Origin of the sequence: Frankia sp. QA3, assembly GCF_000262465.1 — a bacterium.
In the GTDB taxonomy this organism is placed as follows: Bacteria; Actinomycetota; Actinomycetes; order Frankiales; family Frankiaceae; genus Frankia.
The window spans coordinates 4,750,590-4,808,260 of the sequence record NZ_CM001489.1 but is presented as its reverse complement, the minus strand read 5'-3'; the positions used below and the strand labels follow the sequence as shown (position 1 = coordinate 4,808,260).

The window sequence follows — 57,671 nt, the reverse complement described above, 5'->3', positions numbered from 1 at the left end:
AGTCCCCGCTGTGGCTGACCGCCGCGCCGATCACGGCCCGGTCCTCGGCGATCGTGATCGGCGTGTAGACGACTGTGCCGGTCGGCTGCCGGTCGACGAGGCGTCCGCGGCGGCTCTCCCCGACCAGCCGGGCCCGACCCTCCAGCGAGCCCACGCCGACCTCGTGGTCGGCTGGTCCGAACGGGCCGGTGCCGGCCAGCCCGGCCTGCTCGGGAGCCTCCGTCGCGTAGATCCGGACGACGGCCCCGGGCACGGTCGTCCACCGCAGCACGGTCCCGCCAAGCGTGGCACGCGCCTCCAGGTCCAGCACCGGCCGCGGCCGGGCGACGACCCGGACCACCACCTCCGCCGCCCCGGAGGGGGCCAGCGCGTCCGAGCCGTCCGGCCCGGCTGCCCACACCCGGTAGCGGTAGACCGCGCCGGGCGCCGTGTCCTCGTCGAGGAAGTAGCCGCCGGCGCCGCGGAACCGGCGCTTCGCCCCCGACAGCGGCGAGGTCTCGGCGAACGTCCGCTCGATCGTCACCTCGTCGCGCTCCGGCATGGGCCGCCAGGACAGTGCGACCGCATCGCCGGACATGCTGGCCCGCAGCGCGGTGACCGGCGGCAGCAGCGTGCGGGTCGGCGTGCGGATCGGCGTCGAACGCAGCCGGCCCGAGGAGTCGGCGACCAACGCGACCACCTCGTGCCAGTGCGGGACCCCCCTGGGCGCCCCGGCGTCGAACAGCTCGGTGCCGGTGGTGATGCCCAGGCTGCGTTCGCGGCGGCCGTTCGGCGCGGACGGGTCCTCGAGAACCCGCGACACCCGGTAGGAGGCGCCCGGGGTGACCGACGGCGCCCAGCGCAGCAGCACCGCTCCGTCCTGCTCCACGGCGGTGAGCTCCGCCGGCGCCGCCGGACGACCCGGATGCGCCGGTTCGGCCGGCCGCGCCGGCACATCCGCATCGCCGGTGTCCGGCGGGGCGGTGGGTGACGCTCGTGGCTCGGGTGGCTCGGGTGGCTCGGGGAACTGCGTCGGCGGCCGGCCGGGGGGCGGCTGATGGCTGGTGCTGCCGGCCAGCCGGGTCGCCTCGTCGCAGTCGTCGAGACCGCCGGCCGGTCCGCCCGCGCCGGTGGCGCTGCCGGTGCCGGGCGGGGCGGGATCCGCCGGGGCCCCCGGCAGCAAGCCGGTGAAACGGCCCGGGGCGCCCGCGTCCCCGCCGGGCGGCCCGGTGTACCGCAGGTGCCAGGACAGGCCGTCCAGGCGACCCACCCCGGGCTGCGACCGGGAGCGGGCGACCTGCTCGAGCAGCTCCCGGATTCGGGCTGGAACCAGGCGCCGGGTGGGGTCCTTCGCCAGCAGGCCGTCGAGCACCGGGGCGAGGGCGCCGGCCCGTCGAGTCGGGGCGGGTGGGTGCAGCAGGACGGCGGCCAGCATCGCGCCGAAGCTGTCCCGCTCGAACGGCGGGTGCCCCTCGACGGCGTAGTACAGCGTGCCCCCCAGGCTGAACAGGTCCGCCTCGAAGGTCGCCGGCCGGTTGTCGAGTCGCTCCGGCGCCATGTAGAGGGGTGTTCCCAGCACGCCGGTGACCGTCAGGGTCGGATCGCCGTCGCCGGTGGCGATGCCGAAGTCGGTGAGCACGACCCGGCCGTCGGTCCCGATCAGCACGTTGGACGGTTTGACGTCCCGGTGGACGATGCCGTGGTCGCGGGCGGCGACGAGGGCGTCGAGCACCGCGATCCCGATCCGGGCGACCTCGGCGACGGGCAGCGGGCCGTCGTCCCGCACGACCTCGAACAGGGACCGGGACGGCACGAGCTCCATCACGATCCAGGGCAGGCCGTGCTCGAGGACGACGTCGAGGATCGTGACCACGTGGGGATGGCCGCGCAGCTTGGCGGCGTGCCGCGCCTCGCGCAACGCCCGCTCGACCCGGTCCGCCCGCTCGGCGCCCGCGACCCCGCCGGCGAACTCGATCTCCTTGAGCGCCGCCTCGGTCTCCAGGACGGAATCGAAGGCACGCCAGACCGTTCCCATCGCACCCGCACCCAGACGCGCGACGAGTCGGTATCGGCCCGCCACCACGCGGTTGCCTATCGGAACGGCAGCCACGACACCCCCTTGGCTTCGTTCATTGTCGCAGGCCAGCTTCCCAGGTGAACCGAAATATCACGACCGGCGTCGGGTCGCCGCCTTGGGCCGGCCGGCATGCCCGCGCTGATCTGCGTCTTCGTCGTGAAGTCATGGTGTGAGTCACCCGCGTTGCGGGCAGCGGCGGCACCTCGTCCCCGACCGGCCGCCGGCGTCAGGGCGCCGGGCGGAACAGGGGCCGCCCGACATCGTCGGCGTCCTGCACCGACGCCCTCGGGTCGGACGCCGGGCCCCCGCCCGGGTCCGAAGGCACCACCGGGTGCGGCTCCGTGGTAGGCGGGCGGGACGGCATCATGGCGAACGCGCAGGCCGTGGCCACGACCAGGGCCACCGCCACGGACAGCAGCACCCGGCCGGGTTCGTCGACATCCAGGGCCCGGGCCAGCAGCACCCCGCCGCCGGAGCCGGCGAAGGCGGCCAGGACGGTGATCGCGACACCGATCGCGCGATTGCTCAGGAACAGCATCTGGGCGCAGATCGCGCCGATGACCGTGGCGGCCGCGGGGCCGAGGACCGCGTGGCCCGCCCGGGCGGTGCCCGCCGCCCAGACCCCGAGCGCACCGGTGAGCCCACCGACAGCGAGTAGCGCGAGCATGATCCCGGGTGGCAAGGCCGCTGGCCGGACCGCCGTGGGCGCGGCGGGCGGGCCGCCCTTGCCGGCGGTGACGGCCTGCGCGGCACTGGCGTCGCCGGCACTGGCGTCGCCGGCCTGCGGGGCACCGGCGTTGGCGGCCTGGTCGTCGGCGGGCTGGTCGTCGGCGGGCTGGTCGTCGGCGGGCTGGTCGTCGGCGGCGCAGGGCGGCGGGTCGCCGGAGAGGTCCGGAAGGGCGGGAAGGAGCCGCCGCGGACCGGGGGTCGAACCCGGCCGCGGCGACGGGGTCGGCGGTGGGGTCGGCGGCGGGCCGGGCTGGCGTGCCAACCGGGTCTCGTCATGATCTGCGCGGTCGCGGTCCTCGCCGGGGTAAGAATCGGGTGCGAGAGGGGCACCGGTCGTCGGGGCGGCGAGGAGTGCCTCGGAACGGACGGCGGTCGTGGGCAGGGAGAGCCGGCGGGTGAGCAGTTGGACGAGCTCGCCGGCCGGGAGCCGCTGCGCGGGATCCTTCGCCAGGCAGCGGGAAACCGAGTCGAGCAGTCGGTCGGGCGTGCCGTCCAGCTCCGGTTCGGCCGCCCCGATCCGCAGCGCGACGATCTCCTGGGACTCGCCGCGGAAGGGACGCCGCCCGGTCGCGGCGAACACCACGCAGCAGGCCCAGGCGAAGATGTCCGAGGCGGGGCTCGCCGTCTGCCCGTCGAGCTGCTCGGGGGACATCCACGCGATCGTCCCGACCAGCTCGCCGGCCTGGGTGTAGCCGGTGTACTCGGCCGAGCGGGCGACGCCGAAGTCGATGACCTTCGGCCCGGCCCAGGACATGACGATGTTGGCGGGTTTCAGGTCGCGGTGCACGACCCCGGCGCCGTGGATGGCCTCCAGCGCGGCGGCGAGCCCGATCGTGAGGCCGTCGAGATGCCGGTCGACGAGCGGCCCGTGCTCCAGCACGGCGGCGTGCAGCGTCGGGCCCGGCACGTACTCCGTCGCCAGCCACGGCCGCGGGCCCTCCACCTCGGCGTTGATCACCCTGGCGACGGTGCTCGCCCGCACGTGCCGCGCGGCCGTGACCTCCGAACGGAACCGTGCCCGGAACTCCGGGTCGCTGGCATACGCCTCGTGCGGCACCTTCACCGCGACCGGCTGCTCCCCGTCACCGAACCCGAGGTAGACGACGCCCATGCCGCCGGCGCCGATGCGGTTGTGCAGGCGGTACGGCCCCACCATCCGGGGGTCGGTATCGGTCAGTGGTCTTAGCACGGCGTGTCCTCTAGCCCCAGTCTCCGGCAGTCCCGCCTTCGGGCACCATGCGTCTACGGGTACCGGTCACGTCACGTCGTACCGCAGCTAGGTACCCGCCGGAATTCTCGAAGGTAGTATTCCGCGGCGGCCGGATGCAGCGGTATATAGCAGAAAAGCGGCCCTTCGTAAATGGACAGGGCGTCCGGGACGCGCCGGTGCGCGGGGTTGGCGCCCCAGAGCGCCTCCTCGTAGTCGCCCCGGTCCCGGTACAGCTCGGCGGTCGCCCGGCGGACCAGCACCGGGTCGGTGTCGGTGCGGGCGATCAGGCCGTTGGGAATCGTGACGGTCCGGATCGGGCGGATCCCCGGGTAGTCCGCGGGGCCCAGGCCGTCGGCGCCGAACACCTCGCCGGCGTAGAAGTGCTCCCGGTTGCCGTAGAACGTGTTCCAGTCCTTCGTGATCGGGGCCCGGAACTCGGACAGGTCGAGCAGGCGCAGCCGGGCGCCGGCGGCGATGGCGTTCCTGATCTGCCGGGTGCCCGCGCCGCCGGCCCAGACGACCGCGTCCACCTTGCCCCCGGACAGCCGCCGCAGCGCGTCGTCGATGGAGGAGTCGTCGAGGTCGGGGCGGCAGTCGGGCAGCCCGACCCGCAGCAGGACGTCGCCGATCTGGCGGACGCCCGAGCCCGGCCGGCCCGCCGCGATGGTCCGGTGGCACAGATCGGTCAGCGTGTCGACCTGGTGGTCATCCGGGCCGAGCGGGCGGTCCCGCACGATCACGTGCAGCAGATCCCGGTGCACCGGTCCGAGGGTGCGCAGGCCCGCTACCGGGCGGCCGCCGCGGGTCGGGTCGAACTGGTTGACCCCTTCCGTCGCGTCCACGGTGGTGTTGAGCTGGGCGATTGCGAGCCCACAGCGGGGCGGCTCGGGGGATTCCAGGTCGTAGATGTTTTCGGTGGAACCGGCCGTCTCCACCACGTCCACGTCGAAGTGTTCCGGCGCCGCCCGGAGCCGGTCACGGAGCACCCGGGCAAACTGGTTGTACGGGGAACCGACGCTGCCGGTGAAGATCTGTACGGACGTGCATGTTGACCGGCCGGCAGGGGGCCAGCGGTCCGCGGCCGAGGAACGCCCGGTTGTCGCGGCGAGGGAGGCGGCGACGGCGACGGCAAGCACGACGACGCCGCCCACGGCGGCGCGTTGGCGTCGGGTCAGCCTTTCCGGCCGGTGGCCCGCCGGTTGGTCCGTCGACACCGCGCATCCTCCGCTCTGGACTGTTGACCGGCGACGACCGTAGCCGCGGAATGCGGGAAATCGTAGAGGGATCGTCGTGGCGGGTTCCCGGCCGGGGCGACGCGAATGTCCGTCCTTCGGCCAGCTTCTCGCAAACCCTTCCGGGCTGCGTTTTTTCCCGGCGGCTCGGCTTGTCCGCTGGGCGACATCGGTGCGGGCGGCGCCCGCGGTGGGTCACCCCGCGGGCAACCACAGATCGACCCCGCCGACCTGCCGCGGCGGATGGCCGACGAGGCTGCCCAGCAGCGCGCGCAGCTCGGCCGGCCGGCGGGCCGGTCCCAGCACTACGGCGTCCGGGGACAGCCGCTCGTACGCGTCGCGGACCTGGGGCGATCCGGACGCGGCGGCCGCCGTCGTCGTGCCGTTGTCGATGTCGATGAGTGCGGAGGTCAGGGCGTCGCCGGGACCGTGGAACGATGCCCGGCCGGTCGGCCCCGGCACGGTGCAGTAGCAGCCGGGCATGACGAAGCGGAAGCCCGCCTCGGCCTGCCACAGCATCGCCTCCGCCCGCTGGGGATGCGGGTAGGGGACGACCAGGGCGGTGGCGTCCGCCGGTATCTGCCGGACCCCGTCGCCGGTGAAGAAGTCGGGGGTGTGGGCCGGCGTGGTGAGCAGCGGGGCGGGGACGAGCGCGGCCAGCGCCCCGGCGGTCACCAGGGCCGTGCCCGATCGGGCGAGCCGGCCGCGCCATCCGTCTGGCCCCTTGGCCTGCCCCAGCCGTCCGGGGACCCCGTGCCGGCCGCGACCGCCGACGTGCCCCGCGCGCCCGGTCGACTCCTGCCCGTCGAGCCCGCTGGGCGCGCCGCCGTGCCCGCCGGGGCTGTACAGGTCCGGGAACGTGGCGTCCGCCGGCGGGACGCCCACCGGGTCGGCGGTGCGCCGGCGCCGGTCGGCCAACCGGTCCAGGCCGACGGCCGTCACGGCGGCCGCGCACATCATCACGTACAGCGCGAATCGCGAGGGCAGGGCGTTGTGGAGCACCGGCACCCGTTCGAGCACCAGCCAGGGCAGCGGGATCGCCGTGGCGTGGCCGTCGACGTGCAGGTGATCGCCCAGCGAGAGGACCGCCATCACCAGTCCGACCGGGGCGAGGACGCCGACGAGCGGGTGGCGGCGCGCGCCGACCGTCGCGGCGACGGCCAGCAGGATCAGTGGAACCCCCAGGTAGCCGCCGACCTCAACGGCGTTGCCGGTGAAGCGCAGGCTGTGCCGCAGGGCGAAGTCCGGGGCGATCTCCTGCAACGGCGTGGGCGTGACGAAGCTCCACAGGTCGGACACGGCGATGCCGGACGGCTGGATCGAGCCATGGACCCGCTGCCCGCCGAAGAACTGCACGCTCAGCGGCCAGGCGAGTCCGACGGCGGCGACCAGCGCGGCCGTCGCCAGGCCGCGCAGCACGCCGCCCAGCCGCTCGCGCAGCGCCGCGCGGTGGCGGGCGGCGAGGACCGCGAGCCCGACCGCCGCCGCCAGCGCCGAGGTCGCGAGGACCTCCTCGCCGATGAGGGCCTGGGCGGCGACCGCGAGCCCCAGCAGGATCCCCGTGCGCCGCGGGCTGCGGCCGCGGACGACCAGGTCGTCGAGTAACAGCAGCACCAGGGGCGGGAACGGGGCGAACGCCAGGTGCAGGTGGCCGTAGGAGCTGCCGATCAGGTAGGGCCCGAAGCCGTAGAGCAGTCCGGCGAGGGCGGCGGGGCAGTCACGAACCCAACGGCGCAGCACCCAGAACAGGGCGAGGCCGCTGACCACGGGAGCGAGCGTGAGCAGCACCGTCAACGTGGTCACGGGACCGCCGAGCAGGGTGATCGGCGCTGCGAGCAGGCCGAGCAGCACCACCGGCGTGCTCCAGAGGATGTTCGCGCCGTCGGGGGAGTTGATGTGGTGGGTCAGGAAGGGGTCGAGGCCGCTGCCGAACGCGTGCGGCGTCCAGCCGAGGAACCAGGAGAACAGGTAGGCGTCGCTGCCGCCGTAGGTGATCTCCCCGAGATGTCGCCAGCCCGCGCGGAAGATCCAGACGGACAGGGCCAGGTAGCCGAGCGCCACCGCGAGCGGCACCAGCCGGCGCCGCGCGTTGCGGGCGTCATCCCTGGTGGGCGCCCGCTGCCCGGCAAGCGTGACGATCGGGTATGGGCCCCGGGCCCCGGGCCCCGGGCTACCGGTCTTCGGGGCCCCCTTTCGTGGGGTCCCGGTACTGCTGATCTCGGAGCTGGTCACGACGGTCCCCCCCTCGCGTGCCCCGCGGCCCGACGCGCCGCCGACGCTGGCCGGGAGATGCGCGACGTTGCCGACGATATCCGCCCCGGCTACCTCCATTGCTAGCAAAACGCACCACTTTCGGTGCGCAGTGTGACCGGCGTTGGTAGGAGTGCTCCGCAGGAGATACCCGTTCGCACGAGAGTCCTGACCTGTCGGCGACGAATCGGCCGCGGTTCTGCGTTATTTGCCCTGATTATCCGGCTATTCGATCCATGCCCGTCGCCTCGGGCCCGGACGGCGTCCACTCGGCGACCAGGGCGGAAAAAGTGCGGTATCTCGCGACGGAGTAGCCGGCGGACACGACGCCGTGCCGGTCGAGCACGGCGACGGGGTAGCCCCGCTCCGCGCGGTAGCCCCGCTCGCCGATGATGATCCGCCCGCCCAGTCGGACCACGCCGACCACGCAGGGCAGCGCGGTCCAGCGCGGCCGGCGCGCCGCGGCGAGGATCTCCGGGGTGCGCCAGGCATACAGGCCGCACAGGCAGCGCTCGTCCGGCACCCGGTCGTGACCCGCCGCCGGTTCGTCGGAGGCGGGCGAATCGGGCCGCTTCGTTCGCAGGCAGCGTGCCTCGGTGATGCCGTCGGGCCGCCAGAGCAGCATGCCCGGCGGGAACGGCGACCACGGCGTCCAGGCCGGGCGCAGCTGCCCCCGGTCGTCCACTGCCCACTGGCGCCAGCCGAGCAGGCTCACCCGGGCACCGGCTCCGGCTCCGGTTCCGGTGCGGGGGCGGCCGGGACGGCCGGGATCGTCAACGGCTCGGCGTCGGGGAAGCTGATCGGTTCGTCCTCGACGATCCGTTCGGGTTTGCCCACATCACCCACAACTCCACGGTGGACGCCGCAAGCCGCCGGCGTCAATGGCAACTCGGGGTCGGGCTGCCCGCCGCACCGCGGCGCGTGGGCCGGCGTGGCCGCCCGGGACCAGTCACCCGCTGGTCGCGGGGTCGCGGGGGGCGCGGTCGGTGGTCGCGGACGGTGGCACGGCCCGGGAGGCGGCCGGACCGGGCGGCACCGACGGGCGTGTCGGGCTAGTCCGGCCCTGGTGTTCAATGTGGCCTTCGCATAGTCCTGTGGGGTGATGTCGTTGCTGGGCACGTCCGCGGCCGATCGGCTGCCTGATTCCTCGTCGGTGAGTCCAGCCCGCGCCGAGGACGTCACGGCTCCCGCGGACGCCACCGGTCCGGCGGACGCCACCGTTCCCACGGAGCCGACCGTTCCCACGGAGCCGACGGTTCCCACGGAGCCGACGGTTCCCGCTGGCTCCACCGCCGTCGCCGGCCCGGCCCTGGTCGCCGACCCGGCGGGGGATGGCCCGTACGAGATGGCCGCGACGCTGCTGTGGGCCCGAGTGCTCGGGGTGGCCACCCTCGGCCAGCACGACGACGTCGTGGGGACCCCCGGCGGCGAGGCGGCCGCGGGCGAGCTCGCGGCGATCCTGCGCGACGAGTTCGGGGTGGTGCTGCCCGCCTCGGAGATCGTGGCGGCCCGCACGCCGGCCGGTTTCGCCGCCGTCTGGGCCGCCCACCAGGATGAGGCGGACCGCCACCCCACCGTGGTGCCGCTGACCGCCGCCGCTGCCGGCACCCCGCTGTTCTGCTTCCCCGAGGCCGGCGCCCCCGCGATCGCCCTGCTGCCGTTCGCCCGCCATTTCGCCGCCGAACGCCGCGTCTACGGCCTGCAGGCGCATGCCCTGGAACAGCGCGGCATCCCCGACTGGTCGGTGGCGGCCGCCGCCCGCCGGCACGTGGCCGAACTCCGGCTGCTTCAGCCGACGGGCCCCTACCTGCTGGTGGGGCACTCGTTCGGCGGCCTGATCGCGCTCGAGGTCGCCCGGCTGCTGCGGCGGGCGGGCCATGAGGTCGGCCTGCTGGCGTTGATCGACACCTACCTGCCGGGCACCGCCCGGCTGACCCGTACGGGCGCGATCATCCCGACGAGCCAGTTGGAGGGCCGGCACCCGGACCGGCCGGCCGACATCCCCAGCCCCGACGGGCCTGGCCCGCTCGCCGCGGACGACGGCCCCGCACTGAGCCCGCGGGTGATGGCCGACCGGCTGCGGCAGCTCGTCGAGCTCCCGCTCGCCGGCGTCGTCCGCTTCCGTGGCACACACCGCTACGACATCTTCCACAACCAGGGCCGCATCCTGACGATGGCCTACCGGCCGCATATCTACGAGGGGCGCACGGTCGTCTGGCTCGCCGACGACCACGACGAGATCGAGGCGTGGCGCGGGGTGCTGACCGGCCCCGCGTCGATCCGGCGCATCCCCGGGGATCACCGGGCGGTCCTGCGCCAGCCCCTGATCACCGAGGTCGCCGCCGGCCTGCGCGCGGATCTGGCCGCCCTCGCGGGCATCGACGCCGCCCGTCGCTGAGCGACGACCTTCCGCCACGAAGCGCGGCGGGAGGCGGGAGCTCGGCCGTGCAGTCCCGTCCGGGACCGCGTCGTCAGGCGTACTCGGGCCGCGCAATGCCCGCAAAGTGACCCACGTCGCTCGCCCAGCGCCCACTATTGGGAGCGGGGGCTCGGGCGCCGACGGATCCCGGGCCGGGATGGAGAGCTGATGAAGGTCCGGATCGGCATTGGCTTCGGCAGCGTCGCGCCGGCCGGTTTCGCGGCCTTGGTGGACCGGCTGGAGAAGCTCGAGATCGACTCGCTGTGGTTGTCCGAGCAGCTCTCCACACCCGCCGTGGACCCGCTCGCCGGGATGGCCTTCGCCCTGGGCCGCACCAGCCGGCTGAAGGTCGGCACCGGGGTGGCGGTGCTGCCGGGCCGCAACCCGGTGCTGCTCGCCAAGCAGTTGGGGTCGCTGGCGTTGCTCGCCCCGCGACGGGTGCTACCGGTGCTGGGGCTCGCCCCGGGCCGGCCGGGCGACCGGTCCGCCTACCCGCTCCCCGTGGGCCGGGGTGGGGCCCAGCCCGTGGAGACCGCGGGCCGCGGGAGGCCCGAGGCCGCGGGGACCGTGGGCCGCCGAGGCGAGGTGTTCGACGAGGCGCTGGACGTCCTGCGCCGGCTGCTGCGCGAGCCGCGGGTGACCTTCCACGGCGAGTTCTTCGACCTCACCGACGTCGGCATCGGGGAGCTGCCCACCCGGCCGCTGGACATCTGGCTCGGCGGGGCGGCCCCGGCCGCCCTGCGTCGGATCGGCCGCTTCGGCGACGGCTGGCTGGCGAGCATGGTCAGCCCCGAGCAGGCCGCGGCCGGCATCGCCGAGATCCGCGCGGCCGCCGCGGCGGCGGACCGGCGGATCGACGACGATCACTTCGGGCTGAGCCTGCGCGTCGCCTTCGCGCCGCCGCCGGCCGACTCCCTGGTGGCGCTGCGGCGGCGCTATCCCGACGTCGATCCGGCGCGGCTCATGCCGGTCGGGTGGGCCGCGGCGCGGGAGTTGATCGGCGAGTACCTCGCCGTCGGGGTGAGCAAGTTCGTCGTCCATCCGATGACGACGCCGGACGGCTGGCCGAGCTTCCTCGATTCCTTCGCGGCCGAACTGATGCCACTGGAGAACTGACGCCACGGGAGAACTGGCGCCACGGGAGAACTGACGCCACGGGAGAACTGGAGCCCAGGGACGATCCGGGCTTGCCGGACAACATGGGCGGTTCGGCGCCCGGCCGGGGGAAGAGGTTTGGGCCCTCGATTGGCTGTACACGGATGGTTCGGCGGCCGGGATCCTCGGGCAGCGGGTCACGTGATACTGAAACCACCGTCCACGGCGAGCGTCTGCCCGGTGACAAAACTGCCGGCATCCGATGCCAGGAAGAGCAGCGCGGCAGTCAGTTCCGCCGGCTCTCCGAAGCGACCGTCGAGGACCCGCGTCAACTGCTTCTCAATGTAGCCGGGTCGGTACTCGTCCGTCATCTCGCTGCGGAAGAAACCGGGAGCGAGCGCATTCACCCGGATGCCCTGGCGGCCGGTCCACTGCTGGGCCAGATCCCGGGTGAGCCCGATCAGCCCGGCCTTGCTGGCCGTATAGGCGGCCTGCGGCAGCCCGGCGGTCGTCAGGCCCAGCACGCTCGAGATGTTGACGATGCTGCTGCCCGGCCGCATCACCCGGGCGGCGGCCTGCGCCATCCAGTAGCAGCCGCTGAGGTTGACGTCCAGGACGGAGCGGAACTGCTCGGGCGTCTCCTTCAGGGCCGGCACCGCCGTCCCGACCCCGGCATTGTTGACCAGGACGTCCACCCGGCCGAACGCCTCCATCGCGGCTGCCACGATCCGCTCGGCGCTGGTCGGGTCGGCCACATCGGTGGCGACGGCGAGGGCACGCCGGCCGGCCGACTCCACCAGCTCCGCGGTGGCGCCGAGCCGCTCGACCCGCCGGGCGCCGAGGACCACGTCCGCGCCGGCCTCGGCGAGGCCGCGGGCGAAGTCCACCCCGAGACCGGATGACGCCCCCGTGACGATCGCGACCCGACCGTCCAGCCGGAACCGGTCCAACACCGACATGTAGTGCTCCTTCGCGCCGAGGTTTCCACCGCCGTGCCGGCGGCGGTCGTCACGCGGCCCGTGACCCGCCGGTGCGGACCCGCCGCGAACCGCCGCCAGACCCGGTGCCGCCATGCCTGAAGCGTCGCAGGTGAGCCCCGTCGACGTGCCGGGAGTACCCGAGGTGATCACCTGTGTCTCCTGGGTCACGACTGGTCGGTGTGGCCCACTGGTGGGAGCACTCCAGGGCCCATCGTCACCGCCAGGCTCTTCCCCTTTTCGGTCTCGCCCGCCACAATCAACCGGGAACGGTGAGCGGCTGACGGGCGGTGCGGATCCGGCATCCGGCGGTATTGTCCCGCCGGCGCGGCCGGCTTCGCGCTCAAACGCGATCCGGAACAGATGATCTGCGGGTAGAAGGGGTACTGACGAGGAGACGGTTACCCCGACATCGCGGGCTGTGAAGCGAGACAATCCCGTCCACACCGACAGTCGATCGACGGCGCTGGGGAAAGCCTCGCGGGAGGAAACGTGGAACGGGCAGAGCGAACGGAAGTCACCCCCCGGGTTCGGACCGAGCGTCATGTGGTGGTCGGTGTTCGCTTCGGTGACCTGTCGGATATGGCCGATGTATTGCTGGCCGCCGACCTCGCCGCGCGGCTCGACGCCCATCTCGTGCTGATCGCGACGATGGACCGCTGGTCCCGCTGGGCGAGGTGGACCGCGGGGGTGTACTGCGCCTTCGGGGTCGAGACGGTCATGTGCGCCGCTCGGATCGCCGAGGAGGAGACCCGCGAGGAGCTCCAACGCCGGCTGCGGTCGCTGCTCGACCTCGTCGGCGTCGACTGGACGGTCCAGTGGGCCACCGGTTCTCCCCGCCGGGCCGCCGTGCGCTACACCCGCCGCCACCCCGACGCGATGGTGATCCTGCGCCCCGAGTGCACCCGCTGAGCCAACCACGGTGCGGCGGCCCGGTCACCGCCCACCGCTCACGTCGAGCACGGCCCCCGTCACGTAGGACGCCTGTGCCGTGCAGAGCCAGGCCACCGCGGCCGCGACCTCCTCGGCCCGGCCGGGCCGACCGAGCGGCACGGCCACGCCCAGCCGCCGCGCCCGTCCCGGATCCCCGCCCGAGGCGTGGATCTCGGTGTCGATGTATCCCGGCCGGACGGCGTTCACCCTGATGCCCTCCTCGGCGACCTCCTGGGCGAGTCCCACCGTCATCGTGTCGAGGGCCCCCTTGCTCGCCGCGTAGTCGACGTACGTCCCCGGGCTGCCGAGTCGCGCGGCCGCGGAGGAGACGTTCACGATCGAGCCGCCCAGCCCGCCGCGGCGCGTCGACATCCGGCGCACCGCGGCCCCCGCGCACAGGAAGGCGGCGACGACGTTGACGGTGAAGATCTGGTTCAGCCGCGCGGCGTCCATCTCGTCGACCCTGGCGGTGGGGGCAACCATCCCCGCGTTGTTGACCAGGGCCGTCACCGGACCGAGCCGGTCCGCGGCGGCGAACAGGTCGGTGACGGCGGCGGGCTGCGCCAGGTCGGCGGCCGCCGCGGCGGCGGCGGCGCCGAACTCCCGGCATCGCCGCGCCACCTGCTCGGCGGCGGCGGAGTCGGCCCGGTAGCCCAGGCAGACGTCCCAGCCGAGCCGGGCAAGCGCGACCGAGCAGGCCGCGCCGATGCCGCGGCCGCCACCCGTCACGACCGCCACGCCGGGTATGCGCGGTTCCGACATCCACATCACTCCTCGTTCTCGTCGGATGACCTGCCAGGCCGCTCCGGACGCCTTCTCGCCCCCGATGAAGCGGCGGGAGTGCCCGAAGTGTCGTGGTCCAGTAGTCCCCCCGCGATATGGGGGAGCTACCACGAGTGCGTCCGAGCGTTGAACATCCGACACTGACGGTGTCGTGTCGCGGCGGAGCCGTCACATTGCGGTCGGTCGGCGCGTCTGTGTCGTGACGCGACCGCTCCGTCGTGGATCGACCGTTCACGCGGCGGATGTCTGACAGCGCATATCACATGGCGTGAACACGGTTCGGAGGAGCACAGTCGTCAACAGTCGTCGTCGGCACGGTGACCGGTGGGTCGGCGCTGGCCTGCGGTCTGCCCGCAGGGTCGGGGCATACCAGGTGGTTCGCGATGGTTGTCAGTCTCGGGTGGGTGGCGGGACCGGCGTGGTCGGGGGTTGGGTCGACCGTCCACCGATGGCCGATCCGGCGTGGCGCGTCGTGGTGGCCGCGAGACGTTGGGAGGAACACCGATGAGCTGGGCCCCATCCACGGACTCGGCCGATGGCCGCCGCCCGGCGGTGAGCTCGCCCCTGGTCCGGCACGGTCTGGGGGCGCTGGGCTGCCCGCCGCCCCGCGCTTCCTCCGGGCCGCCCGACCAGCTCGGCGGGATCGAGCCGGTCGCCCTCGCGCCGGCCGGGCCGATGGCGGGGATGCGCCGGGTGGCCGGCGCGGTGGCCTACGCCGTCAGCCAGCTCCTGCTCATCGCCATGCTCTACGGGACGTACAGCTTCAGCCGCCACCTGGCCAGCGGCCGCGAGCCGGCGGCGCTGGCCGCCGCGAGGGACGTCTGGCGGCTCGAACGTTTTCTGCACCTGCCCAGCGAGGCCGCCGTCCAACGGCTGGCGCTGCACTCGCACACGCTGATCCGGGCGGCGGACTGGTTCTACATCCTCGTTCACTTCCCTTCGGTCATCATGCTGCTGCTGTGGGTGTTCGTCCGGCATCGCCGGCACTGGACGCGGGTCCGCAATGTTCTGATCATGACCACCGGCATGGCGCTGATCATCCATCTGCTGTACCCGTTGGCGCCGCCCCGCTTCCTGCCGTCGGCGCTGCACGTGTCGCTCGTCGACACCGGCGCGGTCTACGGACCCTCTCCCTACGGGGAGGGCAGCGGCGGGATCGCCAACGAGTACGCCGCGATGCCGAGCCTGCACGTCGGATGGTCGCTGCTCGAGGCCTGGGCGGTCATCACGATCCTGCACCACCGCGCCCGCTGGCTCGTGGTGTTGCATCCGGTCCTCACCACCGCGGTCGTGGTGGTGACCGCCAACCACTACTGGCTCGACGGCCTCGTGGGCGCCTCGCTGGTGGTGCTGTCGATCGTCGTGCTCGACCAGGTCAACCGCGCGTGGGCCAGGCGCGGGCTGAACCGGCACGAGACACCCCTGCGGGTCCCCGCGCCGGCACCGTCACCGGAGGCACCGTCACCGGAGGCACCGTCACCTGCCGTGGCGTCACCTGCCGTGGCGTCACTGGCCGTGCCGTCACTGGCCGTGCCGTCGGCGGCCGTGCCGTCGGCGGCCGTGCCGTTGGCGGCCGTGCCGTCCGCGGCGTTGGCGCCGCCGACCCGGCTGCCGGAGCCGGGGGCCGTGCCCGAACCGCGCCCGGAGCCCGCCCGCGGCGCCGACGCGCGCCGGTGCCCCGTCGAGGGCGGCGGCGGGATAGCGCCGTAGCCAGGGGCACCCAGAGCGGCGGGAGCACCGCGGCCGCGGCCGTTCTTCCGCGGGCTGGTGCTGCGCGACGGCGTCCGGTCCGTGTACTACTTCCGGGCGGACGAACCACCGCTGCGCCGCGGCGCGCTCGTCGTCGAGGGAGCCGTCGACGCCCGGCCCGCCCGGCGTCTACGTGTGCGGCGATCACCGGGACACCAGCTCGATCCAGGGGGCGCCGGTGGGACCACCGGGCGATGACAACACAGCGCTGAATTGCGGGTCTAGCTGGACTTTCGTGGCAATTCAGCCTGAGGTCTACCCGCGAGGGTGATGGTGAACCCCAGCGTCGGCGCTACGATCTGTCCGTCTGTAGCACGATGTTCACCCCGTGGGGTGGTTCACCTGGATGACAGCACGAGTTCCCTGGCCCGCGGCCTGCTGGACGCCGCGCCGGACGCGATCGTCGCCGTCCGCGCGGACGGCCGGATCGCCCTGGTCAACGCCCAGGCCGAGCGCCTGTTCGGCTACACCCGGGAGGAACTGAACGGCGAACCCGTCGAAATCCTGATCCCCGAGTCCGCCCGCCGCCTGCACCCGCATCACCGGGGTTCCTACCTGCGCGACCCGCAGCCGCGGCCGATGGGTGCGGGGATGGAGCTCGCCGGCCGTCGCCGCGACGGCAGCGAGTTCCCGGCAGAGATCTCCCTGTCGGCCATCGAGGTCGAGAATGGGATCCTGATCACGGCGGCGATCCGGGACGTCACCGACCGGCTGGAGGCGCAGGCGGAGCGGGAACGCCTGCGCGCGCAGGCCGAACGCAAGCGGATCGAGGCCCAGCTCCACCAGTCGCAGCGGCTGGAGAGCCTCGGTCAGCTCGCCGGCGGCGTCGCGCACGACTTCAACAACCTGCTCGGCGTGATCATCAACTACACCGCCTTCGTCGGCGAGGTGGTGGCGACGGCCGCCGAACGCGACGGCGGCCAGTGGGAGGCGGCCCGCCGCGACATCGAGCAGGTCCAGCGGGCCGCCGAGCGGGCCACCCAGCTCACCCACCAGTTGCTCGCCTTCGGCCGCCGGGAGGTCGTTCAACCGCGGGTGCTCAACCTCAACGACGTCGTGCACGACATCGAGGAGATGCTGCGGCGCACCCTCGGCGAGCACGTCGAGCTGATCACTCTGCCGGCCGCCGACCCCTGGCCGGTCTTCGCCGACGCCGGTCAGCTCGAACAGGTGCTGGTCAACCTGGCCGTGAACGCGCGCGACGCGATGCCCGCCGGCGGCAAGCTCACGATCGACACGTCGAACATCCTCATCCACGAGGACATCGCCGGCGAGCGGCCCGGCCTGAAGGCCGGCCGGCATGTCAACCTGCGCATCAGCGACAGCGGCAGCGGCATGACCCCGGAGACGGTCAGCCGCGCCTTCGAGCCGTTCTTCACCACCAAGCGCAAGGGTGAGGGCTCCGGCCTCGGCCTCGCCACCGTGTACGGGATCATCACCCAGGCCGGCGGCCACGCGGAGATCTTTTCCGACGTGGGCCTGGGGACCACGGTGAGCATCCTGCTGCCGGCGGTGGACAGCGTTGCCGTCACCCCCGAACCGATCTCCGACGGGGCCATCCTCACCGGCGGCGAGACCATCCTCGTCGTCGAGGACGAGCGGGCGATGCGCGAGGTCACCCGGCGCCTGCTGGCCCGCAACGGCTACCAGGTCATCACCGCCGCGGACGGGCACCGCGCCGCCGAGCTCGCCGCGAGCTACCCCACCGAGATCCATCTGCTGCTGACCGACGTCGTCATGCCGCAGGTCCTCGGCCGGACCGTGGCCACGCTCGTCCGCCGGCACCGGCCGGGTATCCGCGTGCTGTTCATGTCCGGCTACGCCTACCCGGTGCTGGCGCACAACGGGACCCTCGACCCGGGGCTGGCGCTGCTCGGCAAGCCGTTCTCCGAGCAGGTGCTGTTGGCGAAGGTGCGGGACGTCCTCGACAGCCCGGTCGAGAACTGATCGGGGCTGGGTGCTGGGTCGGGGCTGGGTGCCGGGTCGGGGCTAGGTGCTGGGGCGGTCGAGGCGGAGCGCGGCACTCCAGCCGCCGGTTGCGGCGTCGTGGCGCAGCTCGACGCCGATCAGGTCGGCGACCGGGCGCAGCCGCGCGGCCCGCGCCGCGTCCGCCGGCGGCTCGTACCCGCCCGGCCGGACTCGCAGCCGCAGGTCGAGCTCGGCCGGCGCGGACCGCACCGCGAGCCAGGCGTGCTCGCCGGTCCCCACCGGATCGCTCGCCATCAGCAGCAGCTGCACGGTGGCCAGCACCACCGAGATCTCCGCGCGGGTGGGTGGGTGCTCATCGACCTGAAGATCGGTGTCCAGGCGGTCGACGAGCAGGCCGTCGACCCGTAGGGCGAGCCCCGCGGCCAGGGCCCGGCGCGCGTCGTAGCCGAGGCGGAAGGCGCCCGGGGGCAGCTGCAGCCCGCTCGTCGCGGACCGCAGATGGTGCTCGATCCCGCCGATGCGGTCGGCGAGGTCGCCGGACAGCCGCCGCCGGACGCTGGCCAGTTCGAGCAGGACGGCGGTGAAGTCCTGCATCGGGCCGTCGTGCAGCCGCTCGGCCAGCGACCGGTGCCCGCGCTCCTGCAGGGCGACCATCAGGCGGAGGAGATCGAGGGCCGGTGCGGGCGGGGCGCCGTCCGGTCCCGGCGGGCGGGGGACGGGGCAGGCCGGGGTCCGCGCCGGAGCGGTCTGCGTCGCGGTCGCCGGTTCGTCGCCGTCGGTCTGTGCTGTCACCCCCGGTCGGCCCCGTGTCCCCGATCCGCCGGGAGGACCCCGCGAACCGCGGCGACCAGCTCGTCGGCGGTGAACGGCTTGGTCACCACCGGGAGGCCGGCCGGCACCGGATCCAGTCCTGGAGCGCCGGTCAGGACCAGGCAGCGTGCCGTCACCGCCGGGTCGATCCGGCGCAGCTCGTCGATGAGATCCGCGCCCGAGCGGCCGCCGAGCCGCAGATCGATGAGCAGTACGTCGTGGGCGGCCGCATCCAGCCGTAACGCCTCCTCGACGGAGCCCGCGACGCTCACCCGGAACCCCTCCGCGCACAGGATCCGGCCCAGCAGCGCGCGCAGCATCTCGTTGTCGTCGACGACGAGCACCGTCGGAGCGTCCAATTTCCCACCAGCCTCCGCCGCCGCGTCCGCCCAGCCCGAGTCTCCCTCCGCCGCAACGGTACCGGTAACCGGTCGTGCACCAGGGGCTCCCGCCGACACCCGCGGCATCGTCGTGCCCGCTGTCGTCACCGCAGGCGCGGCCGCGGGCAGCGGGTGAGCGCCGTCACCCCTGCACCGGCCGGTCCTTATGGGCCGCCACCGCCGTTCAACAGCTCGTCGAGCTCCGCCCGGGTCGGCATCGCGGGGCCGGCGCCGGGACGCTGCACGGCGATGGTGGCGGCGAGGTTCGCGTGGAACAGGGCCGTGGCCGCGGGCAGGCCGCCGGCGATTCCGGCGCCGAACGCCCCGCAGAAGCAGTCGCCTGCCCCGGTCGTGTCGAGGACCGGGACGTGCCGCGCGGCGAGGGTGACGACCGTCCCGGCGATCCGCGCGCACACCCCGGCGCCGCCGAGGGTGACGACGATGTTGTCGTTCGGTCCGGCGCCGTCGGCGAGCAGCCCGCGCACCTCGACCAGGGCCCGCGGTCCGGGCAGCGAGCCGACGCCGGCGGCGGCCGGCACCAGGCCCGCGAACTCGTGCTCGTTGACCAGGATCGCGTCGGCGGCGGCGAGCAGGTCGGCGGCGGCCGGCCGGTGCGGGGCCGCGTTCAGCAGCGTGCGGGCGCCCGCGGCGCGGGCACGGTCGAGCGCCGCGGCGTTCACCGCCGCCGGGATCTCGTTCTGCAGCAGCACCACGTCGTCCGGGCGCAGCCTCAGCAGATCCAGGCCGCTTGCCGAGACGGCGGCGTTGGCGCCCGCAACGACGACGATCACGTTCTCGCCGGCCCCGTCTACCATCGTCACCGCCGTGCCGCTGGGACCGTCGACGACCGCCAGCCCGGTGACGTCGACCGCCTCGCCGCGCAGGAACTCCCGCAACGCCGAGCCGAAGCCGTCGGAGCCCACGGCGCCCACCATGACCGTCTCGGCGCCCAGCCGGCGGGCCGCCACGGCCTGGTTGGCGCCCTTGCCACCCGGGGACAGCGCCACCGAGCTTCCCGTCACCGTCTCGCCCGGCCCGGGGATACGGTCCACGCGGGTCGTCACGTCCATGTTGGTCGAGCCGACCACCACGACCCGTCCCATCGCGCGCGCCTCCCGTGACCTGGTCACCGGCGTGCCGCCTGGGTACCGCCGGCGGCCGGGCCTGCCCATCGTGGCAGAACCGGCCCGCGGTCGGGGGGCGGACGGCCGGGTGCCCGCCGGGAGGGCCGGGGGAACGGGGCGGCGGTCGGCGGTCGGCGGTTGGCGGATCAGTGGGTGGCGGGGAACATCGCCCGTCGGGCCCGGGCGGCCCGCTTCGCCGCGTACATGTCCGCGTCGGCGTGGCGGACGACGAGATCGGGGTTGCGTGCGACAGCCCCGCCGTCGACGGTGCGCGAGGACGCCAGCCCCACCGTCGCCCGGACGACGAGAGCATGTCCGGCCGAGAGGATCGGAGCCGCGACGGTCTCGCGCACCCGCTGGGCGGCGCGCCGCAGGGCGTCGGCGTCGATGTCGGGCAGCACCATGACGAACTCGTCGCCGCCGAGGCGGAACACCGCACCGTCCGGCGGTTCCGCCCGAGGCGAGCCCGCCGCGACAGGCTGCCCCTCCGGTAGCTCGGTGGCCGGTCGCTCGGTGGCCGGTCGCTCCGGGACGCCGTACTGCGCCCGCAGCACCTCGGTCAGCCGGGCTGCGATGGTGCGCAACACGTCGTCGCCTGCCTGGTGGCCGAAGGTGTCGTTCACGGGCTTGAAGTCGTCGAGGTCGATGAGCAGGATCGCGAAGGGCGACCGCTGCTTGGCCAGGCGGTCGAGCAGCTCGGTGAGCGCCACCCGGTTCGCAAGCCCCGTGAGCGGGTCGCGAGTCGCCCGTTGCCGCAGCTGTTCCTGCAGCTGGCGCCGCTCCCCGACCTCGTGGCACGTCAGCAGCAGGCCGCCGTCCAGGTAGCCCGGGCCGGAGGCGGCCCGCCAGGCGCCGGCCTCGATGTCGAACCACCGGTACCCGCCGTCGGCCGTGCACATCCGCACGTCCAGCAGCGACGCCGGGTTGCCGCGCTGCCGTTCGGCCAGGAAACCGCGCATCCCGGCCCGGTCCTCGGGATGGACGAGCTCGAGCAGCGGCCGCCCGATCCTGGTCTCGACCGGGTAACCCAGCAGGCTCTCGATCGCGGAGCTGATGAACGTCGGGGAGCCGGCCCGGTTGAGGTTGAGGATGATGTCGTGCGACTCGTGCAGCAGGGTCTGCAGCCGCGCGCCGTCGCGCCGAATCGCCTGGTCCTCCCGCAGGAGCGCCCGCATCAGCCCCGCCACGGTGATGACGACGATCGCGACGAGCAGCACGTCGCTGAGGGCATGGTTGGGTCGCGGCCCCTCTGCCGTCCCCCGGTCGTCGCGCCGCAGGACGAGGTACGCCGGCAGGGGGCTGGTGGGGATCTCGGTGGCGACCGCGACGCGACCGCCGCCGTGGCCGTCCCGCACCGTGACCCGCTGGCTGTGCCCCGGCGTGATCGTGCGCAGTTCGGCGGGGTCGACCACGATCCGCCCACCCGCGGCGGCGTCGTTCGACATCGCCACCCGGCCGTGCTCGTCGACGATGCTGATCGTCATCCCGAGGTCCAGGGCCGCGCTGGCGACCCCCGTCGCGGCGGTTCCCCAGCCGAGGGCGCGGGCCATCTCCGCGGCCGACGGCCCGTGCAGCGTCCGGCCCAGCACCAGGAAGGCTGCGCTGCGACCGGCGCGCCGGACGGGCACGACGCTGTAGACCCGGGCCCCGCCGGCCCCGTCGAGGACCGGGACGTTCAAGCCGTTGTCGCGGGCGGAGGCCCAGACCCGGCTGTGCGCCGGGAACGGCACCGCCGCGCCCGGCGGTTGGACCGCCCGGGGCCGGCCGTCGGCGTCGACGAGGGCGAGCAGGGTGCCCGACGTCGACAGGCTCGGCTCGGCGATGGCGGCCAGCGTCCGGCCGTCGGCCGCAGGGTCCGCCAGCGACCAGGGCAGCCGGGAGATCGGATCGATCAGATACCGGGGGTGGCTCAGGTTCGCCGCGAACTCGGCGAGGCGGACGGCGAGGGCATGGCTGTCGGCCACCCGCTGGGTCTCGGCCCGCCGCCGGTTGGCGTTCTCGATCCCCAGCGTGATCATGGTGGTGGTCAGGATCACGGTGCCCAGGACCAGCAGCGGGACGGCCCGGGAAAGCTGGGCGCGGACGCTGGTCCGCCGTTGCCAGGACAGCCGCAGCCGATCAGTCCGGCTCAGCGGCCCAGCCTGCGTCGCCGGCGTCACGCCGCCGGCGACGTCCCAGGGGGCGACCCCGGGGTGCGTTCCGGGCGGTTCGACGGGGCCCGGGGCCGCGGCGGGCCGGGGGTCCGCCGTCGCGGGGACGATCTCGTCCGCGGTGCCGTCGGGAAGTTCGACCGGGAGCGGCTCGGCGATCGTGAACTCGACCGTGTCCCCGCCGGGTGGGGCCGGCACCGCGACCGCGTACCGCCCCGGCCCCACCTGCTTGGCCCGGTACATCGCCTGGTCGGCGGCCCACAGCAGCCGTTCGGGCCGGCACGGGCCGGCGCCCGCCAGGGCGAGCCCGACGCTCGCGGCGACCCGCACCTCGTAGCCGTCGACGAGGATCGGCTGTCCCACCGCGCGGATGATCCGGGCCGCGGCGGCGCGGGCGGCGGCCTCGTCGGTGTCGCGCAGCAGGATGCCGAACTCGTCGCCGCCGAAGCGCCCGCCCGCGTCCACTGTTGCGAGCTCGGACCGGATCCGCGCGCCCACCGTCTGAAGCACCTGGTCGCCGGCGGCGTGCCCGAAGGTGTCGTTCACCGGCTTGAACCGGTCGAGGTCGACGAACAGGACCGCGATCGCGTCGGCCGGGCGCGGGGAGGCGGCGGTGAGGGCGGCGGCGAGCTCCTCCTCGAAGGTCGACCGGTTGAGCAGCCCGGTCAGCACGTCGTGGCCCGCCTGGTAACCGAGCTGGTCGAGTAGCCGTTTGCGCTTGTCCACAGCGTGGCAGGTGATCAGGACCTCGGGGACGCCGGCCCGCGCCGGCAGCCGGCGGGCGGCGACGTCGAACCAGCGGTCGGCGCCGCTGGCCGGCGTGAGCCTGACGTCGAGCAGTGACCCCGTGGTCGGGTTTTCGATCAGGCGCAGCAGCCGGGCGGCGTCGTCGGGATGGGCCAGCTCGGTCACCATCCGCCCCAGCCAGGGCTCATGCGGATGGCCGAGCAGGGGGACGATCGCCGGGCTGACGAAGGTGAGGCGGCCGGCCGGATCGGTGACGAGGACGATGTCGTGCGCCGCCGCGAACAGCGCCCGCAGCCCGGCCCGGCAACGCCGGGCGGCGGCCTCGCGCAGCAGACCGAGGAAGACGATGCACAGCACGCCGGTCAGCGCGACCGCCAGCAGGGTCAGGTTGCGCCGGTCGCCCCTGGCCCGCAGGTCGGCGTAGAGCGAGTCCGTGGGCTGTTGGAAGTAGGTGAGGTATCCGGTCGTCGGCTGCGGCGCGGTGATGTGGGTGATCGTCCCGGCGGGGCCGGACGTCCGCCAGATCCGAGGGGCGCCGCTGCGTTCACGGGAGCGGCGCAGTTCTGCGGCCGGCAGGATCCGTCGGCCGGGCAGCGCCGGGTCGGTCGAGGCGATCGGGACGCCGTTCGGGTCGATGGTCGACACGCTGCCGCTGCCGGCTCCGAGCATGGTCGCGATGCCGCCCGAGAGCTGGAGGTTGATCTCCCGGGTGGAAACGGCCACCAGCACGGCCCAGGGCCGCGGCGACCCGACCGGGACCACGGTGGCGCGGACCGGTGCGTTGCCGAGTCTGAAGACGGGGGAGACGGCGCCCGTGCCGGCCCACGCCGACGACCAGGCCGCGCCGAGATCGCGGGGAACCACGGTGTTGCCCGGCGGGTACGCGGCGCTGACGGTGCCTGCCCGGTCGAGCAGGGCGAGCACCCGGGTGACGTCGCCCGACGGCGACAGCTGCAGGCCCGGTAGGAGGTTCGCGTTGGTGGCGCCGTCGCCCGGCCGGAAGGGGGTGCGGTCGACCGCGGCCGACAGCCCCGCCGGCGCGTCGGCGTCGGACTCCCACCGCGCGAGGCGTTCGACGAGGTGGGCCCGGGCTGCCAGCCGCGACGCCTCCTCCCGGTGCAGCAGGCCGGCGCCCACGTGGAGGGCCAGGGTCCCGAGAACCAGGATCGCCAGCAGGATGGCCAGCGGCGGGAGGAATCGCCACCGGCGGGCCGGCTCGCGGTGTGCCGCGGCCATGACGCGGCCGGGTGATCGTCGCCCTCCGATCCGGCCACCTCTGATCATCTTCGCGCCCCGCCCGACAACGTTGCCCGGACTCGACGGATCTCACCGTGAGTAAACGTATTCTGATTTCCGGGCGGCGAATCCTCCCGGTCGTGGGTGAGCATACGAGTATCTGCGCTGCGAGTTTCATCGGCTGCTGCGCATCCGGGAACAGCCGGGCCCGCCCGTGTGCGGCGCGCAGCAATGGGATGGTTGTCGGCGCATGCCGGTCCGACGGTTCGGATTCTCTGTCGGCAGAATGATGGATACCGAGAGTCGTCTTGCCGATACCTGCCGTTGATCCTGGCGGAAGCCGGTCCTGGTAGCGTCAACCTTGGGTGTTCGGACGTTACGTATGGTGCCGATCTGGCGGCGAATTGTTGTCGTGACGCTGCCACCGCTCGCGATCGTGGCGGCTGGAACCGCTGTTACTTTCGGTGTTTTTTGGGACTCTCCGTGACACCCGGGAGGTCTAGCCCGTTCGAGCATCGCACAGCATGATCAAATGACCACGGCGCGCTGCGGGCGACCGTCGGTGAGCTTCCTGGGGGGGCGATCTTACCCGGCGATGGCCCCGCCGAGTGGGCAGCTCGCCCTGATCCGCGCGCCTCGTGGGACGCGGCATGGGTGGATGGCCCGGCCGCCCGCGCCCGTTCCCGGAAGTTCGATCCGTCGCCGGCCGGTCGTCGTACAAATACACAATCCGGTCCGTGACGACGGGCTGCGGATTGTCCGCATAATGGTTATGCCCCAACGGGCGACGTTTTCCGTGATAGCCGGCGGGGGCCGGCAGCCAATATGTTGTTCTCGTTTTCGCGTCGTCCGGATGAGGCGGCGGCAGGCGGCATCGTGCGTGGCGAGCCGCGCTGCTCCGGATCGACTGGACCCCCAGGTGCGGTGCCCGGTCGGATCGGGGAGGCACTGCCTGTCCGGGGAGGCACTGCCTGTCCGGGGAGGCACTGCCTGTCCGGGGAGGCACTGCCTGTCCGGGGAGGCACTGCCTGTCCGGGTAGGCCGGCCGGGCCGGCCAGGTGCGACTGGCACGGACCGGGTAGACCCGCCGCCAGAGGGCGGGTCGGCCGCCAGGTCTCCCGCCGGCGAGGGGTGCTCCCCGCCGAGGGTGCCCCGCCGGTGAGGGGTGCCCCGCCGCCGAGGGTGCCCCGCCGCCAGGTGCGAGAGGAGTGGCGATGAGCTCGTCTATCGAGGCGCAGCGGCCCACCGCGGCCCCGCGGTCGTCTCCCGGCCGGACACACGAGGTGACCAACCAGCCGCCGCCGCTGGTCGGCCACGACGCGTCCGCGGATCCGGCCCTACTGGCGGCGCTGGTCCGGGAGGGTGCCGGCTGGCATGTGGACGCCCTGCACCGCCTGGGGCGGTTGGCCGGCACCGAACAGGCGCGGCGCTGGGCGGAGGAGGCCGACCGGTTCCCGCCCGAGCTGCGCACGCACGACCGCTACGGCAACCGCGTCGACGAGGTCGACTTTCACCCGTCCTGGCACGCGCTGCTCGAGGTGGCCGTGCGGGAGGGGCTGACCGGGGCGCCGTGGGCGGACCCACGCCCGGGCGCGCACGTCGCGCGGGCGGCGAACATGCTCGTCTGGGGCACCGTCGAGCAGGGACACCTGTGCCCCGTTTCGATGACCTACGCCGTGGTCCCGGCGCTGCGGGCCGAGCCCGATCTAGCGGCCAGGTACGAACCGTTGCTCGCCAGCCGGGTCTACGACCCCGGGCTGCGCCCGCCGGAGGGCAAGGCCGGGCTGCTCGCCGGCATGGGCATGACCGAGAAGCAGGGCGGTTCGGACGTCCGGACGAACACGACGACGGCGACGCCGGCCGCGGATGGCACCTACCGGCTACGAGGCCACAAGTGGTTCACCAGTGCGCCGATGAACGACGTCTTTCTGGTCCTGGCGCAGGCACCCGGCGGGTTGTCCTGTTTTTGGGTGCCGCGGGTGCTTCCAGATGGCGGCCGTAACACATTCCGCATTCAGCGTCTGAAGGACAAGCTCGGCAACCGCAGCAATGCCAGCAGCGAACCTGAGTTCGATGACACCGTGGCCTGGCTGGTCGGCGCGGAGGGGCGTGGGGTCCGCGTCATCATCGAGATGGTGGCCATGACCCGACTCGACGCCAGCCTCGGGTCCGCGGCCGGGATGCGGGCCGCGGTCACGGCGGCCGCGCATCACGTGCGCCACCGGTGGGCCTTCGGGACCCGGTTGATCGACGCCCCGCTGATGCGTAACGTGCTGGCCGATCTGGCCTTGGAGTCCGAGGCGGCGACCACCCTGGTGATGCGGGTCGCGGGAGCTGTCGACCGGGCGGCTCGTGGCGACCGCGGCGAGCAGGCGTTCAAGCGCCTGGCGACGGCCGTGGCGAAGTACTGGGTGTGCAAGCGGGCGCCGGGCGTGGCCGCCGAGGCCCTCGAATGCCTCGGCGGCAACGGCTATGTGGAGGAGTCGGGCATGCCCCGGCTCTACCGGGAGGCACCCCTCAACGGGATCTGGGAGGGCTCGGGCAACGTCAATGCGCTCGACGTGCTGCGGGCGCTCGAACGCGAACCGGACGGCCTCGACGCGCTGTCCGTGCACATTGAGGCGGCCCGCGGCGCGGACGCCCGGCTCGATCGGGCCTGGGACCGGCTGCGCGCGGAATTGCCCCGGGCGGCGGCCGATCCGTTCGCCGCGCGCCGCGTCGTCGAGCGGTTGGCGCTCGTTATGCAGGGTTCTCTGCTCGTCCGGCATGCCCCGGCCGCCGTTGCGGACGCGTTCTGCGCGAGCCGGGTCGCCGGTGACGGGGGTCTCGCTTTCGGAACGTTGCCGTCCGGGGTTGATATCGCAGGTATCCTCGACCGGATTGCTTCGGTGGGTACCGCTACCGATTCAATCGGTGATATCCGTCACGGGCGGGATGATGGCAGAATCTCTTTGTAATTCCCTTGCGACGAATAGCGATGGATCGCCCCTAGCCTGGTAGGCGACTGCGCCCCGGGGGTTTCCATGATGTACTTCTGCCTGGCAGTCGCCGGGCTGATACTGATCGCAGGAGTTCTCGGTCTGGTACGCGGACGGGCCGAGTGGGCATGGATCCCCGATCGCCGCCGGGCCGGGATCGTCACCGGCGCCGGTGTGGTGGCTCTCGTCGCGTTCGGGCTGCTCGCGGCGCAGGGTATCGGGACCGGCGACGGCAGCGATCATGATCCGGCCTCGAACAGCGTCTTCCTGGTCCCGCCCGCGTCCGGCTCGTCCTCGCCCTTGGCCACGCCTGGGCGCGACGGGCAGTCGGGCGCGCCGGTGCAGGTGGACACGACGAAGGGCGACAAGACCTATGCCCAGCCCACCGATGACGTGACGGACAGCCGCGCGCCGGGCGGCTCGCACTACCCGCGGGCCACCCCGTCCAGCCGGGCGCGCACCGGCGGCCCGGGTCTGGTGGTGGGCGTGCCCCCCGCACCCGGCGGGTCCCACCGCGCGGGCGGCACGAGCACGCCGCCGCGAGGTACCACCCGCCAGCCCGCGAAGACGGACCGGCCGCCGGCCGCCTCCCCCGGGCGCCCCGGGGGCACGGCGGTCCGGACGACCTCGCCGGCGCGCGGCGGTGGGGCGAGCACCGTACCCTCGACGTCCAACGGCCCCAGGGGCAGCCAGCCTCCGGCCGGCAACGGGAACACCGGCGGGTCTGGTGGTTCCGGGGGTTCCGGGTCTGGTGGTTCCGGGGGTTCCGGGTCTGGTGGTTCTGGTGGTTCCGGGTCTGGTGGTTCCGGTGGTTCCGGAAGTGGCAGCTCTGGTGGCTCTGGCAGCTCTGGTGGGTCCGGAAGCGGCAGTTCCGGCAGTCCGGGTGGGTCCGGAAGCGGTGGTTCGGGCGGTTCCGAGGGGTCTGGTGGTTCGGGCGATTCCGAGGGCTCCGATGGAGGCGTCCGGGGCAAGCCTGCGACGGGCAAGCCTGCGACGGGTAAGCCGCCTGCGACGGGCAAGCCTGCGACGGGCAAGCCTGCGACGGGCAAGCCTGCGACGGGTAAGCCGCCTGCGACGGGCAAGCCTGCGACGGGTAAGCCGCCTGCGACGGGCAAGCCTGCGACGGGTAAGCCTGCGACGGGCAAGCCTGCGACGGGCAAGCCTGCGACGGGTAAGCCTGCGACGGGCAAGCCTGCGACGGGGTCTCCTGGCGGGACCGATCGCCCCACCACCGGCTCGTCCAAGCCGCGCGACTCGGCGCCCCGGACGCCGTCCACGCCGAGCCGCGGCGACTCCTGGCGCGGCCAGTCCGACGACAAGACCGACAGTCCATCCACCACGAAGTCCCCGGGCCGAACCTCGCCTCGTGGGGGCAGCCGGTCCGACTACACCGCCCGCCCGACGCCCTCGCCCGGCCCGGCCTCGACCGGCGCGGGTGAGGCCGGCGGGTCCGGCGCCAGCACGGAAAGCCCCCTCGATGGAGGGATCGGTACCGCCGCCGGCGCCTCCGCGAGTTCCGAACATGCCGGCTCGATCGCGCGGGGCTAGACGAATACGTCTTATCCGGCTGGCGGAACTGTCATTGTCATGATCGCTGGGCTAGGGGCGTCGTCGATCACCGGACCCGGGCATCGTCCCACCCGCCACCGACAGAAAACCGCCACGAACCACCAGACCGGATCGCCTCCGCCCCCGATCCCGCCCCGGCCTCCGACCCGTCTCCGATCCCGAACCGGCTCCTCGACCTGACCCCGAAGCCGATAGTCGATCACGGTGTTCCCTAAGGAACCGGGACCGGGACCTGAACCCGAGACCGACAGTCGATCATGGTGTTCCGCGGAACCCGAACCAGCCCCACGGCCCATCGTCACCCCGCCGCACGCCGGGCGACAGCGGCCTCGACACGCCGAAGGACCACCAGCCCGCAGCCCCGACGCACGGGCCGCGTCCACGACGCACGGCGCGACCGAAGATCCGGCCGTGGCACACACCCTCACCGGTTCTGCGCCGTGGATGCCCGGCGGTGACCGGGCCCGGTGAGCCCCATCGGCCCGGCAGGCGCGAGAAGGAACACCACGGCAAGCCGCCGCCGTCCCGATCCGATCCGATTGTCGATCTTCACCCACGGTGCGCCGAGGAGAGTGCACAAGCCCTGCGTCACACCATGATCCTCAGAGCCCTCTCTCCCTGCCCGGCCACCGACTTCGTCTGAGTCACTGCGACGAGCCGCCCGCCCCCGACTGGTGCAGATCAGGCCGCGCCTGGGGCGACGAGGGACGACCGGTAGTCGAACGTCCTACTTTGACCGGCCAGCCGGTCGGCCCCGCGCGGCGGAAGGGCGGACCGGCGGGGAGAGCTGGCACGCGCGGGCTGGCGGGCGGCACACCGACACGACCTTCACGGTATCGGTAGTACTACTCTGGGTGAGTTACGGTTCGAGCTCCCGTGCAGACGATGCGACCTGGGGGCCTGATGTCGATGTTCGCCATGGTCATGGCGCTGGTCGCCGTCGCGGTGATGCTCGTCGGCATCGCCGGCACCCTGCGCGGACAGGTGGGCTGGGGCCGCATCTCCGGCCGGCGCCGCGGGCTGACCGTCGCGGCCGGCGGCTTCACGGTCGCCGTGACCGCCTTCGGCTTCTCCGCCCCCGCCGGTTCGGGAGGGGACGACGCCCGCCTGCAGACGACCAGCGCGACCGACGCCCGCCTCGGGCTCGGCGCACAGCCGCGGGACGGGAACCCACCCTGGCAGCCGGGCGGCGCGCCGGTCTCCTTGGTGCCGACGCTGCCACCGTTGCCCGCCTCGATCTACGGGTCGCCCGGGACCGCCGGCGGTGCCGCCGCCGCGGACGGCACCGGACGGACGGCGCCGCCGTATCCCGCCGGGTCCCTCGATGACGCGTCCGACGGCGGCGGCCTGGCCGCCGGTGAATCCGACCGGGTCCGTGGCGGCGATCCCGACCGCCTTGACCGGGGCGGGGACATCGGCGGGGACGGGGACATCGACCGTGGCGGAGATCTCGGGCAGGGCGGAGATATCGGGCAGGGCGGGGACATCGGGCAGGGCGGGGACATCGGGCAGGGCGGGGACGAGGACGGTGCGCGCTTCGCCGCAGGCCCGGACGGCGGCGACAGCGATGGGTGGAACGGCTGGCCCGGCCGCGGGCGCTCCGGGTCCAGCCGGGGCGGCCGATCCGCCGGTGACTACCCGGACGGCGATGCCTACCGGGACAACGTCCACCCCGGCAACGCCGTCCACCCCGGCAACGCCGTCCACCCCGGGGCCGCCGGCTACTCGGGAGCCCCCGCCCACCCCGGAGCGGCCGGCTACTCGGGAGCCGGTTCGTACTCGGGCGCCGGCGTCGCGTCCAGTGGTCCGGGCGGCGTCACCTCGCGCACGCGGGTGCAAGGGCGGCCCACCGCGGGTTCCGGTCCGACCTCCGTAGCCAGGTCCGGCTCCCGCCCCGACAGCCGTGGCGTCGCCGACAGCCGTGGCGTCGCCGACAGCCGTGGCGTCGCCGACAGCCGTGGCGTTGCCGGCTCCGGTGGGGGCGTTTCCGGAGCCGGTACCGCGGCGCGGCCCGCGGCCACGGCGGTACCGGGCGCCGGTCGGGCGTCGGCACAGCCCGGCGTGGTGATCGGGCCACTGCCGCAGGTGCGGGTCGACCCCGGGGCGGCGGGAGCCGACCAGAGCTGCTCCGCGGATGGTTCCGCGCCGCTGGTCGTGTTCGGCATCGGCGCCGCGGGCTGCTGATGGACGGATCGGCCGGGCCCGATGGTCAATCGGCCGGGCCCGATGGTCAGACGGACGGCGCCGCCACCGCGCGCCGGGCCGAGACGAGAGCGCTCACTGCGGGGAGGTTCACCGATCCCCAGGCGTCGAGCTGCGTGGGGAGCTCGGCGAGCGCCGAGTCGAGGACGAAGATCCCGGTGGTCGGGCAGGCCGCGCCGATCTCGACAAGCACGGGGCGCAGGTGCACCTCCACCGCCAGGGCGTGCTGCGGTGCGGCGGCCACCTGGACCGGGATGGCCGGCAGGCCGGCGAGCTCACCGCCGCCGATCTGGTCGAGGAGCAGCTTGAGCAGCCCGGTGTAGGTCGCCTTGTAGGTGGGCGTGGCGATGACGAGGACGTCGGCCGCCCGGATGCTGGACAGGGCCGCCCCGACGGTCGGATCGCCCCAGCCGAGCAGGCCGGCACCCAGCTCGCTGACCTCGATGACCTCCGCCGACGTCTCGAAGCCGCTCGCTGCCAGCGCGGTGGCGACGCGTCCGGCCACCGCCTCGGCGACCTGCCTGGTCCGGGAGGCCGGCTTCGGGTTCCCCACGACACTGACGATCCGGCACGGTTCCATCGGGTTGCCTCCCTGTCCGGTCGCGGGACCATGACCCGCGAGTCGCTGGAACCGACGGCGCTTCCGCCCGGTGTCGGCGGCCGCAGTCTATCCGGGATCCGTCGGTGCACGGCAACAGTCAGGCCTGCATCAACCCGGACGGTTACACGACGATGGCCGCTTTATTGCGCCGCTCGCGGCGTCTTCGGGCCACCGGGCGGGCCGGCCGGATCGGGCTGCGGCGGTCACCGAAGCGGGGCCGCGGGCCGGCATGCCAATCCGGCCCGGGCATAGTTGCCGAGGCCGGATGGGGCGGGAAGGAGAAAGGCCGGGCTTGGGAATTGTTGAACGCGGGAGGGGTGCGTCCGCCCTCGCTCGAATGCCGCGCGCCGAGACGGCGGTCAGCGGGCGTGGAGGGCGAAAGTGTAGAAGATGGCGAGCGGCCACAGCAGGGTCGCCACCAGGGCGGTGAAGAAACTACTCAGCGCGTGGCCGTCCCAGTCCGTGAAGTTCCAGTAGTCCTGGCTCGCGGTGATGACCACTCCAACGATGAGATAGAGAAGCGTACCGAGGCTGATGCTGCTGGTTCGGGTCCCAACCCGGGTGGCCATGACTGCTCCTTCAGCGGGGGTGATCCTTGACTGTCGCAGGATTACCCGCTATCCGCCCACCTACACGTGCTTGTCTGGTTGTTCTTCTCGGCGGAATGCCACTGCGGCGGCCGGGGATGCCGGCTCGGACGGCGCCCTTCCGGCCGGTTCGCCGAGGTGGGGCAGCGCGTCGAACGCCCCCCGATGGCGGACCGTCCAGGCCGCCGCGGCGAGGCCCGCCTCGACGGCGGTCTCGACGAGGCCGGCTGGCAGGGGGCCCGAGGAGGGGACGCGGGGCTCGGCGGCGCCGGCGGCGAACAGGACGTGGGTGAGCGCGGCGGTGAACGCGTCGGAGGCGGCGGTGGTGTCGACGACGCTCGTCGGATGGGCCGGGCGCGCCCACCCCCGGGCGCCGTCCCACACCGCGACCCCGTGTTCCGCCCGGGTGACGCACACCAGCGGTGTCGCGAACCGGCGGCCGAACGCGGCCGCCAGCTCCGCCCCGGGCCCAGTGGCCGCCGGATCGCCGGCCGCCGCCAGCAGCAGCCTGGCCTCCTGCTCGTTCGGGGTGGCGGCGCTGACGCGGTCCCAGGGCAGGTCGACCAGGGCCGCCGCGGCGGAGCGTTCGGGCGGCGCGGGATGGACCACCAGTGCCACGCCGGCCGCCAGGGCGTGGTCGACGGCCGCGCGCACGGTCGCCGGCGGCGGGTCGAAGGTCACGATGACCGCGCGGGCGGAGTGGATGGCGTCCCGGGCCGTGGTCAGGTCGGCGGTGGTGAGCTCGACCGCCTCCGCCCAGCGGCAGAGGAACGCGGTGCGGCCGTCGGGGTGGGCGAGCACCACGCAGACCGGTGTCGCCGCGGCGGCGCGGACCGCCATGGTCGCGGTGTCGACCCCTTCGGCCCGCAGCACGGCGAGCAGCTCACGGCCGGTCGTGTCCCCGCCGACCACGCCGACGGCGCGGACCGGCACGCCGCGGCGGGCGAGCGCCACCGCCTGGTTCAGGCCCTTGCCGCCGGGCCGGGTCCGCACGGCGTCGACCCGCAGATCGTCTCCCCAGGCCGGCAGCGTGTCCGTGGTGACGATGCAGTCGAGGCAGAACCCGCCGACGACCACCACACCCGTCCTGCTCACCGGGGTCAGGGTAGTCGGCCGGCCCGGGCGCGGCGTGCGGATACCGCGCAGCCGGTGCGGAAGACCTCGGGTCTGGGGGCAGTCGGACCATGGAGGAGCCCTGCATCACGAGCTGGGTGTAACCCGGGTGTGGGCTGATACGGCCATTTTCGTGGCCTTTTCGTGTCCCAGTCGGACCTCGTTTTGGGTAGGCGCAGGCTGGCTCGATGCTTTCGCCATGCCCGACCCGCACGCCATTGTCGGCACCCGATAAAGTACCGCCGTGCCTATTCCCTATACCGTCGCCGCGCGGGCGACCCCGCCGCCGTTGCCGATCGTCCCGAATATTGCACCATCAAAATCCGTGCACCTCGGTCCGTCGAACGTCATGCCTAATTTTGATATATTCCTGTTCCTGGCCGTTCTGGCCGTCGTCCTGGCCGGCCTGCTGGTCGCCCGTGGGCTGTGGGCCGGCCTGGCCCGGCGGCGAGTGAGCACGACCCGCCCGGCCGCCCGCGGCGAACTGGTGGCTGCTTTTCCGCTGCTCCAGCCGGTCCCCGCCGCTGGAAACCGCGAAGTCGGGGAAATGGAAATGTCAGCCCGCCTCGGCGGTGTCGGTCGAACCGGTGCCGGTCGGCCCGTCAGGGTCAGACCGGCGACCATTCCTGTGCCTGTATAACCAGTCCGGACCAGTCTGCTCCCTGGCTTCTGGCCCGCTTCGCGAGCGAGAGAATTCCGTTCGACAACCAACTGCTCGGCCGGACCGCCGAGGCGGCCAGCGCCCTGGTGGCCAGAATCTCCGCCTCGTCCAGATCGCGCCCTCGCATCGCCGCCGACGCCTGGTAGAGCCGCACGGCTGCGAGCGCGCCGGACGCCCGGGAACGGTCGAACAGATCGGCGGCCTCTCCCAGCCGTTGTTGGCCCTCGTCCAACGCGCCCGCGGCGACGAGCGCCGCACCGCCGAATGTCGGCAGATAGCCCGGATGGATGCCGTCGAGGCTGTATCCCAACGACCCCTGGGGTAGCTTCGCGGCGATCGAGTCCGCCGAGCGCAGCACGGCCACAATGCCGTCCGTCGGCATGTGGCGGGCCGCCATGATGTGCGCCTCGGTGGTGATCGCGAGGATCGCGGTGTGCGCGTGCGGCGCCGCGGCTCGGGCGGTCCGGGCGAGCTGCAGGCCGTCGGAGGTGCTACCGAAGGAGTAGGCCGCGAGTTCGGCCAGCACGACTCCGGCGTGGGCGGCGGTGGTGGTGTCCCCGACGTGTTTCGCGAGGACCAGCGCCGCCCGCGCCGCGACCGTCGCCCGGCCCGGCGCTCCGCTGTCGCCCTGGGCCACCGAGGTCATCAGGAGGATCCGGCCGTGCGCCCGCACCCAGTCCTGACGCAGGGCCGCGCCCAGCCGCCAGCGCCCGATGGTGCGGGCGTGGTGCTCGAGGGTCCCGAGCCGTTCGACGAGCTCCGCCGGCGGGGTCGTCTCCCAGCGGCGGGCGAGCGTCTCCAGCGTTGCTTCGACTCGCTCCAGGGCCACCCGGCTGTCCATCGTCGAGGAGGTCATGTCGGCCGCCCCGACACTGAGGAGGGCACCGACGAGCGCACTCGAGGTGACGAGCGTCCGGCGGTCCGTCGAGGCGTCCATGCGGCACTCCTGACGGTCGCGACCTGGCGGACCGGGCACGTGCCCGGCATACCTGCACGCGCAGCCATGATGTTCTCCGCCCGAGGGTCTCAACTCAGTAAGCCAACGATAACCGCTTAAGGATTACTATGCCGGTTCGGCGCTGACTTCGGGACTTTAGTCGGCCGCTTTCTCCCACCGTGGTGCCGTTGTACGCCCGCTTTGGCCGCCGCCTCCGCGCCGCGGATCTAAGCGGAAACGGCCGAAAGCCCGTCCAGCGCCGTGCGCAGATCGGCCGCGAGGTCGTCGGCGGATTCGATGCCGACCGAGAGCCGCACGAGCTCCGCCGGCACGGCGAGCGGTGAGCCCGCGACCGATGCGTGGGTCATACTCGCCGGATGCTCGATCAGGGATTCCACCCCGCCGAGTGACTCGGCGAGGGTGAACAGTCTGGTCCGCCCGCACAGCTCGATCGCGGCCTGCGGGCCGTCCCGCAGCGTGAACGAGACCATCCCGCCGAAGTCGCGCATCTGTTTGGCGGCGATCCCGTACCCGGCATGACCAGGCATGCCCGGGTAGCACACCGCGGCGACCGCCGGATGCGCCGCCAGCTGGGTGGCGATGAGGCGGGCGTTGGCGCAGTGCCGATCCATCCGCACGGAGAGCGTCTTGATACCGCGCAGTACGAGCCAGCAGTCGAACGGCCCGGGGACGGCGCCGGCCGCGTTCTGCAGGAATCGTAGCCGCGTGCCGAGCTCCGGATCGCTCACCACGACGGCTCCACCCACGACGTCGCTGTGGCCGCCGAGGTATTTCGTGGTGGAGTGCACCACGGCGTCGGCGCCGAGGGTCAGCGGCTGCTGCAGGTAGGGCGAGGCAAACGTGTTGTCCACGGCGAGCAGCGCGCCGGCGTCGTGGGCGAGCGACGCGAGCGCGGCGATGTCGGCGATCGTCAGCAGCGGGTTCGTCGGCGTCTCGCACCACACCAGGCGGGTCACGCCCGGGCGGACCGCGGCCCGGGTCGCCTCCAGGTCGGTGAGGTCGACGCTGCTGTGTTCGACCCCCCACTCGGCGAGGACGCGGGCGATGAGCCGGTAGGTCCCGCCGTAGGCGTCGGCCGGGATGATCACATGGTCGCCGGGGCGGCACACCGCCCGCAACAGTGTGTCGGTCGCCGCCATGCCGGCGGAGAAGGCGAGGCCCACCCGGCCGCACTCCAGCGCGGCGAGGCAGGTTTCCAGGGCCGCTCGGGTCGGGTTCCCGGAGCGGGCGTACTCGTAGCCGCCTCGCAGCCCGCCCACCCCGTCCTGGGCGAACGTCGAGGACAGGTGGATCGGGGGGGCCACCGCTCCGGTGACCGGATCGGGCTCCTGCCCGGCATGGATCGCGATCGTCTCGAACCCATCGGCGAACTCGTCGGCATGCATGACGCCACGCTACGGCGTGAGGGCCAGGAAACTGAGCAGGTCGGCGCGGGTGAGGATCCCGACCGGACTGCCCTCGTCGTGCACCAGGACCGCCGGCTCGTCGCCCAGCACCGCGACGATCCGGGACAGCGGCTCGCCGACACCCACCATCGGCAGCGGCGGGGACAGGTGGGCGCTCACGGGGGCGTCGACGGCGGACCGGTCGGCGAAGACCGCGGCGAGCAGGTGCCGTTCGATCACGGAGCCCGCCACCTCGGCCGCGCGTAGCGGCGGTTCGTGGCGGACCACCGGCATCTGCGAGACGTTGTACTCCCGCAGGTAGGAGATGGCCGCGCCGACCGTCTCGTCCGGATGGACGTGCACGAGGTCGGGCGGGCCGCTGGTCTGCGCGCTTTTGTGCCGCAGGGCGTCGGCGACGGCCGGGCCGTTCGACGGCGGCTCCAGGAAACCGTACTCGTACATCCACTCGTCGTTGAAGATCTTCGACAGATAGCCGCGGCCCGAGTCGGGGAGCAGGACCACGACGACGTCGTCGGGACCGAGGCCGCCGGCGACGCGCAGCGCCGCGACCACGGCCAGCCCGCAGGACCCGCCGAGCAGCAGCCCGCATCGGCGGGCGAGCTCCCGGGTCATCAGGAACGAGTCGCGGTCGCTGACCGCCTCCACCCGGTCGACGACCCTCTTGTCGTAGGTCGTCGGCCAGATGTCCTCGCCGACCCCCTCGACGAGATAGGGCCGCCCGCTGCCGCCGGAGTAGACCGACCCCTCCGGATCCGCGCCGACGATCTGTACGGCGCCGCCGGACACCTCCTTCAGATAGCGCCCCACGCCGCTGATCGTGCCCCCGGTGCCGATGCCGGCGACGAAGTGCGTGACGCGGCCGTCGGTCGCCCGCCAGATCTCCGGCCCGGTGGTGGCCTGATGCGCGGCCGGGTTGTGGGGGTTGGAGTACTGGTCCGGGCTCCAACCGCCCGGGGTCTCCCGGACCAGCCGGCGGGCCACCTCGTAGTAGGAGCGGGGATCGTCGGGGGGCACCGCCGTCGGGCAGACGACGACCTCCGCCCCATAGGCGCGCAGGACCGCCCGCTTTTCTTCGCTGATCTTGTCCGGCATCGTGAACACGCAGCGGTAGCCCCGCCGCGCCGCCACCAGCACCAGGCCGACCCCGGTGTTGCCGCTGGTCGGCTCGATGATGGTGCCGCCCGGCCGCAACTGGCCCGCCTCCTCGGCGGCGGCGACCATCGCCAGCGCCACCCGGTCCTTCACCGAGCCGCCCGGATTGAGATATTCGAGCTTGCCCAGCACTGGTGCCGGGGTCTCGGCGATCCCCGGCGTCAACCTGACCAGGGGCGTGTCACCGACGAGGTCGACGACGTGGTCGAACACCTGCATACCGGTCAGCCACCTATCACTGCGGTCGAGAACGCGGGACGGTCGTGCGACGTCCGGAACTACTGTCGTCGACGGTAGCGAGTCGGGCCCACCGCTGCCCGCTCCCCGCCGGATGCGTCGGATGCTGACGGTGAACCCGTGGGAAGTGGGTAAAGGTCAGCACTCGGTGGGTAAAGTTCCGCAGGCGATGTCCGCCCGCGTTGCGGCTGGCGCCCGCGGGCGTCAGCGACGACCGGTCTCGATCCGGGAGAGGGTGCGCGAATGCGTGTCGTGCTCAACGTCATCTGGCTGGTGCTCTGCGGTATCTGGCTTGCCATCGGTTATGCCCTGGCGGCACTGATCTGCTTCATCCTCATCATCACCATTCCGTTCGGCATCGCGTCATTGCGGATGGCCAACTTCGCGCTGTGGCCGTTCGGTCGGCGGGTCGTCGACCGCCCGGACGCCGGCGGGGCGTCCCTGGTCGGCAACATTCTGTGGATCATTCTCGCCGGCTGGTGGCTCGCCCTCGGGCATCTCACCACCGGGATCGCGCTGTGCCTGACCATCATCGGTATTCCGCTCGGCCTGGCGAACTTCAAGCTCATCCCGGTGTCGCTGATGCCGCTGGGCAAGGAGATCGTGGACGTGGACAGCCCGGTCCCCGCCTGAGCGGCTCGTCGCCGCAGCGGGTCCCTGCCGCCGCCACGTTCCCTGCCGCCGCGTCTCCTGCCACCGCCACGTCGCTCGGGCCGCGGCACCGGGCCGGTGATGTCCGCCGGCCCGGCGCGCCGGCTCAGCGGCCCAGCGCCGCCTGTAGGTCGCGGACGTGCTCCTGGGTCTGTTCGAGCAGGGGGCGCAGCGCCTCGGCGACGTCGGCGAGGCCCAGTTCGTTGGCCTGGCTGAACCGCTCGCGGTACCGGTCGAGCTGCTCGGACTCCAACCGGAGATCGTCGTGCAGCGCTTCCTGGGCCCCGTTCGACGGGTGGACCTGGGCTACGTCGACGGTCGGCGTCCCGCCGAGGAAGGAGATCTGCTCGGCCAGGATCTGGGCGTGACTGAGCTCCTGCGGCAGGTGCCGCTTGATCTCGTCGGCGACGTTCAGGTACTCGGCGCCCGTGATGACCGCGCCGTGCTGGATGTACTGGACGATCGACTGGTACTCGGAGCTGAGGTCGTCGTTGAGCAGCTTGACGAAGGTCTCCCGATCCATGCCCTGTGTCCTCCCCTGTCTCAGGCTCCGCCGGGATGGCGTCCGGGCGGTCTGAGCGGGGATGCCCGTTCTCGGCGCAGTCATGCCTTGACGGCACCTCGGTTGCCTGCCCGGAGCCGGCGCGCCGTCACCGCCCCCGGCCGCGCCGCTTGCGTTCCGGCCCGGCAAGGATGTCGGGTTCGCCCCCGGCCGCCTTGGCGCCGCGGCGCCCGCGGGCGTTCTCCGGGGACGCGGCGGTGCGGGTAGCCTCCTGGGCTCGTCGTTGGAACGCCTCGATCACGGGCGTGGGGCCGGTCGGGGCCGAATGCAGGGAGTCCGACGCCGGGGAGGGCAGCGGACCCGCCGCGCTCCAGCCGGAGGGGCTCGGCTGCTCCCCGACGAGTTCGCTGAACGCGACGATCGGACGGTCCCGGCGGTAGTGATGACCGGCGCGGTGGCCCTGCCGCCGCTGGATGGGCGCCGTCACCGGTTCCCCGGACTCGGTCGGGGGCACCGGCGTCCCCTCGGATTCCTCGGCCGGGCCGCGGGTCTGGAACCAGCCGAAGTGCGCGTTCTTTCCGCGTAGCACGGCGTTCTCGGAACGGACGATCACCAGGAGCGCGGTGGCGAAGGCGGCTCGCATGCGGGCCTCGACCAGCTGCCGTTCGAGATCGGCGACGTACGCCGGATCGATGGCCGCGCTCGATACCCGGTCGGTGTCCGGGTCGCTCGTCGGCCCGAACGCCTGAAGATGCAGCGGCCGACACCGCTCGAGCTGTGCCACCCGCTGCGACTGATCCTCCGGGTACAGCAGCTCCACGTAGTTCTCGATGACATTCCAGTCGATCTGCTTCTCGCCCCGGAACTGGCGGCTGAGATCGCGTGCCCGGGCGCGCCGGATCTTGATATCTTCGCTGTCGGACCAAACTTTCCGCACCACCATCTCGTAACTCACCCGGTAAGGGCGGTTCAGTTCATGCAGATGGTGCAGCAGCGTGAGCTGACTCCGGTTTTCGAGTTCGGGTCTTGGTCCTCGAGGGCGAGCGCCGGAAAGAGTCATCGACAGTCCATCCGATCGTTGTGACGGTGCGCCTGCGAGCGAACTGGCGTCGGCCTCCGTTCCCCATGCAACGTCACTACGAGTCATCGGCATCCGGTCCCCCCGGGGGCGGCGCCCCGGGCATGGGTCGACGCGCAGCTCGCACTGACACTATCGGTTCCTTTCCGCCGCGGACCGGTGGTTGCGCACCTACGACTACGCGCGCACACGCTCCGGTGTCAACTGTCCTGGCATGGTGCTCCCGGGCCGGAATAATATGGCTGCTTACGCCACCTCACCGAAATCTGTTGCGTCGACAACCCTCCGCTCGGAGGCGGGGGCGCATGGCCGAAGTCGCGTATCGGCGGCCGGCGTCGGCCCGGCCGCGGTACGATCGGGCATCCCGACCATCGGCATGCGGACGATCCGGAACCCGCGGCGGTGATCATCGCTCTTCTTGGGCGCCGGAGCGGCGTCGGGGTATCCCGGCTGCCGAAAACGCCGGGAAACATCGATCCCCCCGAAAATTCGGGTGCGGAAAAGGTTCGCCACCGCTGGTGGCCGTTAGCCGGCGGCCATCGGCTGGTGGCCATTGGCTGGTGGCCATTGGCTGGTGGTCGCTGGTCAGGATCGGTTGTCGGCTCGCCGTCGGTTGCCGCGCGTGATCGTCGCACTTTGATCATCGCAGGAGGCGTCCCCTCGAAGTTTTGGATGGATAACGCACCGTCAACCTTCCATCGACGCAGCCACATCGTCGAGATGGCCGCGCTCGATCGGAAACGCCTTGACCTGACGTCGGGTTGAGGCCGTAAGGTCGCCACGCGTCCATGGCGCGTCACCCGTCGTCAGGCGGAGCGTGCGACCGCTGTCCCGTCATCCACCACCCGCCAGTGGATCATGGGGGTCGCCGCTCGCCGTAGCCGTCATGACGGTGGGGGACCTGCTCGGTGTCCCACGACTGCGGGACGCCCTGGTCGACCGGGTATCGCCGCTGCAGAGAGGGACCGCATGCTCATCCGACTTCTGCGGGCGCATCTGGCCCGCTACCAGCGGCCCATCGCGATCCTCGTGGCGCTGCAACTGGTCTCGACGATCGGCATGCTATATCTGCCGACCCTGAACGCCGACATCATCGACCACGGAGTGGTGGTCGGCGACACGGGTTACATCCTGCGGATCGGCGGGGTCATGCTCGGCGTCAGCATCGTGCAGCTCGTCTGCGCGGGCGCGGCGGTCTTCTTCGGCGCGCGGACGGCGATGGCCATCGGGCGGGACCTGCGGGCGGCGGTGTTCGACCGGGTGCAGGCCTTCTCGGTCCGCGAGGTCGGCCGCTTCGGCGCTCCCTCGCTCATCACGCGGGCGACCAACGACGTCCAGCAGGTGCAGATGCTGGTGCTGCTCAGCTTCACGCTGATGGTCTCCGCGCCGATCATGTGCATCGGCGGCATCATCCTCGCGGTGAACCAGGACGCCGGGCTGTCCCTGCTCCTGGTCGTGATCGTCCCGATCCTCGCGGTCATCATCACGCTGATCGTGCGGCGGATGCGTCCGCTCGGGCGGGCCATGCAGGAGCACCTGGACACGGTCAACCGGATCCTGCGCGAGCAGATCACGGGGCTGCGGGTCATCCGTGCCTTCGTCCGCGACGACCACGAGCGGCGGCGGTTCGGGGTGGCCAACACCGAGCTGACCGACGTCTCGCTGCGTTTCGGCCGCCTGATGGCATTGATGTTCCCGCTGGTGCTCACGGTCGTGAACTTCTCCAGCGTCGCGGTGCTCTGGTTCGGGGCGCACCGCATCGACGCGGGCCACATGCAGATCGGCGCGCTGACCGCGTTCCTCAGCTACCTCATGCAGATTCTCATGTCGGTCATGATGGCGACGTTCATGTTCATGATGATCCCGCGCGCGGAGGTCTGCGCCGAACGCATCCAGGACGTGCTGGCGACGGACTCCTCGCTGCGGCCGCCGGACAATCCGGTGCGCGAGCTGCGGGCTCACGGCCTGCTGGAGCTGCGGGGGGTGGGCTTCCACTACCCGGGGGCGGAGGACCCGGTGCTGCGCGGCGTCAGCCTCACCGCCCGCCCCGGCCAGACGACCGCCGTCATCGGCAGCACGGGCAGTGGGAAGACGACCCTGCTCGGCCTCATCCCGCGGCTCGCCGAGACGACCGAAGGCGCCGTGCTGGTCGACGGGGTCGACGTCCGCGACATCGATCCGGCCGTGCTCGCGCGTACCGTCGGCGTCGTGCCGCAGCGGCCGTACCTGTTCTCCGGGACCGTCGCGTCGAACCTGCGCTACGGCAATCCCGACGCCACCGACGACGAGCTCTGGCAGGCCCTGGAGACCGCGCAGGCGAGGGAGTTCGTCGAGGCGATGCCGGACGGGCTCGACACCCCGATCGCCCAGGGCGGCACGAACGTCTCCGGCGGGCAGCGCCAGCGGCTCTGCATCGCCCGGCTGCTGGTCCACCGCCCCGAGATCTACCTGTTCGACGACTCCTTCTCGGCCCTCGACTACGCCACCGACGCCCGCCTGCGGGCGGCGCTGGCCCAGGAGACGGCCGACGCGACCGTCGTGATCGTCGCCCAGCGGGTGGCCACCATCCGCGACGCCGACCAGATCGTCGTGCTGGAACGCGGCGAGGTGGTCGGGGTGGGCACCCATCACCAGCTCATGGCCGACAACCCGACCTACCGCGAGATCGTGCTCTCGCAGCTCACCGAGCAGGAGGCCGCGTGAGCGGGACCGCTCCCACGCCGGCACCACGCCGTGCCCCGGCTCCGATGGCCGGCCCGGCGCGTTTCCTCGGTGGTCAGGGCGCCGCCGAGAAGTCCGCGGACTTCGCCGGTTCGGGCCGGCGGCTGCTGCGCCTGCTGCGGCCGCAGCGCCATCTGCTGACGGTCGCCGTGGGGTTGGCGACGGTGAGCGTCGGACTCACCGTGACCGGGCCCCGGCTGCTCGGCCAGGCCACCGACCTGGTGTTCGCGGGGATCTTCAGCCGGCGGCTGCCCGCCGGGACGTCGAAGGAGCAGAACGTCGCCGCGCTGCGGGCCGCCGGGCACGGGACCCAGGCCGACCTGCTCGCCTCGCTGGACGTCACGCCCGGCCGGGGGATGGACTTCGGCGCGATCGGCACGGTGCTGCTGTGGGTCGCCATCGTCTACGCGCTCGCCGGGATCTGCGGTGTGCTGCAGGCCCACCTCACGAACCTGGCGATCCAGCGGGTGATCGGCGAGCTGCGCGAGGACGTGCAGCGCAAGATCTCGCGGCTGCCCACCCGCTACTTCGACAGCCAGCCGCGCGGGGAGGTGCTCAGCCGGGTCACCAACGACATCGACAACCTCGGTCAGAGCCTCCAGCAGAGCGTGTCGCAGATCGTCGTCTCGGGGCTGACCATCCTCGGCGTGCTGTCGATGATGTTCTGGATCTCCTGGGAGCTCGCCCTGATCGCGCTGGTGACGGTGCCGCTGTCGGTCGTGGTGGCGACGCGCGTCGGCAAGCTCGCCCAGCCGCAGTTCGTCGCCCAGTGGAAGATCACGGGCCGGCTCAACGCCCACGTCGAGGAGATGTACACCGGGCACACCCTCGTCCGCGCGTTCGGTCGTCAGGAGGAGTCGGCCCGGACCTTCCAGGAGTACAACGAGCAGTTGTACGCGGCGAGTTGGCGGGCCCAGTCCATCTCCGGGTTCATGCAGCCGGCGATGATGTTCATCGGCAACCTCAACTACGTCCTGGTGGCCGTGATCGGCGGTCTGCGGGTGGCCTCGGGGGCGCTGTCGATCGGCGACGTCCAGGCGTTCATCCAGTACTCGCGCCAGTTCAGCCAGCCGCTGTCGCAGGCCGCCAGCATGGCGAACCTCGTCCAGTCCGGGGTGGCCTCCGCGGAGCGGGTGTTCGACCTGCTGGACACCGCCGAGCAGGAGCCCGACCCGGTAGCGCCGGCGCGTCCCGAGCAGCTGCGCGGCCGGGTCGCGTTCGAGCACGTCGCGTTCCGCTACAAGCCGGACAAGCCGCTGATCGAGGATCTCTCCCTGGTCGCCGAGCCGGGCCACACGATCGCGATCGTGGGTCCCACCGGGGCCGGCAAGACGACGCTGATCAACCTGCTGATGCGCTTCTACGACGTGACCTCGGGGCGGATCACCCTCGACGGCGTCGACATCGCCGCCATGACCCGCGACGAGCTGCGCGCCCAGATCGGCATGGTGCTGCAGGACACCTGGCTGTTCGGCGGCACCATCGCCGAGAACATCGCCTACGGGGCCGAGGGCGTCACCCGTGAGCAGGTCGTGGCGGCGGCCCGGGCCGCCCACGTCGACCGCTTCGTGCGCACCCTTCCGGCCGGCTACGACACGGTGCTCGACGACGAGGGGACCGGCGTCAGCGGTGGCGAGAAGCAGCTGATCACCATCGCCCGCGCGTTCCTCGTCGAACCGTTGATCCTGGTCCTCGACGAGGCCACGAGCTCGGTGGACACCCGCACGGAGGTCCTCATCCAGCAGGCCATGTCGACGCTGCGGGCGGGCCGGACCGCCTTCGTCATCGCCCACCGGCTGTCCACCATCCGCGACGCCGACACCATCCTGGTGATGGAGAACGGCGGGATCGTCGAACAGGGCGATCACGTCGGGCTGCTCGCCGCGGGCGGCGCGTACGCCCGGCTGTACCAGTCGCAGTTCGCCCAGGCCGCCGTGGAGATCTGAGCGCCGCACGTCGGGGAAGGGAGATGTTCGAAGCGGCGTCCGCTCTCATCCTCCGGAGACGGCCTCCTCCGGAGGAGGCCGCTCGGCGGCAAGGGTCGCGGGGGGGGGGGGCACCTTCGGGCCTTTCGGGGGCGGAGCGGTGGCACGACGGTGTACGGGTCGCGGCGGGGGACTCGCCTGACCGCGCGGCTGGCCGGGCGGCCAGGCGCCCGACCAGCCGCTTCGCGCCGCGTCCGGCGATGCCGGTCCACCGAGGATGTAGCCGTCCGAAGGGGGGATCGCGGAATTGGCAGTCGGGAAACGGCTTGGTGGCCGCGGTTGTCAATGAGCTGATTGCACCTACTGGCCTCCTTCTCTGGGCCGGCTCATACCGGAGAAGTTCGTACGAAAGCCCAGGTCGGAGCCCCACCGAAAGGAGGGAGGCGGGTCGGAATTACGGTGGGTGGCCGCTCGGAATTCCCTCTTGCCCGCTCGCTCGGGCTGTCACAGGAAGATCCTGTCCTCGGGCGGCGTGCGGTCAGTTGATCAGGGTGATGAGCTGGCGGCCGTCCTGCCAGGTTCCGGTCACGTCGGAGAAGGAGTTGTCCTTCCAGCGCAGCAGCCGCACGGCGGTGTTGCAGACGGCCGGGAAGATCTCGATCTGCTTGCCGTCGCAGGTGTACGGATGGGCCATGACGTTCGGCTGGTCGTGCGTGGCGCGCAGCGCGGTGAGCAGGCCGTCCGAGCTCGGCTGCGGGGCCTTCGCCAGCAGGGCCCGGATGTCGAGCACGGTCGAGAAGGCGCCCTGCGACGCCGAGGTGCGGTCCGCCTCTCGCACCGCCTTGCGGAAGGCCGCCGTGTCGGCGTCCCCACCGCTGGTCCCGACGGGGAGGTAGCTGGAGGCGAAGTAGAGGTTGTCGGTGCGGCCGCCGGCGGCCCGCGGCACCGCGGGCGTGGCGCAGGCGCCGACGAAATAGATGTCGCTGTGAATGTTCAGTGCGGCCGCGGCCTGGACGATCCGGGCGCACGCCGCCGCCTGGAAAACGACGATAATGGCGTCCGGGTTGCCGGCGGCGGCCTGGGTGAGAGCGGGCGCGAAGTCTGCCGCGTCAGCTTTCTCGGCGATCAGCCGGACGTCGGTGACGCCCTTCTTGCGGAGAATGTTCTGGGATCCCTTGATGGCGGCTGTGAGCAGTCCGGGCAGGTCCACGTACAATGCGTGTGCGCTGCGAATGTGTCGGGTGCCGGTGAGGTAGTCAGTGAGGCCGAGTAGTTCCGCGACCGTGCCGCCGGAAAGTGTGAACGCGTTCTTGGAATTAAGTTCCCCGCTGAGCTGCGGGGAGCCGGTGACGTAGGGGATATGGGCCGCCTCGTAGACCGGCATCGCGGCCTGCGTGCCGAAATCGATGCCGCCGACCACCGCGATCGGCTTTTCCGCGACGAGCCGGTTGGCGCAGTTCTGGGAGGATTCCGGGGAACCGTCGGTGGCGCAGGTCGCCAGCCGCAGCGGTCGCCCGCCGACGCCGCCGAGCGCGGCATTCGCGTGGTCCACGGCGGCCTGCGCCGCCCGCCGGGTCTCCGGGTATGACCCGAGAGTGCTGTTCTCGACGGTGACGAAGCCGAGGGTCACCGGCGGCCCGGTCAGGCGGCTCGCCGTGGCGCCGCCGGCTGCGTCGCCCGACGAGCCACCACGCTGGCTCGTGCATCCGGCGCCGGCCATGGCGACGGACAGGGCGACGGAGAACGCGAGGAGGACGCGGGAAGCTTGTCTCACGGGCGCTCAAGCTACACTCCATCTCACCCGGTTCCTGGGTGAGACCGCCGATCGGTGGGACGGGAGTGATTCGGTGACCGTCCGCCCACTCTTCCGGCTCGTCGCCCGTCCGTCGACTTCGATGCTGGACATCTGCTCGGGAGCCCCGTGACCACCTATGTAGCCGCAATGCTGCTGGGCCTCGGCCCAGGCGCGGTGTACGCGGCGCTCGGACTTGGGCTCGTGCTCACCTTCCGCGCCTCCGGCGTCATCAACATCGCGCATGGCGCCTTCGCCATGTACGCCACTTATCAGTATGCCGAGCTGCGCGAGGTCGGCGACCTTGTCCTGCCCGTCGTCGGGTTGCCGCCGCGAATTCATCTCACCGACACCCCCACGTTCGGGTTGGCATTGTCGGTTTCTCTCGTGATGGCCGCCCTGCTGGCATTGGCGTCCTATCTGCTGGTCTTCCGGCCGTTGCGGCGGGCGCAGCCGATGATGACCGTCGTCGCCGCCGTCGGCCTGACGATCGCGTTGCAGGCCGTCGCCGTCGTCCAGTTCGGCTCGGACAACCGTTTCCTCGACCCGGTGCTGCCCCAGTCCCCGCTGCACCTGCTCGGCGTCACCGTGCCGAGCGACCGGCTGCTGCTGGCCGGCCTCGTCGTCGTGGCCGCCGCCGGCCTGTGGGCGATGTCGCGCTGGACCATGTTCGGCCTCGCGACCCGGGCCGTCGCCGACGACGAGGAGACCACCGCGCTGCTCGGCCGTCGGCCGGGCTGGATCGCGGCGGCGAACTGGATGCTGGCGGCGGTGCTCGCCGCGCTGGCCGGCATCCTGGTCGCCCCGATCAGCGCGTTGAACCCGACGAGCTACTCGCTGTTCGTCGTACCCGCGCTCGCCGCGGCCCTACTCGGCGGGCTGTCCTCGTTCGGTCTGACCGTCGCCGGAGCGTTCGGCCTCGGCGTCGCGCAGGGGTTCCTGCTGCCGCTGCAGCAGGATGTCGGCTGGCTGAACCAGCCGGGGCTGCGGGCGCTGCTGCCGATGATCCTCGTCCTCGCCGTGGCGGGCCGGCGCGGCACGCTGATCCCGGGCCGGGCGGCGGGCGCGGTCGTGTCGGCGCCGCTGCCGGTGGTCGAGCCGCCGCGACGCCCGCTCGGCGGGCTCCTGCTCGGCGTGCCCGTCGGGGTGGTGGCGCTGTTTCTGCTGACCGGTTCCTGGCGCCTGGGGCTCGAACGTAGCCTTGCCGGCGCCGTGGTGTGCCTGTCGTTCGTGGTGCTGACGGGATACGTCGGCCAGCTCTCGCTGGCGCAGATGTCGCTGGCCGGCGTCGCCGGTTTCCTGCTGGCCCGGCTGGAGGGCGAGCTCGGCGTGCCCTTCCCGGTCGCCCCGGTGATCGCCACGTTCGCGGCCGCGGTCGCCGGGCTGTTCCTCGGGGTGGTGTCGCGCCGCCTGCGCGGCGTGGACCTGGCACTGATCACGCTGGTTGCCGGGGTCGCGATCCAGGAGGCGGTGTTCGGAAATCCGCTGGTCACCGGCGGGCTGGCCGGGTCGTCCGTGCCCAATCCGAAGATCTTCGGTCTGGATCTCGGGCTGTCCGGGGCCGGCTTCCCCCGGGTGCAGTTCGGCCTGCTGGCGCTGGCCGTGCTCGCCGCCTGCGGCTATGGTGTGGCCCGCCTGCGCACCGCGGACCTGGGCCGGCGGATGCTCGCGGTGCGGGCCAACGAGCGGTCGGCGGCCGCGGCCGGGATCGACGTGCGCCGGACGAAGGTGCTGGCGTTCACGCTGTCCGCGGCGCTCGCCGGCCTCGGCGGCTGCCTCATCGGGTACGGCCAGGGCCGGCTGTCCTTCGACTCGTTCGGGGTCACGGCCTCGCTGTTCTTTCTTGCGATTGCGGCCGTCGGCGGGGTGACCAGCGTCGGCGGGGCGCTGGTCGGCGGCCTGCTCGTCCCGGGCGGGCTGGCGTTCACGGTGCTGGACCGCGTCGCCGGACTCGGCGAATACCAGCAGGTACTGTGCGGTCTCGCGGTGGTGGTGCTGGCCGTCCTGCGGCCGGCCGGGCTCGTCTACCGGTCTGGTCGCGCCGGCCGGCCGGTCGGCCCCGGCCAGCCGCGGCGCACCGGCCGGCTCGGCAGGAACGTGTGGCTCGGCAGGAACGTCAACCCCGGCGGTGTGCCGTGACCGCGCTGCTGTCCGTCGACATGCTCGCCGCCGGGCAGGGCGGTACCCGCATCGTCGAGGATGTCTCCTTCACCCTGGAGGCGGGCAGCGTCACTGGCCTCATCGGGCCGAACGGTGCCGGCAAGACGACGCTGATCGACGCGCTCACCGGCTTCGCGACGATCTTCGCCGGCAGCGTGAACCTGGACGGTGCCGCGCTGGCGGAGCTGCCGGCGCACGAGCGGCAGCGGCTCGGGCTCGCCCGTACCTTCCAGGCCCTGGAGCTGTTCGACAGCCTGGCGGTGGCGGAGAACCTCGCCGTGGTGGCGCGCCCGGAGGCCGGGTCGGCGGACGCCGGTCGGCTGGGGCTCGCGGCGATCGCCGACCGCCTGCCCGCGACGCTCAGCCACGACGAGCGGGCCGCCGTGGCCCTCGGCCGCGCCCTCGTCGGCGGGCCGAAGGTACTGCTGCTCGACGAGCCGGCCGCGGGGCTCGACCCCGCGGACCGGCGCGAGCTCGCCGCGCGCATCCGTCGCATCGCCGGCCGCGGCGTCGCCGTCCTGCTCGTCGATCACGACGTCCAGCTCGTCTTCGACGTCTGCGACCGGGTGCTCGTGCTGGACGGGGGGCGGATCGTCGCCCGCGGGCTCCCCGCGCAGGTGCGGGCGGATCCGGCCGTCCGCGCGGCCTACCTGGGCGGCTCCGACGGCTCCGAGCCCGCCTCGCCCCCGGCGCCGGCTGCCTCGGCCACCGCGACCTCCTTGGCCGCCTCGTCGACACCAGAAGTAACGACGACCGGAGCGACGCCGCCGGCGGCGGGAGCCGAGCTGCTCGTGTTCGAGCGGGTGAGCAGCGGTTACAACGAGGGGCCGGTACTACGGGAGGTCTCGCTGAGCGTCCGTGCCGGCGAGATCGTGGCGCTGCTGGGGGCGAACGGAGCCGGCAAGACGACCCTGATCCGCACGGCCGCCGGCCTGTTGCCGGCGAGTGCCGGCCGGGTCGGCGTGTTCGGCGAGTGGTTCCGGCGTCCCGCGCCGAGCACGCTCGCCCGGCGGGGGCTGGCCGTCGTCCCGCAGGGGCGCGGGGCGCTGGGCCGGCTGACCGTCCGGGAGAATCTGCGCCTGGCAGCCGGCCGCAGCCACCGGGGCGAGATCGAGCGGGTCCTGGGCTGGTTCCCGGAGCTGGGCGGCCTGCTCGACCGGGCGGCCGGTGAGCTGTCCGGTGGCGAGCGCCAGCGGCTCGCGCTGGCCGTCGCCCTCGTGCGCCGGCCGCGGTTGCTGCTGGTGGACGAGCTGTCGTTCGGCCTGGCGCCCGGCGTCGCGCCACGGCTGCTCGAGCTGCTGCGCGCAATCGCGGCCGAGACGTCCACCGGCGTGCTGCTCGTCGAGCAGTTCGCCACCCTCGCGCTGCGGGTGGCCGACCGCGGCTACGTGCTCGACCGCGGTCGGGTCGCGCTGACCGCGCCCGCCGCGGAGCTCGCCGCCCGCCCCGACCTCATCGAGGCGACCTACCTCGGCGAATCCTCCGCCGTGCCCCTCGCCCCGCCGCCGGCGTCCGGCCTTGGAACAAGTTCCTCCTGAACAGCACGGCGGTCCCGGCCCGTCGCGACGGTTGATAGAAGTGTCCGTGGAACCGTCGTAATTCCTGCCATCATGTCTGTATTACGCCTTTTGGGGGTTGGGGTGGGGGCGGGAACCCGGTGGTCGACGGCTCGGCGGGTCTGAGGAATCGGTGAGCATGGACGCACCGGAGGGGCGCGAACCGGCCGGTACGCCGCTGGTGGTTTCCGACCCGCGGCAGGTTGGGGCCTACGTGCTGCTGCGCCGGCTCGGCCATGGCGGGATGGGTGTGGTCTATCTCGGGCGGAGCCCGCGGGGACGTCTCGTTGCGGTCAAGGTGATCCGTCCGGAGGTCGCGCGGGACCCCGAGTTCCGGGCCCGGTTCCGCCGCTAGGCCGCCAACGCCCGCCGTGTCCGCGGGTTCTGCACCGCCGAGGTCCCTCGACGCCGATCCCACCGGCGAACCCGCCTACCTCGTGACCGACTATGTTCCCGGCCCTACCTTGACGGCCACGGTCAAAGACCGGGGGCCGCTGCCACGCGCCGAACTGGAACAGGTGGCGGTCAATGTCGCGACAGCGTTGTCGGTCATCCACCGCGCCGGGGTCATCCATCGCGACCTCAAACCATCCAACGTGCTGCTCTCACCAACCGGCGCCCGGGTCATCGACTTCGGTATCGCCCGCGCTCTGGACGCCACCAGCGCCCTCAGCCACGACCTGACACGCCTCGGCACACCCGCATTCATGGCCCCCGAACAGGTTCAGGGCATCGAACCCACCTCCGCCATCGACGTCTTCGCGTGGGGCGGCGTGATCATCTATGCGGCCACCGGCCGCCTCCCGTTCGGCGACACCTCGCCGGCACTGCTGCCGTATCGCATCCTCAATGAACAGCCCCACCTCGACGGACTGCCCCACCTCGACGGACTGCCCCACCTCGACGGACTGCCCCACCCGCTGCGGAACATCGTGGCCGCGGCCATGAGCAAGAACCCCGCCGAAAGACCCAGCGCGGCCCATCTCTACACCCTCCTGGTCGACCACCCTTCGCCCGCCACGCCCCACGAGCCAGGCCCGACCACTCGGACCCAGCCACGGGGCATCACCGCGGCCGCCGCCTCGACAGATGCGACCAACCTGCTGCCACAGCCGCTGGCCACAGTTCCCACCGACCTGACCGGGACGAACGAGGAAACGGGTTCATCGGTCCGCCGCCGTACCACCGGCCCCGCCAGGGACCTGGGCTTGTCGCGGCGATCGCTCTCTTCGCTGTCGTCGTCATGCCTACGGCCACCATCCACCACTTTTTCCCTGGCGACGACGAGCCAGGTTCCGACGACCTGCCCGCCGCCTCCCGGAAGCTCGCCGCGCAGGCCGTCAAGGCTGACGACGAAAATCTCGCTGTCCGACTCGCCGTAACCGCGTACGGACTCGCCCCCACCCCGCAAGCCCGCGCGGCCCTGCTTGACGTCGGCTGGTCACTGACCGAGCTGGCCAAGATCAGCGGCCACACCAACACGGTCTACGGCGTGGCGTTCAGCCCGGACGGCAAAACCCTGGCGACCACCAGCAAAGATAACTTCGTCCGGCTGTGGGATGTTGCCGACCCCCACCATCCTCACCTCCTGTTCGAGCAGCCCTCGCACGACTCCACCGCCGCCCTCCTGGTGGCGTTCGGCCCCGATGGTAAGACCCTCGCCACCACCAGCTATGACCGCATCGCATGGCTGTGGGACCTTGATCCCGCCAATCTGGCACGCCGCGCCTGCACCACCCCGACCAACCGCATCACCCCGGACGAATGGCGCCACTACCTACGGAACGTCCCCTACCGAGCACCCTGTTGACCAGGACGTGCATGACCGCGTTCCTGCCCATGCCGCCGGGTCCGCTGACGGCGAGGAAGCCGCTGGTCACGGGGGGTCGGCACGCCCGGCCTCGGCCGGTGCACCGCCGTCCGGTCCCGCTGCGCGCGGTGGTGCGGGAAATCGGACCGATGGACGCAATCGAGTGACGGCCGAGAGCCGGGTCGGTTATGGTGAACATGCGCGAATTGATCGCGGGAGCTCCACCTAGGGGCTGAGAGGGTGGCTGGGGCCGCCGACCGCAGAACCTGTCCGGGTAATGCCGGCGTAGGGAGTTCATATGGTGTCGCCAGTCGACCGTCATTCATCACCCGCTTCCTCCCAGGATTTTTCTGGTATGGAAGACGCGGATTCACGTCCGGAATCCGCGGCCTTCCCCGTAACTATTCCGGGCGTCATTCCGGCCGTCTCGACCGGGCCGCTCGCGGGCAGTCGCAAGACCTGGCTCGTCGGCGCGGACCCGCAGCTGCGGGTGCCGATGCGGGAGGTGGTGCTCACCACCGGGGACAGTGTCGTGCTCTACGACACCTCCGGCCCGTACACCGATCCGGCGGCGGACATCGACGTGCGCCGGGGCCTGCCGCCGCTGCGGGGGCAGTGGATCGCCGCCCGCGGTGACACCGCCCCTGCCGGCGGGGGCGGCGCGCTGCGGGGCCGGCCCGACGGGGGAGCCGTCACCCAGCTCGCCTACGCGCGCCGCGGGGAGATCACCCGGGAGATGGAGTTCGTCGCTCTGCGCGAGGGGTTGCCAGTCGAGACTGTGCGGGCCGAGATCGCCGCCGGGCGTGCCGTCCTGCCGGCGAACGTGAACCATCCCGAGTCCGAGCCGATGGTGATCGGCCGTTCCTTCCTGGTGAAGATCAACGCGAACCTCGGCAACTCGGCCGTCACCTCCTCGATCGAGGAGGAGGTCGAGAAGATGGTCTGGGCCACCCGGTGGGGCGCCGACACCGTCATGGACCTGTCCACCGGCGCGGACATCCACCGAACCCGCGAGTGGATCCTGCGCAACGCCCCGGTCCCGGTCGGCACGGTGCCGATCTACGAGGCGCTGGAGCAGGTCGGCGGCCGGCCCGAGGCGCTGACCTGGGAGGTCTACCGGGACGCCGTCATCCGCCAGTGCGAGCAGGGGGTGGACTACATGACGGTCCACGCCGGGGTGCTGCTGCGCTACGTGCCCCTGACCGCGCGGCGCCGCACGGGGATCGTCTCGCGCGGCGGTTCGATCCTGGCTGCCTGGTGCCTCGCCCACCACGAGGAGAACTTCCTCTACACCCACTTCGCCGAGCTGTGCGAGATCCTCGCCGCCTACGACGTGACGTTCTCGCTCGGCGACGGCCTGCGGCCCGGCTCGATCTCCGACGCCAACGACGACGCCCAGCTCGCCGAGCTTGCCACCCTGGGCGAGCTGACCCGCGTCGCATGGGAGCACGACGTCCAGGTGATGGTGGAGGGCCCCGGCCACGTCCCGCTGCACCGGGTCGAGGAGAACGTCCGGCTGCAGCGGGAGATCTGCCACGACGCGCCGTTCTACACACTCGGGCCGCTCACCACCGACGTCGCGCCCGGCTACGACCACATCACCTCGGCGATCGGTGCCGCGGTGATCGGCTGGCACGGCACCGCGATGCTCTGCTACGTCACCCCGAAGGAACACCTCGGTCTGCCCGACCGCGACGACGTCAAGGCCGGCGTCATCGCCTACAAGATCGCGGCCCACGCGGCGGACCTCGCCAAGGGGCATCCCGGCGCCCGGGCGTGGGACGACGCGCTGTCGGACGCCAGGTTCGAGTTCCGCTGGGCCGACCAGTTCCACCTGGCGATGGACCCGGACACCGCCCGGTCCTACCACGACGAGACCCTGCCGGCCCCCGCCGCGAAGTCGGCCCATTTCTGCTCGATGTGCGGACCGCACTTCTGCTCGATGAAGATCTCCCATCAGGTGCGGGCGCGGGCGGCCGAGGACGGCGCGGATCCGGCCACCGGCGGGCCCACCGGCACGTCCGCGGCCGGCGCGCCCGTCGACGGCGGCTCGACGGACGAGGTGATCGCCGCGGGTCTGCGGGTCAAGGCCGCGGAGTTCGCCGCCGCCGGCCACCGGATCCACCTGCCGATCGCCCGGCCCTGAGCCCGACGCGCGCCTGCCCCGACCGCTCGCCGCGGCGGCGGCCGGGGCCGGCGCGCACTCACCCGCCGGGCCACGGGCGGCGGCGGAGAAGGCCGTCACCGTGCCGGGCGGACGGGGCCGCGCGGCCACCCGCCCGCCGCCGTGGCGGTTCCGCCGAGAGCGCCGCCGACGGGGATGTCGCCGGTGGAGGTGCCGCCGACGGGGATGTCGCCGGTAGAGGTGAGGTGCCTGACGAGGAAGGCGTCGACGGCCGTGGCGACGGCGTCGACCTCCTCCTCCAGGGCGAAGTGGCCGGTGTCGAGCAGCACGATTTCGGCGTCCGGCACGTCCGCGCGGTACGCCCTGGCAGCGGCGGCGGGGAAGATCGGGTCGTTGGCTCCCCAGACGGCCAGCAGGCCGGGGGCGCGCCGGCGCAGCCAGCTCTGGAACTCTCCGTAGCGGTCGAGGTTGTGCCGGTAGTCCCACAGCAGGTCCTGCATGTACCGCGCCCGGCCTGGCAGGTCGAGGATCGCCTGGTCGGCGAGGTACTGGCTCGGATCGACGTGCGCGGGGTCGCGGGCGCCGGCGAGCCACTGCGCGCGGGTGCCTGCCAGGCTGACGAGATCGTCGGCGGCCGCCTGCGCGCCCTGCCGGTCCGCCCACCACGCGGCCAGCGCGGCCGCGCCGGGGCCGAAGCCCTCCCGGTAGGCGTTGGCGTTCTGCACGACGACGGCGCGGACGCGTCGGTCGTGGGCCAGCGAGACCCGGAATCCGACGGGCGCGCCGAAGTCGAACAGGTACAGGCCGTACCGGTCGACGCCGAGGGCGTCGATGACGCCCCCGGTGACCTCGGCGAGCCTGTCAAAGGTGGGGCTGGTCGGCAGCGGGTCGGACAGCCCGAACCCCGGATAGTCGGGGGCGACGACGTGCCACCCGCCGGCGAGGCGGTCGATCAGCCGGACGTACTGCCGGCTGCTCGAAGGGAAGCCGTGCAGCAGGACCAGGGTCGGGCGCGCCGGGTCGCCGGCCTCTCGGACGAAGACGCCCGTCCCGTCGACGTGGACGGTGCGGTGATGGATCTCGGACATCACGGAGCTCGCTCTCGGGTTGCGGGTGCCATGCCGGGCACGGAGCCAACTAGTAACCCCTAAAAGATGTTTTTAATAGTTACCCTAACCTCGAGGTAACCTGTCAAGTGGCATCAAGATGGTTACCCCGCGGGTGCGGGTGCGGCTGGTGGGCAGAGGGGGACGCAATGAATGTGGCGGCGGTGGTCGGGCTGGGTGACCATCCGGCTCTGGACTTCGTCAACACCCTCGTCAGCTCGGCAGACGGACCGCTCGAGCTGATCGTCGACGGCCCCGGCTACCTGCGCTGGCTCGCGGCCGCCGGGCTCGTGGCCGACGCCGAGCCGGCAGAGCTGGCCGCCCGCTTCCCGCCGGCGCGGCTCGATGCCATTGCCCACGCCGCCGTCGAGCTGCGGGAGTGGCTGCGCCCGTTGATCGCGCGCTGGGTCCGGGGGGACGCCGCCGTCCCCGAGGGTCACGCTCTGACCCGGCTGAACGTGCTGCTGGCCGCGGACAGCCGCTTTGGCGAGCTCGTCCGCGACGGTGTGGGCCTGCGGGTCGTCGACCGGCAGCGCTGGGCATCCGCTGATGAGCTGCTCGTGCCGCCGGCCCGGGCCGCCGCCGATCTTTTCGCCCATGGTGACCGGGCGCTGGTCCGACCCTGCGCCGGGCCTACCTGCACACTGTGGTTCTACGACCGCACGCGGGGCCGCCAGCGCCGCTGGTGCAGCATGGCGCTCTGCGGCAACCGGGCGAAGGCCCGCGCGCACCGTGCCCGCGCCGCCGGCGGCTGAGCGGCGACGTCCGCGCCGTACGTCAGGGTCCGTCGCCGTACGTCAGGGTCCGTCGCCGTACGTCAGGATCGTCGTCAGGGTCGCGGGCGGCCACCGGGAAAGGGCGGCGGTTCGCTCGGCCGGTACCTGCCCTGGACCGCCCGGTCGATCCCCTCGACGAAGGTGCTCTGCGCCGTGTCGCCGTCCAGGTCGACGAGGTCGATGTAGCTGATGCCCCGCAGCAGCCCCTCCGGGCGGCACACGGCGACCCGCACCGGGATCAGGCGCCGCTTCATCCCGGTCGGGTCCGCCGACCATGCCGCCTGCCACTCGGCCTGCACCTTCGTCGAGGTCAGGTAGTTCTCGGAGAGGATCACGAGGGTCCGCCGCGAGCGGGACACGGCCTCGTCGAGGCGGCCCACCAGGTGGTCCCCGGCGACGACGTCCCACGTATCGAGGTGCGCCTGGTAACCCTGCCGTTCCAGCAGCCAGGCGCACCATTCACCCCAGCCGCTGTCCTCCTTCGCGGCGGAGACGAGGAAGTCCCACCCGGCCGCGGGGCGCGGCTCCTCGGTGATGATCGACGCCACCGGCGGCGGACCCGGCCGCTGATCCGCCGCGGGCACCCGCCCGTCGCCGGCCGGTCCCGCGGCCGGCGTCGCCGCCTGGACCCAGGCGGGGCCGGCGAGGCCGGGGACGTCCGTCTCGACCCGGCGGAACGAGCCGGGATCCAGATCGTGCAGCCGTCGGTCGACGGTCGTCGCGAACAGGGTTGCCGAGATGATGACGGCCATCTCCGCGGTGGGGAACTCGCCGAGCAGGCGGCTGAGGGCGGGCGTGTCGACGAGGCGCGACGCCGCCTGGGCGGCGCCACCGCGGACGCCGGCGCCCTCGTCGGCGACGACCTGCCCCTGGTGCAGCGCGACCCGCAGCCGGACCCGACCCTTCTCGCCTCGCATGCTGTTGTAGGTGTGCAGCGTGTGCCGCAGCTCCCGCATGAGATCCGCGACCACGAGCTCCGCCGGCACGTCGTCGCGGACCGCGCCGAGCAGCCCATCCCCCCGGTCCTGGACGCTCACCGCGTCCGCCGGCAGGTCGCAGCCGCGCGCGGCCAGGCCCAGGAGCTGGCGCAGGCCGTCCCGCCAGACCACCGGCACCCCCACCCCCACCGGGCCGAACCGCACCGGATCGATGGCGAACAGGACGCGGCCGACCGGCGCGCGCACGCCGCCGAAATCCGCCCCGGCCGGGCCCGCCGTCGGCGCCGCCCCGCCGGCCGGGGGGCCCGCGCCCGCCGCCGACCGGGCGGGCGCGGCGACCGCGGCGAAGACCCTGTTGGCGGGGAAGAGCTCCGCCGCCGCGGTCAGGATGCGGACCCGGCCGTCCGCCAATACCCCCAGGTACAGCTGGTTGTTGACCTCATCCCAGAACTCCAGCGCGTTCTGCGCCGTCCAGGACGGCTGCTTCCAGCGCTCCAGACCGGCCCGTTCGAGCACCGCCATGGCGCTGCGTGGCAGATGGAAGGCCCGCGCGAGCATCCGGACTTCCTCGTCGGTCAGCCGCTCCGTCACCGCTCCCCCGAACCGTCCCGCCGCACCGGCATCCAGGCCCAGCGAGCGCCGCGCCGCCGCCGTCCGCGCCGGGTTCCGCGACCCCCGCCGGACGTTCCTCGCTGATCTTACGTCGCGGTCGACTCGGGGGCCGATAGCGTGCATTTACTGGCACAATCAGTCACGTGTCCGGGGGGAATGCAACGTCGCGCGTGGACCGGCCGGCCGGTGACCGACCGCATCGTTGGGACTTCGTGCTCTCTTATGCCCGTGCCGATTCGGCGTGGGCCGAGTGGATTGCCTGGCACCTGGAGGAGGCCGGGTACAACCTTCTCGCGTCGTGGAACTTCGCCAGCGGCGACGGTTGGAACCGCGCGTTCCGGGAGAGCCTGCGGGAGGGCCGCGAGGTCGTCGTGCTGCTTTCCCGGGCTTACCTACGCTCCCTACACGGACAGGATGAATGGCAGGCCACCGGGAACATGGCCACCGGCGGCCGGCGCCTGGTGTTCCGCCTCGACGACTGCGGCGGTCCGGAGATCCCGGCCTCGCCCGACACCCTCGACCTGTTCGGGCTGCCGGAGGACGCCGCCCGCGAGGGGGTGCTGCGCCTCGCCGGGCGGGCCGGCCCGGCCGCTGCAGCCGCCGGTGCCCCGACGGCCTCGACCGGCGCAGACGGGGGCGCAGACGG

The 57,671-nt window shown here is 72.8% G+C and carries 44 protein-coding genes and 1 riboswitch (1 of these 45 only partly in view); of the genes, 20 read left to right on the top strand and 24 right to left on the bottom strand.

Annotation, left to right across the window (positions count from 1 at the left end):
* From FRAQA3DRAFT_RS19715 to FRAQA3DRAFT_RS38120, 6 genes are all read right to left on the bottom strand, one after another.
* Positions 1-2,089, bottom strand: the 5' portion of a protein-coding gene (locus FRAQA3DRAFT_RS19715) for a serine/threonine-protein kinase (RefSeq protein WP_009740814.1). Its footprint begins 2 nt before the window's first position; only the first 2,089 of its 2,091 coding nucleotides appear in the window; it begins with the start codon at positions 2,087-2,089; the stop codon is cut by the window's left edge — 1 of its three bases falls inside, at position 1.
* Between the two features lie 193 nt (positions 2,090-2,282).
* Positions 2,283-3,974 carry a serine/threonine-protein kinase gene (locus FRAQA3DRAFT_RS19710; RefSeq protein WP_009740813.1) on the bottom strand — a complete coding sequence of 564 codons (1,692 nt, stop codon included), beginning with the start codon at positions 3,972-3,974 and terminating at the stop codon, positions 2,283-2,285.
* Between the two features lie 71 nt (positions 3,975-4,045).
* Positions 4,046-5,209, bottom strand: a complete 1,164-nt coding sequence (locus tag FRAQA3DRAFT_RS19705) for a TAXI family TRAP transporter solute-binding subunit (protein WP_009740812.1) — start codon at positions 5,207-5,209, stop codon at positions 4,046-4,048.
* A 213-nt stretch (positions 5,210-5,422) separates the two neighbouring features.
* On the bottom strand, positions 5,423-7,558 hold the full coding sequence (locus tag FRAQA3DRAFT_RS19700) for a hypothetical protein (protein ID WP_009740811.1): 2,136 nt from the start codon (positions 7,556-7,558) through the stop codon (positions 5,423-5,425).
* A gap of 136 nt (positions 7,559-7,694) precedes the next feature.
* Complete coding sequence (locus FRAQA3DRAFT_RS19695) at positions 7,695-8,192, bottom strand: hypothetical protein (protein WP_009740810.1); 498 nt, start codon at positions 8,190-8,192, stop codon at positions 7,695-7,697.
* A complete protein-coding gene (locus FRAQA3DRAFT_RS38120; protein WP_255346954.1) occupies positions 8,189-8,314 on the bottom strand; it encodes a hypothetical protein in 126 nt (41 codons plus the stop codon). The genes FRAQA3DRAFT_RS19695 and FRAQA3DRAFT_RS38120 overlap by 4 nt, the downstream gene beginning before the upstream one ends.
* Positions 8,315-8,579: 265 nt before the next feature.
* On the opposite strand from FRAQA3DRAFT_RS38120, the gene FRAQA3DRAFT_RS19690 reads away from it, so the two are divergent.
* Positions 8,580-9,875 carry a thioesterase domain-containing protein gene (locus tag FRAQA3DRAFT_RS19690; RefSeq protein WP_009740809.1) on the top strand — a complete coding sequence of 432 codons (1,296 nt, stop codon included), beginning with the start codon at positions 8,580-8,582 and terminating at the stop codon, positions 9,873-9,875.
* A gap of 189 nt (positions 9,876-10,064) precedes the next feature.
* Positions 10,065-11,012: a TIGR03854 family LLM class F420-dependent oxidoreductase gene (locus FRAQA3DRAFT_RS19685; RefSeq protein WP_009740808.1), complete on the top strand. Its 948-nt coding sequence runs from the start codon at positions 10,065-10,067 to the stop codon at positions 11,010-11,012.
* 176 nt (positions 11,013-11,188) lie between these two features.
* Here FRAQA3DRAFT_RS19685 and FRAQA3DRAFT_RS19680 read toward each other — a convergent pair whose 3' ends face one another.
* Positions 11,189-11,950, bottom strand: coding sequence for an SDR family NAD(P)-dependent oxidoreductase (locus tag FRAQA3DRAFT_RS19680; protein ID WP_009740807.1), 762 nt, complete (start codon positions 11,948-11,950; stop codon positions 11,189-11,191).
* A 600-nt stretch (positions 11,951-12,550) separates the two neighbouring features.
* Between FRAQA3DRAFT_RS19680 and FRAQA3DRAFT_RS19675 the strand changes: the two genes are divergently transcribed.
* Complete coding sequence (locus FRAQA3DRAFT_RS19675) at positions 12,551-12,880, top strand: hypothetical protein (protein WP_198286935.1); 330 nt, start codon at positions 12,551-12,553, stop codon at positions 12,878-12,880.
* A 24-nt stretch (positions 12,881-12,904) separates the two neighbouring features.
* Here FRAQA3DRAFT_RS19675 and FRAQA3DRAFT_RS19670 read toward each other — a convergent pair whose 3' ends face one another.
* Positions 12,905-13,663 (bottom strand): SDR family oxidoreductase, encoded by a 759-nt coding sequence (locus FRAQA3DRAFT_RS19670; RefSeq protein ID WP_009740805.1) that lies wholly within the window; start codon positions 13,661-13,663, stop codon positions 12,905-12,907.
* Between the two features lie 525 nt (positions 13,664-14,188).
* Here FRAQA3DRAFT_RS19670 and FRAQA3DRAFT_RS19665 point away from each other — a divergent pair.
* Positions 14,189-15,394 carry a phosphatase PAP2 family protein gene (locus FRAQA3DRAFT_RS19665; protein ID WP_009740804.1) on the top strand — a complete coding sequence of 402 codons (1,206 nt, stop codon included), beginning with the start codon at positions 14,189-14,191 and terminating at the stop codon, positions 15,392-15,394.
* Between the two features lie 372 nt (positions 15,395-15,766).
* The gene (locus FRAQA3DRAFT_RS19655; protein WP_009740803.1) at positions 15,767-17,380 is read left to right on the top strand and encodes a PAS domain S-box protein; all 1,614 of its coding nucleotides are present in this window, start codon (positions 15,767-15,769) and stop codon (positions 17,378-17,380) included.
* Between the two features lie 42 nt (positions 17,381-17,422).
* Here the strand turns inward: FRAQA3DRAFT_RS19655 and FRAQA3DRAFT_RS19650 are convergent, their stop codons facing one another.
* The 4 genes from FRAQA3DRAFT_RS19650 to FRAQA3DRAFT_RS19635 form a co-directional block, all read right to left on the bottom strand.
* On the bottom strand, positions 17,423-18,154 hold the full coding sequence (locus FRAQA3DRAFT_RS19650) for a hypothetical protein (RefSeq protein ID WP_009740802.1): 732 nt from the start codon (positions 18,152-18,154) through the stop codon (positions 17,423-17,425).
* Positions 18,151-18,531, bottom strand: a complete 381-nt coding sequence (locus tag FRAQA3DRAFT_RS19645) for a response regulator (protein ID WP_157467498.1) — start codon at positions 18,529-18,531, stop codon at positions 18,151-18,153. The genes FRAQA3DRAFT_RS19650 and FRAQA3DRAFT_RS19645 overlap by 4 nt, the downstream gene beginning before the upstream one ends.
* A gap of 185 nt (positions 18,532-18,716) precedes the next feature.
* Complete coding sequence (locus FRAQA3DRAFT_RS19640; protein ID WP_009740800.1) at positions 18,717-19,655, bottom strand: ribokinase; 939 nt, start codon at positions 19,653-19,655, stop codon at positions 18,717-18,719.
* Between the two features lie 167 nt (positions 19,656-19,822).
* Positions 19,823-23,809, bottom strand: a complete 3,987-nt coding sequence (locus FRAQA3DRAFT_RS19635) for a diguanylate cyclase domain-containing protein (RefSeq protein WP_009740799.1) — start codon at positions 23,807-23,809, stop codon at positions 19,823-19,825.
* A 1,214-nt stretch (positions 23,810-25,023) separates the two neighbouring features.
* Here FRAQA3DRAFT_RS19635 and FRAQA3DRAFT_RS19630 point away from each other — a divergent pair.
* Positions 25,024-26,766 (top strand): acyl-CoA dehydrogenase family protein, encoded by a 1,743-nt coding sequence (locus FRAQA3DRAFT_RS19630; RefSeq protein WP_009740798.1) that lies wholly within the window; start codon positions 25,024-25,026, stop codon positions 26,764-26,766.
* Positions 26,767-27,212: 446 nt separating this feature from the next.
* On the opposite strand, the gene FRAQA3DRAFT_RS35245 is transcribed toward FRAQA3DRAFT_RS19630, so the two are convergent.
* Positions 27,213-27,494 (bottom strand): hypothetical protein, encoded by a 282-nt coding sequence (locus tag FRAQA3DRAFT_RS35245; protein ID WP_157467496.1) that lies wholly within the window; start codon positions 27,492-27,494, stop codon positions 27,213-27,215.
* A 245-nt stretch (positions 27,495-27,739) separates the two neighbouring features.
* Here FRAQA3DRAFT_RS35245 and FRAQA3DRAFT_RS38855 point away from each other — a divergent pair, with 245 nt between their 5' ends.
* Positions 27,740-28,378, top strand: a complete 639-nt coding sequence (locus FRAQA3DRAFT_RS38855) for a pentapeptide repeat-containing protein (protein WP_083873640.1) — start codon at positions 27,740-27,742, stop codon at positions 28,376-28,378.
* An 854-nt stretch (positions 28,379-29,232) separates the two neighbouring features.
* Positions 29,233-30,540 (top strand): hypothetical protein, encoded by a 1,308-nt coding sequence (locus tag FRAQA3DRAFT_RS19620; protein ID WP_157467494.1) that lies wholly within the window; start codon positions 29,233-29,235, stop codon positions 30,538-30,540.
* A 46-nt stretch (positions 30,541-30,586) separates the two neighbouring features.
* Here the strand turns inward: FRAQA3DRAFT_RS19620 and FRAQA3DRAFT_RS19615 are convergent, their stop codons facing one another.
* From FRAQA3DRAFT_RS19615 to FRAQA3DRAFT_RS19590, 6 genes are all read right to left on the bottom strand, one after another.
* Positions 30,587-31,138, bottom strand: coding sequence for an NADPH-dependent FMN reductase (locus tag FRAQA3DRAFT_RS19615; protein ID WP_009740793.1), 552 nt, complete (start codon positions 31,136-31,138; stop codon positions 30,587-30,589).
* Positions 31,139-31,518: 380 nt separating this feature from the next.
* A complete protein-coding gene (locus tag FRAQA3DRAFT_RS19610) occupies positions 31,519-31,728 on the bottom strand; it encodes a hypothetical protein (protein ID WP_009740792.1) in 210 nt (69 codons plus the stop codon).
* 60 nt (positions 31,729-31,788) lie between these two features.
* Positions 31,789-32,841: a PfkB family carbohydrate kinase gene (locus FRAQA3DRAFT_RS19605; RefSeq protein ID WP_157467493.1), complete on the bottom strand. Its 1,053-nt coding sequence runs from the start codon at positions 32,839-32,841 to the stop codon at positions 31,789-31,791.
* A gap of 626 nt (positions 32,842-33,467) precedes the next feature.
* Complete coding sequence (locus tag FRAQA3DRAFT_RS19600; RefSeq protein ID WP_009740790.1) at positions 33,468-34,457, bottom strand: hypothetical protein; 990 nt, start codon at positions 34,455-34,457, stop codon at positions 33,468-33,470.
* 227 nt (positions 34,458-34,684) lie between these two features.
* The gene (locus FRAQA3DRAFT_RS19595) at positions 34,685-35,863 is read right to left on the bottom strand and encodes a cystathionine gamma-synthase (protein ID WP_009740789.1); all 1,179 of its coding nucleotides are present in this window, start codon (positions 35,861-35,863) and stop codon (positions 34,685-34,687) included.
* 9 nt (positions 35,864-35,872) lie between these two features.
* Positions 35,873-37,255 (bottom strand): cystathionine beta-synthase, encoded by a 1,383-nt coding sequence (locus FRAQA3DRAFT_RS19590; protein WP_009740788.1) that lies wholly within the window; start codon positions 37,253-37,255, stop codon positions 35,873-35,875.
* Between the two features lie 261 nt (positions 37,256-37,516).
* Here FRAQA3DRAFT_RS19590 and FRAQA3DRAFT_RS19585 point away from each other — a divergent pair, with 261 nt between their 5' ends.
* A complete protein-coding gene (locus tag FRAQA3DRAFT_RS19585; protein ID WP_009740787.1) occupies positions 37,517-37,906 on the top strand; it encodes a YccF domain-containing protein in 390 nt (129 codons plus the stop codon).
* 124 nt (positions 37,907-38,030) lie between these two features.
* Here the strand turns inward: FRAQA3DRAFT_RS19585 and FRAQA3DRAFT_RS19580 are convergent, their stop codons facing one another.
* Together FRAQA3DRAFT_RS19580 and FRAQA3DRAFT_RS19575 are read right to left on the bottom strand one after the other, a co-directional pair.
* Positions 38,031-38,447: a ferritin-like domain-containing protein gene (locus FRAQA3DRAFT_RS19580; protein WP_009740786.1), complete on the bottom strand. Its 417-nt coding sequence runs from the start codon at positions 38,445-38,447 to the stop codon at positions 38,031-38,033.
* 127 nt (positions 38,448-38,574) lie between these two features.
* Positions 38,575-39,369 (bottom strand): hypothetical protein, encoded by a 795-nt coding sequence (locus tag FRAQA3DRAFT_RS19575; RefSeq protein WP_232291667.1) that lies wholly within the window; start codon positions 39,367-39,369, stop codon positions 38,575-38,577.
* A 537-nt stretch (positions 39,370-39,906) separates the two neighbouring features.
* Between FRAQA3DRAFT_RS19575 and FRAQA3DRAFT_RS35240 the strand changes: the two genes are divergently transcribed.
* The 3 genes from FRAQA3DRAFT_RS35240 to FRAQA3DRAFT_RS19565 all read left to right on the top strand — a co-directional run bounded on the left by FRAQA3DRAFT_RS35240 (position 39,907) and on the right by FRAQA3DRAFT_RS19565 (position 44,171).
* Complete coding sequence (locus tag FRAQA3DRAFT_RS35240; RefSeq protein ID WP_157467490.1) at positions 39,907-40,269, top strand: hypothetical protein; 363 nt, start codon at positions 39,907-39,909, stop codon at positions 40,267-40,269.
* 204 nt (positions 40,270-40,473) lie between these two features.
* Complete coding sequence (locus FRAQA3DRAFT_RS19570; protein WP_009740784.1) at positions 40,474-42,207, top strand: ABC transporter ATP-binding protein; 1,734 nt, start codon at positions 40,474-40,476, stop codon at positions 42,205-42,207.
* A 44-nt stretch (positions 42,208-42,251) separates the two neighbouring features.
* Positions 42,252-44,171: an ABC transporter ATP-binding protein gene (locus tag FRAQA3DRAFT_RS19565; RefSeq protein ID WP_035921204.1), complete on the top strand. Its 1,920-nt coding sequence runs from the start codon at positions 42,252-42,254 to the stop codon at positions 44,169-44,171.
* 517 nt (positions 44,172-44,688) lie between these two features.
* On the opposite strand, the gene FRAQA3DRAFT_RS19560 is transcribed toward FRAQA3DRAFT_RS19565, so the two are convergent.
* Positions 44,689-45,924 carry an ABC transporter substrate-binding protein gene (locus tag FRAQA3DRAFT_RS19560; protein ID WP_009740782.1) on the bottom strand — a complete coding sequence of 412 codons (1,236 nt, stop codon included), beginning with the start codon at positions 45,922-45,924 and terminating at the stop codon, positions 44,689-44,691.
* Between the two features lie 147 nt (positions 45,925-46,071).
* On the opposite strand from FRAQA3DRAFT_RS19560, the gene FRAQA3DRAFT_RS19555 reads away from it, so the two are divergent.
* The 6 genes from FRAQA3DRAFT_RS19555 to thiC all read left to right on the top strand — a co-directional run bounded on the left by FRAQA3DRAFT_RS19555 (position 46,072) and on the right by thiC (position 53,614).
* Positions 46,072-48,081 (top strand): ABC transporter permease, encoded by a 2,010-nt coding sequence (locus FRAQA3DRAFT_RS19555; protein ID WP_009740781.1) that lies wholly within the window; start codon positions 46,072-46,074, stop codon positions 48,079-48,081.
* The gene (locus FRAQA3DRAFT_RS19550; RefSeq protein ID WP_009740780.1) at positions 48,078-49,640 is read left to right on the top strand and encodes an ATP-binding cassette domain-containing protein; all 1,563 of its coding nucleotides are present in this window, start codon (positions 48,078-48,080) and stop codon (positions 49,638-49,640) included. The genes FRAQA3DRAFT_RS19555 and FRAQA3DRAFT_RS19550 overlap by 4 nt, the downstream gene beginning before the upstream one ends.
* 157 nt (positions 49,641-49,797) lie before the next feature.
* Positions 49,798-50,013: a hypothetical protein gene (locus FRAQA3DRAFT_RS38850; protein WP_051054409.1), complete on the top strand. Its 216-nt coding sequence runs from the start codon at positions 49,798-49,800 to the stop codon at positions 50,011-50,013.
* Between the two features lie 16 nt (positions 50,014-50,029).
* Positions 50,030-51,040 carry a serine/threonine-protein kinase gene (locus FRAQA3DRAFT_RS38845; RefSeq protein ID WP_051054407.1) on the top strand — a complete coding sequence of 337 codons (1,011 nt, stop codon included), beginning with the start codon at positions 50,030-50,032 and terminating at the stop codon, positions 51,038-51,040.
* A 110-nt stretch (positions 51,041-51,150) separates the two neighbouring features.
* A complete protein-coding gene (locus FRAQA3DRAFT_RS36175; RefSeq protein ID WP_035921203.1) occupies positions 51,151-51,468 on the top strand; it encodes a WD40 repeat domain-containing protein in 318 nt (105 codons plus the stop codon).
* Positions 51,469-51,670: 202 nt separating this feature from the next.
* A riboswitch (TPP riboswitch) is annotated at positions 51,671-51,777 on the top strand.
* Positions 51,778-51,823: 46 nt separating this feature from the next.
* Positions 51,824-53,614: a phosphomethylpyrimidine synthase ThiC gene (gene thiC / locus FRAQA3DRAFT_RS19535; protein WP_009740777.1), complete on the top strand. Its 1,791-nt coding sequence runs from the start codon at positions 51,824-51,826 to the stop codon at positions 53,612-53,614.
* Between the two features lie 95 nt (positions 53,615-53,709).
* On the opposite strand, the gene FRAQA3DRAFT_RS19530 is transcribed toward thiC, so the two are convergent.
* Positions 53,710-54,681, bottom strand: coding sequence for an alpha/beta fold hydrolase (locus FRAQA3DRAFT_RS19530; RefSeq protein WP_009740776.1), 972 nt, complete (start codon positions 54,679-54,681; stop codon positions 53,710-53,712).
* A 167-nt stretch (positions 54,682-54,848) separates the two neighbouring features.
* On the opposite strand from FRAQA3DRAFT_RS19530, the gene FRAQA3DRAFT_RS19525 reads away from it, so the two are divergent.
* On the top strand, positions 54,849-55,454 hold the full coding sequence (locus FRAQA3DRAFT_RS19525) for a CGNR zinc finger domain-containing protein (protein ID WP_009740775.1): 606 nt from the start codon (positions 54,849-54,851) through the stop codon (positions 55,452-55,454).
* A gap of 74 nt (positions 55,455-55,528) precedes the next feature.
* Here FRAQA3DRAFT_RS19525 and FRAQA3DRAFT_RS19520 read toward each other — a convergent pair whose 3' ends face one another.
* Positions 55,529-57,004 carry a toll/interleukin-1 receptor domain-containing protein gene (locus FRAQA3DRAFT_RS19520; protein ID WP_009740774.1) on the bottom strand — a complete coding sequence of 492 codons (1,476 nt, stop codon included), beginning with the start codon at positions 57,002-57,004 and terminating at the stop codon, positions 55,529-55,531.
* Between the two features lie 233 nt (positions 57,005-57,237).
* Here FRAQA3DRAFT_RS19520 and FRAQA3DRAFT_RS19515 point away from each other — a divergent pair.
* Positions 57,238-57,671: toll/interleukin-1 receptor domain-containing protein (locus tag FRAQA3DRAFT_RS19515; RefSeq protein ID WP_009740773.1), on the top strand; the 434-nt coding region annotated here is incomplete at its 3' end.

Coding starts and splice junctions, on each gene's coding strand:
- FRAQA3DRAFT_RS19590 (WP_009740788.1), bottom strand. CDS start 37,255: ATGCAGGTGTTCGACCACGTCGTCGACCTCGTCGGTGACACGCCCCTG.
- FRAQA3DRAFT_RS19635 (WP_009740799.1), bottom strand. CDS start 23,809: ATGGCCGCGGCACACCGCGAGCCGGCCCGCCGGTGGCGATTCCTCCCG.
- FRAQA3DRAFT_RS19640 (WP_009740800.1), bottom strand. CDS start 19,655: ATGGGACGGGTCGTGGTGGTCGGCTCGACCAACATGGACGTGACGACC.
- FRAQA3DRAFT_RS19600 (WP_009740790.1), bottom strand. CDS start 34,457: ATGGACGCCTCGACGGACCGCCGGACGCTCGTCACCTCGAGTGCGCTC.
- FRAQA3DRAFT_RS38855 (WP_083873640.1), top strand. CDS start 27,740: ATGGAGGCGTCCGGGGCAAGCCTGCGACGGGCAAGCCTGCGACGGGTA.
- FRAQA3DRAFT_RS19580 (WP_009740786.1), bottom strand. CDS start 38,447: ATGGATCGGGAGACCTTCGTCAAGCTGCTCAACGACGACCTCAGCTCC.
- FRAQA3DRAFT_RS19690 (WP_009740809.1), top strand. CDS start 8,580: ATGTCGTTGCTGGGCACGTCCGCGGCCGATCGGCTGCCTGATTCCTCG.
- FRAQA3DRAFT_RS19680 (WP_009740807.1), bottom strand. CDS start 11,950: ATGTCGGTGTTGGACCGGTTCCGGCTGGACGGTCGGGTCGCGATCGTC.
- FRAQA3DRAFT_RS19630 (WP_009740798.1), top strand. CDS start 25,024: ATGAGCTCGTCTATCGAGGCGCAGCGGCCCACCGCGGCCCCGCGGTCG.
- FRAQA3DRAFT_RS19615 (WP_009740793.1), bottom strand. CDS start 31,138: ATGGAACCGTGCCGGATCGTCAGTGTCGTGGGGAACCCGAAGCCGGCC.
- FRAQA3DRAFT_RS19675 (WP_198286935.1), top strand. CDS start 12,551: ATGGCCGATGTATTGCTGGCCGCCGACCTCGCCGCGCGGCTCGACGCC.
- thiC (WP_009740777.1), top strand. CDS start 51,824: ATGGAAGACGCGGATTCACGTCCGGAATCCGCGGCCTTCCCCGTAACT.
- FRAQA3DRAFT_RS19670 (WP_009740805.1), bottom strand. CDS start 13,663: ATGTCGGAACCGCGCATACCCGGCGTGGCGGTCGTGACGGGTGGCGGC.
- FRAQA3DRAFT_RS19570 (WP_009740784.1), top strand. CDS start 40,474: ATGCTCATCCGACTTCTGCGGGCGCATCTGGCCCGCTACCAGCGGCCC.
- FRAQA3DRAFT_RS19525 (WP_009740775.1), top strand. CDS start 54,849: ATGAATGTGGCGGCGGTGGTCGGGCTGGGTGACCATCCGGCTCTGGAC.
- FRAQA3DRAFT_RS38850 (WP_051054409.1), top strand. CDS start 49,798: ATGGACGCACCGGAGGGGCGCGAACCGGCCGGTACGCCGCTGGTGGTT.
- FRAQA3DRAFT_RS19575 (WP_232291667.1), bottom strand. CDS start 39,369: ATGGTGGTGCGGAAAGTTTGGTCCGACAGCGAAGATATCAAGATCCGG.
- FRAQA3DRAFT_RS19700 (WP_009740811.1), bottom strand. CDS start 7,558: ATGGAGGTAGCCGGGGCGGATATCGTCGGCAACGTCGCGCATCTCCCG.
- FRAQA3DRAFT_RS19530 (WP_009740776.1), bottom strand. CDS start 54,681: ATGTCCGAGATCCATCACCGCACCGTCCACGTCGACGGGACGGGCGTC.
- FRAQA3DRAFT_RS19665 (WP_009740804.1), top strand. CDS start 14,189: ATGAGCTGGGCCCCATCCACGGACTCGGCCGATGGCCGCCGCCCGGCG.
- FRAQA3DRAFT_RS19585 (WP_009740787.1), top strand. CDS start 37,517: ATGCGTGTCGTGCTCAACGTCATCTGGCTGGTGCTCTGCGGTATCTGG.
- FRAQA3DRAFT_RS19595 (WP_009740789.1), bottom strand. CDS start 35,863: ATGCATGCCGACGAGTTCGCCGATGGGTTCGAGACGATCGCGATCCAT.
- FRAQA3DRAFT_RS19685 (WP_009740808.1), top strand. CDS start 10,065: ATGAAGGTCCGGATCGGCATTGGCTTCGGCAGCGTCGCGCCGGCCGGT.
- FRAQA3DRAFT_RS19610 (WP_009740792.1), bottom strand. CDS start 31,728: ATGGCCACCCGGGTTGGGACCCGAACCAGCAGCATCAGCCTCGGTACG.
- FRAQA3DRAFT_RS19565 (WP_035921204.1), top strand. CDS start 42,252: ATGGCCGGCCCGGCGCGTTTCCTCGGTGGTCAGGGCGCCGCCGAGAAG.